The organism is Pirellulales bacterium, assembly GCA_035546535.1.
Taxonomy (GTDB): Bacteria; Planctomycetota; Planctomycetia; order Pirellulales; family JACPPG01; genus JACPPG01.
Genome location: DASZWQ010000031.1, coordinates 1 through 57,671 on the forward strand (window position 1 = coordinate 1; position 57,671 = coordinate 57,671).

A 57,671-nucleotide genomic window follows, 5' to 3' on the forward strand; every position below is an offset into this window, starting at 1 on the left:
GTCATAGACTGGCCGAAACGGTGCAAGTGCATCGCACTTTGCACGGATTCATTCATTTGGCCCACGGGAAAGCTAGTGAAGACCGTCAAGAGTTCCTAACTAGTAACTCTGTCTCACAATCGGTTTTCGACTGGCAGTAAGGTTCCTGTGGGTCTTCTCGTTTTTGCACCGCAAGGCATCAGCCGCGGATGCAACTTCACGAAGGCCTGATCGTGAGCCAGGATCTTTCGGCTTAAAAGCCGATGGTCGTCACGTCTCAAGAGGCCGATCGCAGTAGACAGCTTGAAGATATTCCTTCGGGCGTTTGCGCCGCCTGACACGTTTGCAGTCTCGATCAATTGCCACTTTTGTTCACAGGACTTGCTAGTGACCGCCAACCGAGTTCCGCGTTTTCAAAACCTGGTTCTATCTGTTGCACGGTTTCCATCTAGTGAAAGGCACTCCTGTGAAATTCTCTTTGTTGAATCAAACTCATGGCAAAGCTCTGCTGGGCATGGTTGCACTGGCACTGAGCCTGTCTGTTGGTTTTGGCCGTACTGAGGCCGCCCCGATCACGCTGTTCTCGACCGGCGTAGACGGCTCGAACAATGCTCTGCCGGCCGGCTCGGTCGACCCGCATTACGTTTTGACCTCCAGCGACGACCCCGCCTGGCCGATTCCCGACGCGCACGTGGTTGGTACTCCGCCGGCTACCTGGGTTCCGAACAATACAACCCCCGGTGCCTCGGCGCAGTGGATCGCCCCGAATCCGGTGCAGGTCGGCGACGTAGCCGCGCCGGGCAATGCCGCTGGCAGTTATGTTTACGAGGTCACGTTCGATCTCGGACCGAATCCTAGCCAGGAGTCGATCTCCGGCGAATGGGCGGCCAGCACGTACGGTCTGCTCTTCTTGAACGGTGTGTACGTCGGCAACTCCACGAACCTGAACGGACCGACGCAGCTAACGCCGTTCTCGGTCCCCAGCACCGCGAACTTCGTGTCGGGCGTCAACAAGCTCGACTTTGTCGTGGTGAATGCCGCACAAGGTGCAACCGGACTGTATGTCGGAGCTATCTCGGGCAGCTATACGCCCGGCATTCCGGAACCGTCGAGCGTTGTTCTGGCTGGCCTCGGTATCGCTGGTATGTTGGTGTACCGCTGGCGCCGTGGTCGAACGAAGTAGTTCTTGCGCGGCTGTGCCGGGCGCAGCGCGACGGGAATGCGAAGGAGCCCGTCGGTTCACCTGGAATAGGGCAAGCGCAGCAGTTTGAGTGCCTTCAAAGCCCCGCGGGTTCACAGCCGCGGGGCTTATTTTATGCGCACAGCCAGCGATCGACTCTCTCGATGAATCGGAGCCCCGCTTGTGGGCCGGGCGGCCCTGACAGAGAATTGACCCCGCCTTCGGAGCCCGTCGGTGGAGCCCAACTCATGATGAACCACTCTCTCGCACGAATCGGAATAATGTGCATCATGGTTGCCTGCGCCCGGCTTGCTCCATCTGCCGAGCCGAAGCCGCCGGCCAACCCCGCCGCCGACCAGCGACCGCCGGTCGTCCTCACGGACGAAGCGCGCCAGCTTCATCGCAGTGCCATTTTGATCGACGGGCACAACGATCTTCCCTGGCAATTGCGCACGAAAGGAGACTCGGGCTTCGATAAGTTCGACGTCGCAAAATCTCAGCCCACGCTCGATACCGACATACCGCGCCTGCGGCAGGGGGGCGTGGGAGCCCAGTTCTGGTCGGCATACGCGCCGGTCGAGACGATGCGCACCGGCGAAGCGGCGAAGGTCACGCTCGAACAAATCGATCTGATCCGCCGGCTGATCGCGCGCTATCCCGACGACCTGGAACTGGCACTGACGGCCGACGACATCGAGCGCATTCACGCTGCCGGCAAGATCGCTTCCCTGATCGGTGTCGAAGGGGGCCACGCGATCGAAAACTCGCTCGCCTCCTTGCGCCGGCTGTACGAGTTGGGGGCCCGTTACATGACGCTCGCCCATACCGATTCGCTCGATTGGGTCGACTCGGCCACCGATGTGCCGCGCTCGCAAGGGCTGTCCTCCTTTGGCGAGGACGTAGTGCGCGAAATGAACGATCTTGGCATGCTGGTCGATATTTCGCACGTTTCGGCGGAAACGATGCAGGATGTGCTCCGCGTCAGCCGGGCGCCGGTAATCGCTTCGCATTCGTCGGCCTTCGGCGTGGCCGCCCATCCGCGCAATGTCCCCGATGAAGTACTCCGCCAATTGTCCAAGAACGGCGGCGTCATCATGGTGAACTTTTTCTCGGGTTTCATTGTCCCCCAGCGCGCGGAGATCGGAGCCCGCATGGTGGCCGAGCGCATTGCGCGCCGCGCGAAGGACCCCAAGGAAAGCGACGAGGGGGGCGCCAACTCGGTGTTTCGCTCAACGACCGAGCAGCAGCAACTGTCGGCCGGCAGCGTGCATACGCTGGTCGACCACATCGACCATATCGTCAAAGTGGCCGGCATCGACCACGTGGGCATCGGCTCCGACTATGATGGCGTGACCCAGCTGCCGGCACAGCTTGAGGACGTGTCGAAATATCCATACATCACCCAGGAATTGCTGAACCGCGGCTACAAGCCGGACGACATTCGCAAGATTCTGGGCGGAAACCTGTTGCGGGCGATGCGGCAGGCCGAGCAGTCAGCGAAGCCCAAGAAATAATCCAGCCGACGAATTAATGCATCGCGTACAAAGTCGCGGTCGCCCGGCTTACTCCTTCCGCGGAACTCCCTCAGCATGACGCTCGCCATCCGAGCCACCGAACTGCGCAAGCGCTACGAAGGTAAGCCGCCGGTGGATGCCGTGCGCGGGCTGGACCTGGCGGTCGAGCAGGGCGAATGTTTTGGCCTCCTGGGACCCAATGGCGCGGGAAAAACCACCACGATCGAAATTCTGGAAGGGTTGCTGCCGGCCACTAGCGGCGAGGTCGAGATTCTTGGTATGCACTGGGGACGCCAGGACCAGGCGATCAAGGAACGCATCGGAATCTCACTGCAAGAAACCAAACTGGCCGAGAAATTGTCGGTGCGCGAAACGCTCGAGCTGTTTCGCAGCTTCTACGCCGACGGCATCGAGCCCGAGACGGCGATGCGGTCCGTATCGCTCGAAGAAAAGCAATCCACCTGGGTTGCGAAATTATCGGGCGGTCAGCGGCAGCGGCTGGCCGTGGCTTGCGCCTTGGTCGGCGATCCCGATCTGCTATTTCTCGACGAGCCGACAACGGGCCTTGATCCGCAATCGCGCCGTCAACTGTGGGAGATTATCCGCGACTTTGGCCGGCAGGGGCGCACCGTGCTACTGACGACGCATTACATGGACGAGGCCGAGCGGCTGTGCAACCGCGTGGCGATCGTGAATGCCGGACAAGTGATTGCCCTGGGCACGCCGCGCGAGCTGATTGCCAGCCTGGGGGGCGAGCACGTCATCGAGTTTGCCTTGACTGCCGACGGCAACGGTGAGCTTCCTGCGGATGCATTTGCCGAGTTGCCTGCAGTAAGTTCGGCGCGCAAGGAGACAAACCACTACAGCCTGTCGGTGGCTGAGCCACACGTGGCGTTGCCGGCACTTTTAGGATGGCTTTCCGAGCGAAACCTGGCACTGGCGAATCTCACGACGCGGCACGCCAGCCTGGAGGACGTCTTCGTACACCTGGCGGGCCGGCACATCAACGATGGAGATGCCTCGTGATGAAACAGACCGCCCACACGACGCATCGCCCTTTGTTGCGGCGGCCACTGGTGCAGATCGTGCTGTCGCGCTTGCGCGAGTTCTATCGCGAGCCCGAGGCCGTCTTCTGGGTGTACGGCTTTCCCCTGCTCATGGTGGTGGCGCTGGGCATCGCTTTTCGCAATCAGCCGGATCGGCCCATCGCGGTCGACGTCGTCGAAGGGAAGGCTGGCGCTGCGGCCGAAGCCGCGCTCGCCGCCAATCAGCGCTTTTTGGTGCGTGTCGATACGCTCGAGGCTTGCCGGCAACGACTTCGGCTAGGCAAAACGGATCTGGTCGTTATCAGCGAGGAGTCTGCCGAACCGCGATACGACTATTGGTTCGATCCTGGGCGGCCGGAAAGCGCGCTTGCGCGAAATGCCGTGGACGATTGCCTGCAGCGCGCCGCAGGGCGCCAAGATCCCGTTCCGACCGGCAATCGCGAAATGACCGATCCCGGCGGCCGTTACATCGATTTTCTCGTGCCGGGACTGTTGGGCATGAGCTTGATGGGGGGTGGCTTGTGGGGCGTCGGTTTCGTCACGGTCGACATGCGCATTCGTAAGTTGCTCAAGCGGTTGCTCGCCACCCCGATGCGCAAAAGTGACTTCCTCGCGGGTATCATGGCAAGCCGACTCTTGTTCATGGTGCCCGAGGTGCTGGTGCTGTTGGTGTTCGCGCGGCTGGCCTTTGGCGTCGAGAATCAGGGAAATCTTCTATCGCTGATTGCGTTGATTTTTCTCGGCGCCTTCTCTTTTGCGGGCATCGGTCTGCTCGTGGCCAGCCGGGCCAAGACGTTGGAGGCCGTGAGCGGGCTGATGAACCTGGTGATGCTGCCGATGTGGGTGCTGTCCGGCATTTTCTTCTCGCCCGATCGTTTCCCCGAGATGGCCCAGCCGTTCATCCGCGCCTTACCGTTGACGCAATTGATCGATTCGCTGCGCGGCGTGATGCTGGAAGGGACTTCTTTGGCGGCGCAGGGGACAAACGTGGCGGCGCTGGCCGCCTGGGGCGGCGTGTCGTTTTTGCTGGCGTTGCGGCTGTTTCGCTGGAGTTGAACACTGCATCAAGGGATTGCCGCGCATGAGATCAGGATGGTCGCTGCTTTCTCTTGCATTGCTCTTCTCCGCAGTGGCGGGGTGCGCTGGCGATCCGTCACAGAGCGAAAAGTGCGCGCTGACGATCGAACTAGTGGATGAGGCTACTGGCGAGCCTTTGCCAGGCGTTGTGCAGGCGCGCGACGCCGCCGGGAAGCTGATTCCGTTCGAGGAGCTGGTAAATCGTGGCCAGGGAATCGAAGAACCAGGCCCAATCCACGACTGGTGGATATTGCCGAAGGTTACCACGGTAATGGTGCCCGCGCGGCTGCTCAAGCTCACGGCTTTTTCCGGCCTGGAAACCGAGTTGGCCACCCTCGACCTCGATCTACGTGACCGACGGGAAGCGAGTCCGAAGATCGCACTCAAGCGTTTTGCCGACGCTCGGCGCGCCCGCTTGCTCGCCGGCAATACGCACCTGCATTTGAAAAAGCTCAGCAAGCAGCAAGCCGATCGCTACCTGAGCGAGGTGCCGCTGGGCGACGGGCTGGATGTCGTGTTCCTGTCGTACCTCGAGCGTGCCGGATCGGATCTCGACTACACGAGCAACAAATACTCGCACGAGGATCTACACCGGCTGTCGCACAACCACTTGCACCTAGGGTACGGCGAAGAACTGCGACACAACTTCGACGCCTACGGCGAAGGGTACGGTCACATCCTGCTGTTGGATATTCCGATCATCATTCGGCCGGTCAGCATTGGGCCGGGATTGACCGAAGCAAAGTTCGATGCGCCCCCTCTGCAGGCCGGGATCGAACAAGCCCGCGACGCAAAAGGCAAGGTCATCTGGGCCCACAATCGCTACGGCTTCGAGGACATTCCCAATTGGATTACCGGACGCATCCACGCCAACAACATTTACGACGGCAGCGAGCGCGGCAGCTACCGCGATACGTATTACCGCTACCTGAACATCGGGCTGCACGTGCCGTTTTCGACCGGCACTGACTGGTTTATCTACGATCTTTCACGGGTGTACGTGGAGACCGATCCGGCACGTCCAGTTACGCCGACGGAATGGCTAGAACGGCTGGCGGCGGGCAAGACGTACATCACGAACGGGCCTCTTTTGGAATTCACCGTCGATGGCCAGCCGATCGGGAGCACGATCGAACTGGCGAAATCCGGCGCGCTATCGGTGCGTGCCCGCGCTGTCGGGCGATCGGACTTCAAGCGGATCGAACTCGTACACAACGGCCAGGTGGTCGAGCGCGCCGACAGCCGGCGAGACAAGGGGCATTTCGTTGCCGACATGGAGTTGCGGTTACCGATCAACGCTTCGGCGTGGCTGGCGCTGCGCACGCCGCCGAGGCCGGTGGCTGGGGATCCCGAACTGCAGGAGCCGGTTCCCAGCAACGAATTTGGCGGCGGAATCTTCGCCCATACGAGCCCCGTCTATGTGAACGTGGGCGGCGACGCGGTCTTCGACGCGGCCACAGCCGAGGGCCTGCTGGACGAGATGCGCTCCGACATGCGAGAGATCGACGAGCACGCGACGTTCGCAAATAACGCCGAGCGCCAGCGGGTGATGCACGTCTATGAGGAGGCGATCGGCGTGCTCGCCGAGCGCTTGGAGAAGGCGCCGTCGCGCGAAGAGTCGCCGTCGCCGTGATTGATAGCTGACGGAGCGAGCCTATTTCGGCTGTGCTTCTTTGGGTAGTTCCTCTTCGACTTGCAGGACGAGCGGATCCTGCGAGACGACTTTCGGCTCGTAATTCACATCACGCACCTGGATCTGCTTCGGCTCTCGCCAGGAAGCGCGCCAACGCACCGGTGGATAAGTTTTCGGAACATTTCCGCTGAAGCGGCCTTCGCGATCGGTATTCACGCCGCTGAAGCTGTTCATGGTCATTTCATCGGGCTGCACTTTCCCATCCGCGTCGACAACCCGGGGGAAGCCGAACACCGTCCAATCCTTGGCCAGCGGCTTGCCATTCTTGTCGATGAGCTTGCCGGATACTTTTTCGGTCGGAACCAGGTCAATCGGTTCGAGTTCGAATTCTTCCACGTTAGCGGGCACTTCGCGTCGGCTTCCCCAGCGACCCCCTCGGTTACGCCCTCCCCACGACTGGACGTCATGATAGTCTTCCGGAGCGCTATGCAGCCGCAGTTCGACGAATCCCGGAGGAACCATCGCGGTGTAATAACCCTGCGCGTCGGTTTCTACCTCGACGCACTCCTTCATATCATTTTGTGTCTTCGCGGACTGGCCATAGATCACGCCGAGCCTGAAGTTCGGATAGCCTTCGCCGGTGTCTTGCTTGCGAATTAGCCCGCGTACCTTCACCGCGGGGACGAGGTCGATAATCAGCACGGTTTCCAGGCCGGATGCGACGCGCTGACCTACGGGTACCTGCGGTCGTAGCGGCTGATTCGCCGGGAGTGATAAATCGGCGGAGAGCGCTCCTTCGGCCAGCCGCTCAACAGCGAACGCGCCTGTCTCATCCGCGCGGACGTCCGCCACGCCCCAGACGCCGACGCGTTTCGCTTGCGGAGGAACACTTGTACGCAGCGTGATGGGCCACCACAAACGAACGTTCTTCGCTGCGGATTGGATCGTACCGGTGACTTTGCCGGCGTCTGGCAATTCGATGTCGAAATGCGGGCTCGTCTGTGCCGGGCGATTATTGAGAAAGTAGTTGATGTCGAATTCGACGCGCCCCGACGCCGGTGCATCGACGCGCAGGTGATCAAGCGTTTCCGGCGAGAACGATTCGATCGTGGCAATTCCCTGCGCGTCGCTGCGGACGCGGAAGCGATCCGCCCAATCGGTCGGGATCAGCCAACCGATGCTGCCGCGCACACGAACCCGCATAACAGTCACGAGCGCATCAGCAACCGGTTTTCCCTGCGCGTCGTGCAGCAGCAGGGTTGTGCTCTTGCCTGGCTCGAGTTGCAACTTGTGTGGCTTGTCGGCGCGGGTACGGAGGTACCCCTGGATCGATCCCGTGCCTTGCAATCGCGCGGGGCCAAATCCCTTGGCGTGTGCCCAGAGAGTGCCCCAGGCCTTCTTGAATTCGTCGCGCCAGGGGATGCGAAACGTGCCGTCGGCGTCGGTCTTCGCCACGGCGGCAAAGGAGGCGGTTTCCTGCGATTGGTGATTAACGTCTTCGACGATCATCAGGCCGACGTCAGCGTCCGGGATGCCTTGGCCTTCCGGATCGACAACCCGACCGACGATCTCGCGGTCGTCCGCAGCAAGGACTCCGCAGGGCACCCCTGCCCAAAAAAAGATCGAGGCGCCCACAAGAAGCGCTACCCGAGAAACTGCCCGACGGTTCATGGGATCGTCCCTCTTGCTGCCTGCCCGGACGCGATCGCCGTAAGACTGGCCCTACGGCGACGTTACCGCATTCACGGGGCCGGTCAAGGATTTTGCCAGCTCGCGAATTCTTCGCGCGAGTGGGGCGGGGTGACCACAATGTGAGGATTCCGGCCTTTGTTCGCGCGGTCCGGAGCACAACGCAATCGCCGTGGACGCCTAAGTACTTGCCATGCTTCGGACGGGCGACAACCGCCGTTTTTCACGCTCTCGACACGCCGGGTGTGGCCCAAACAACCGTTCTTGACCCTCATTGCCCAAAGCTATAAACTTCTGCGCTGGAAAACTTTGCGCAGTTTCTCACCGTGCGGCCCAACCTGTTTGCCGCACCACTGCCGCCGCCGGTGCGTAAGGAAGCGCCTGGCAGGGATCATTCGCGCCGGATCATACCTATGCAAGTCCTCGAACGAATCTGGGAAATCATCGGGCTCATCTTCGGCGGGCTGGGGCGGACGTTCGAGCGTTCGCTGACCTCGCTGTTCGGTTCGTCCAACGCCCGGTATATCAAGCGCTTGCAACCGAAGGTCGACGCCATCAATGCCCTGGAACCGAAGTACCAGGCCATGAGCGACGCCGACCTGAGGGCGCAAACGGCTGAGTTCCGCCGCCGCCTGACAGCCGGCGAGACGCTCGATGATCTGCTGGTCGAGGCATTTGCCGTTTGTCGCGAAGCCGGCCGCCGCTGGCTGAACATGCGGCACTACGACGTCCAACTCTTCGGCGGCATGGTGCTCCATTCCGGCGCCATCGCCGAAATGGTCACGGGCGAAGGTAAAACCCTGGTCGCCACCCTGCCTGCCTATCTTAACGCTCTGGAAGGCAAGGGCGTCCACGTCGTCACGGTGAACCCCTACCTGGCCCGCCGCGACATGGAATGGATGGGCCCGTTGTACATCAACCTGGGCCTTACGGTCGGGGCGATCTATCCGGATATGGATCCCACGCTGCGGCAGGAGGCCTACAAGTGCGACATCACGTACGGCACGAACAACGAATTCGGCTTCGACTACCTGCGCGACAACATGAAGCCGGGCGCGTTCGGTGATACGAAGTACGAGCCTAGCCGCCAGCAGTGCCAGCGCAAATTGCATTACGCGATCATCGACGAGGTCGACAATATCCTCATCGACGAAGCGCGGACGCCGCTCATCATTTCCGGTCCGGCCCACGACGACGTTACACGCTACGCCAAGGCCGACCGTATCGCGCGGCAGTTGAAGAAGGAGGTGCATTTCGAGGTCAAGGAAAAGGAACACACCGTCCACCTGACCGACGACGGAGTGCGCGAGGCCGAAAAACTGGCCGGCGTCGAGACGTTCTACACGGCCGGCAACATGGACTGGCCGCACCTGATCGATAACTCGCTCAAGGCCCATTACCTGTACAAGCGCGACGTGAATTACGTCGTTCAAGGCGACGAAGTGATCATCGTCGACGAGTTCACCGGCCGCTTGATGCAGGGCCGGCAGTGGAGCGATGGCCTGCACCAGGCCGTCGAGGCAAAAGAAGGCGTCCGCGTCAAGGAAGAGACACAAACCTACGCCACCATCACGCTGCAGAACTTCTTCAAGCTGTATGACAAAATCTCGGGCATGACCGGTACGGCCATGACCGAGGCGTCGGAATTCTGGAAAATCTACAAGCTCGACGTCATCGCCATCCCGACCAACAAGGGGATGCAGCGAACCAATTTCCCCGACGTCATCTACCGCACCGAGCGGGAAAAGTACGAGGCGATCGTCGAAGAGATCGAGCGACTGCACAAGTGGGATGTTCTGGAGATGAAGGACCGCTCCCACAAGGTCGGCACGATCACGAAAGACGAAAGCGAACGCCTGGAAATCGAATTGAAGGAAGGGCGCAAGCGCGAGTGGGTGCCCAAGAGCGACATCGTCGCCATGTACCATCGCGGTCGGCCGATTCTGGTCGGCACGGTGTCGATCGAAAAGAGCGAAAAGCTCAGCACCATGCTCAACCGGCGCGGCATCAAGCACGAAGTGCTCAACGCCAAGCATCATCAGCGCGAGGCCGAGATCGTGGCCCAGGCCGGCCGCAAAAACGCGGTGACCATCGCCACGAACATGGCCGGTCGCGGTACCGACATCATCCTGGGCGGCAACCCCGACACGATGGCCTGGGCCCTGCTGCAAGACAAGTACGAGACGCGCCTCGACGTGCCGCAGGAAGAGTGGAACAAGCTGGTCCAGGAAATCGAGCAGCGCGAAAAAATGAAGGCCGAAGGGGCCGAGGTCAAAGCGCTCGGCGGTCTGCACATCATCGGGACCGAACGGCACGAGGCGCGGCGTATCGACCTCCAGTTACGCGGCCGTTGCGGTCGTCAGGGCGATCCCGGCAGCAGCCGCTTCTTCCTCTCGTTGGAAGACGACCTGATGCGCATCTTTGCCGGCGAGTGGGTGAAGAATATGCTCACTCGACTCGGCATGCAGGACGGCGAAGCCATCGAAAGCAAGATGGTCAGCCGGCGGATCGAGGGCGCGCAAAAGAAGGTCGAAGAGCGCAACTTCGACATTCGCAAGAACCTGCTTGAATACGACGAAGTCATGGACGAGCAGCGCAAGCGCGTCTACGGCTTCCGCCAGGACATTCTCAACGGCGGCAACTGCAAGCCGAAGATCCTGGACATGATCGATCGGCAGATCGACACGTACCTGGCCGATTTCCTCGACAAGGATTATGGCGCCTCGACCTTTGCCAAGGCCGTGGGGGGAGAGCTGGGCATCGAGCTGGATCCGAAAGATTTCCGCGGCATGGATTTTCCCACCGCCGAAGCCCGCGCCAAGGAAGAAGCGGCCCGCATGGCGGAAGGCCAAATCCTCGACGCTATCGAGGAGAACCTGCCCGAGGACGCCGAGCAGTCGGAGTGGAATTGGGAGGCGCTCGCGAAGTTCGCCAACACGCGCTGGAAGCTGAACCTGCGCGACCGTGATCTGAAGAAGGTCGGCCGCGACACCCTGGACGAAATGCTGCTCGAAAAGGCCCGCGAGGCGATCGACGCCACGGATCTGTCGCAGGCGGCACGCGTGCTGGAAGACGGCTTCGGCGTCCGCACGGCGTGCGGTTGGGTGCAGTTCAAGTTCGGCGTGCAGCTCGATCCCGAGGAGATGAAGAAGCTCGACGCCCGAGCGTTCACCGAGCTGGTGCGCGAGCGCGCCAAGGAAGCCTACGAAGTCAAGGAAGCCGAATTTCCGGTTCGTGCCGCGTTCTCGCACTTCACGGCCCGCGATGCGCAAGGCCAGAAGCGCTACGATCGCGATCAGCTCGTGGCCTGGGCCCGGCAGCGTTTTCAGGTTGATTTGAACGTCGACGACTTGCGCAACATGCAGCGCGAGGAAGTCCAGCAGATGCTGGTCGAGTACAGCAAGAAAGCGCTTGTGCAGGCCAACGAAACACTGGCCGAGGCCCATCAGCAGGTTGGAAAACTCTTCGGCGAAGGCGCCGATGCCAACGCCACCGTGCGCACGGTGACCGGCGGCAATGGCGCCATGAGCTCGCTGACAGCCTGGTTGCGCGAGCGGATGGAATATGAGATCACGCCCGAGGCGATTGCCGAACTCGATCGAGACGAGCTGGAGCGAAAGCTCACCGGCGCGGTCGAGGATCGCTACCGCCCCGAGATCCGCCGGCTGGAGCGCGAGGTGGTGCTCTACGTGCTCGACACCATGTGGAAAGACCACTTGCTGGCCATGGACCACTTGCGCTCGAGCGTCGGTTTGCGCGGCTACGCCCAGGTCGACCCTAAGGTGGAATACAAGCGCGAAGGCATGCGCACCTTCGAGCAGATGTGGAACACATTTGGCGAGCGCGTGACGGATATGATCTTCCGCATGGAAGAGCTGGACGAAGGATTCGTCGGTTCGACCTGGACCGAGAGCCGCGCAACGCACGACTCGCCCGGCGCGACCACGGCCACCATGACCAGCGATCAGCAAACCGCGATCGACAACTCGGACGCGCCGACCAAGATCGAGCCGATCCGAAATCGTGGCGAGCACGTGGGCCGCAACGATCCCTGCCCCTGCGGCAGCGGCAAGAAGTTCAAGAACTGCTGCATGCGCAAGGGCGGCTAAGGTTCCTCACACCGCGTTGGGAAAGGATTCCCGCGTGCCGTATCTGTTCAATCTTTTTTACATGGCGCTGATCGTCGTCGCCTCACCCTGGCTCTTGTACCAGGTCGTGCGGCGCGGCAAATATCGCGCTGGACTGGCCGAGAAGTTTCTTGGCCGCGTGCCGGTGCGACAGGGGAATCGTCCCTGCCTGTGGCTGCACGCCGTGAGCGTAGGCGAGGTGAATTTGCTCGCGCCGCTTCTGGCCGAGATTCGCCGCACGCGCCCCGACTGGGAATGCGTCATCTCGGCAACAAGCGTCACGGGCTACACGCTCGCGCGAAAGAAATACGCCGACTACACGGTCTGCTACTGCCCGTTGGATTTCAGTTGGGCGGTACGCGCCGCGATGCGCCGCATCCGGCCCGATTGCCTGGTGCTCGCCGAGCTCGAGTTGTGGCCCAACCTGATCCGCGCCGCGCGCGAGGCGGCGTCCGCCGTGGCGATCATCAACGGCCGTCTGAGCGAGCACAGCTTTCGCGGTTATCAGCGGGCGCGGCTCTTCTTGCGGCCGCTGGTTGAAAAGATTGATCTCGTGGCGGTACAGAACGAAGAGTTCGCCGCCCGGTTTCGGGCGCTGGGCGCACGCGACGAGGCGGTGCGCATCACGGGCTCGATCAAGTTCGACGGCGCCCAGACCAGCCGCGCCAATCCGGCGACGGTGGCACTGGCCAAAGCGGCGGGCTTTGCGACCGACGACATTGTCTTTCTAGCCGGCAGCACGCAGCAGCCTGAAGAGGCATTGGCGCTAACGGCGTATAAGTCCTTGCGTGATCGGTTCCCTAGGTTGCGTCTGGTGCTCGTGCCCCGGCATCCCGAGCGCTTCGAAGAGGTCGCCGCCTTACTGGCCGCTTCGGAAATTCCTTGGCAGCGGCGGAGCAAGTTGAATGCGGACGGTGTCGATCCCCAAGCGCGCGTGCTGATGGTTGATACGGTGGGCGAGCTGGGGGCCTGGTGGGGAACGGCGCATATCGCCTTCGTAGGCGGCAGTATTCACAAGCGCGGCGGGCAGAACATGATCGAGCCCGCCGCCTATGGCGCCGCCGTTTCGTTCGGGCCGAACACGCGCAACTTTCGCGACATCGTGGCCCAGTTGCTCGCGGCCAAGGGAGCCGTTGTGGTGCGCGACGGCGCGGAGATGACCGCCTTCGTCGAACGCTGCCTTGTCGATTCGTCGTTTGCCAGCAATCTGGGCAGCAACGCGCGCGGGCTGGTGGCGCGGCAACTGGGCGCGACGGCCCGCACGCTCGCCGGTATTGACCGGCTGATGGACCGACCCCAGGGCGAATCGAGTCGCGCGCGCTCGGCGGCCTGAATAGCGGCGCAGTCCGGCGAACAGTTCTCGGTCCACTCTCAGCCTGTGTCGGATCACCACGCGCCGATCCGCTACAATAGCAGTTCGTTCGGGCTGTCCAAGTTTCAGTTTCGCCGCGAGTATCACCTTCTCATCGCGGCGGTCGAGGGTTGATCCATGGGTTCGAATTTTACGCGAGGCCGCGTGCTGCAAGGTGTGGCCGTGGTGTTCGAGGGGGACATCTGGGTCGAGGACTATTCGGCGAAAGCGGGAGCGGTGCCGTGGAAAGCCGGCTATTTTTCGCCGAAGACCACGCCCGTCATTCCTGGCGACTGCCGGCTGGAATTGGCCGATGGCCGTACCGGCACGATGACCTGTATGAAGAGTCAGCCCGGCATGAGTGGCGGCTCGAGCCTGCAATTTCACGGCGTGGGACCATTGTCCGGTCCCGGCAACAAGGCGACCGAGGAGTTTTTGCCCGAGCGCGTCGACCTGCGGCTCTCGCGCGTGGAGATGGAGCTTTTCCAGCGCGCCGCGCAGCAGGAAAACCTGAGTCTGACGGTGTGGATTCGCAACCGGTTGCGGGCGTCGCTCAACGAAAAGGATAGTTCGTAAGAAATAGCTTCAAAGCCGACGGTGGCGTGCAACCGGTTTGGGTTGCCATTAATGGGGTGCACTGGTGGCTTGTCCACCAGTGCTTGAGCGCAGCTTTGGGACACCAATGGGACCAGCCACCAGTGGCACTCAACAAGGTTCGAGAGTGTCCACGTCAGACTAATTCGCTGCCGCCGCTTTCGCCTTTCGCGCGGCCAGCTCTTTATCGAGTGCCTCTTTGAGAATCGGCATCACGCCCACTGATTGTTGCAGCCGCGCGATCTCGGCCTGCGCATCCTTAGCCTGCCGCGCATCGCGACGCTGTGCGGCTTGATAGCGCTCGGCCAGCGCGCCGGTCAATTGCAGGCCGGCGAGTTGATTCTGCTCTTCGTCCAGATCCATCGAGTCGGCAGTCAACCTGGCCCAGGTCGCGGCATGCTTCTTGGCCGATGTCACGTCCTTGATGGTGCGCGCCACGGCCATGAGATCTTCGGCCGTTGCGATCGAGCGCTCGACCAGGGTGACAAACTCTTCGCCGCGAGGGTCGCTGTTCGGGTTTTGCTGCGCGGCATCGGGTCTTGTTGCCGCCGCCGCTTTCGCGGCGCGCTGTTGCGTGGCCAAGGGACCGTTCGGATCGCGAGCTGCTTCTGCGTCGATCGCGGCGCGGAAGACGTCGCCCACCTCGGGAATTGCGGTAATGCGCTGAACCTCGGCATTATGCGCTTGGACGAGAGCGTTGATGCGGGTCGCGAGCGATTCGCACTTGGCGACCTCATCCTTGGTGGCGCTGATCTTGACGTGCGGTTGTTGGTCGACGAGCCGTGCTTGTTCGGCCATGGATCGAACCGCTTCGGGCGACAACCGTTTGGCCGAAGCAACGTCCACGATTTGCCGCTCGGCATCCAACATCTTTTGCGTCGTCTCGAGCGTCTGCTGGAGAAGCGTCAAGCGGTCGATGGCTTCCAGGTCGTACACGTAGCCGCCGTGGGAGCGGAGTCGCTTGGCCACGGCCTCGTCCTTTTCGGTGGACAGGCGTGCGTCGAGCGCGGCCCGTAACATCGGCAGAGCGTCCGGCACCTGGCGAATGTGTGATATGGCGGCTTCGTAGGTCGGCAGGAGCTGATTCATTTTTTGCTCGTTCGCGTGATCGCGCTCGGCATCGGCTCCCGAGAGACGAACACGCTTCGGACGGTGCTCGGCCAAGGTCGCGACCTCGGCCATTCGATCGGCCCAATGCGCAGCCTGTTGCCGCGCCGAGGCCGCGTCCGTGATTTTCTGCAACGTGGCGATCACGTCCGCCTGTGCCTCGAGCACTCGGTCAACCGTCTCCATGTAGGCGCGCACGTCTTCGGGCGACGACGGACCGTCAGGCGTTGTCGTCGCGCTCGTCATGGGAGTCGCGACCGTTGAATCCGGCGGCGGCTGTACATCAGGCGGATTCGTGGCAGCGTTCTCCGCCGGCGAATGGACCACCGGTGGCGCCGCAACAGGCGGCATTGCGGCAGGTGGCGCTATGGCGGGCGGCGCCGTGGAATTGGCTGTCGGCGGCATGGTTGCGACCATCGGGCGATTGCCCGGCGACGCCGAACCAGAGCCTGACCAAAACAGCACGGCTACAAGCAGAACGACGACAACAAGCAACCCGGCGCCGATCGATGCGTACAAGACCAAGGGATTCTTCCCACGGGCCTTGGCCAAAGCAGGCGAGGTGTTCGCGGCAAAACCTGACGGCGCGGTCGCCTCATCCCCGAGAAGCGAGTCCGATAGTTCGTCGAAGGGATGAGAGGCCGCCGTCGATATTGGCAATTCTGGTGTCGACGCCGCGGTAACCGGCGAAGCAGTCGATGGCGGGTTCCCCGGAACGCGCAACTTGTTGCCGCAGCCCGGGCACGCGACGGCGCGACCAGCCGCGGCTGCCGGTGCGCGGATTTTCTTGCCGCAGCCACCGCAGCGAAATTCGATGTTCTGTGATTGCGACGAGGCCGCGGCGCCGCTCGCTTGCGCCTTGCCGGTAGGCCGGGCCGATTCGTTCGCGCCGATGGGGTTCGCAGTGCCGGAAGGCGAGGAATTCGCGGCCTCGACCGGTGCGGGCCGGGGCACCCCGATCGGCGCCTGACACTTGGGGCATTGGCCGCGGCGGCCGGCGTACTCGTCCTTCAGCCGCAAAGTCGCCTGGCAGCTTGGGCAATTGAATTGAATCGGCATGTAAGCGCACGCAAGAGCTGATCGCGACAATCTCCCACTAGCAACTCAGCAGCCCCGGCGCTGCATTATGCGCGGTCGTTACAACCGCGGCAAAACGCCCCGTGCGGTGGTTGCTGACCTCGTAGGGCAGTGTCTATAATAGCGAGATTCTGGGCCCTCCGGCCTCTTTCGCTTGCGCCCACCCATCACCAGCTTTTATAGCTTCGAGGAGAACCATCCGTGGCATCGGGAAAATACCTGTTCACCAGTGAATCGGTCAGCATGGGGCATCCTGACAAGCTCGCTGACCAGATTTCGGATGGCGTGCTCGATGCTCTGCTGGCCGGCGATCCTATGAGCCGCGTGGCCTGCGAGACGATGGTCACCACGGGCATTGCCATCGTAGCCGGCGAGATCACGACCAAGGCCAAGGTCGACTTCTCCGACATCGTGCGTCAAGTCATCAACGAGGTCGGTTACACCGACGATCGGATGGGCATCTGCGGCGACACCTGCGCCGTGATGGTGGCAATCGACAAGCAAAGCCCGGATATCGCCATGGGCGTCAACGAGAACGCGGCGGCGGGCAAGGAAACGGGCGCCGGCGACCAGGGCTTGATGTTTGGTTACGCCTGCAACGACACCCCCGAACTGATGCCGCTGCCGATTGCCTTGGCCCATCGCATCACGAATGAATTGACCGCGGCCCGGCGTCGTGGCGACGTCGAGTGGTTGCGTCCGGACAGCAAGAGCCAGGTGACGGTCGAGTACGACGGCGACCGGCCGCTGCGGATCGACACGGTTGTGGTTTCGACGCAGCATGGCCCGAAGGTCAGCCAGCAAGAGATCCGCGACTTCGTGATCAATAAGGTCATCAAGCCGGTGCTGCCGCGCGACCTGGCCAACGGCGACATCACCTATCACATCAATCCGACCGGTCGTTTCGAGGTCGGCGGCCCGCAGGGTGATTGCGGTCTGACCGGGCGCAAGATCATCGTCGACACCTACGGCGGTTGGGGCCGTCACGGCGGCGGTGCTTTCAGCGGCAAGGACCCGACGAAGGTCGATCGTAGCGCGGCCTACATGGCCCGTCACGTGGCCAAGAACATCGTGGCCGCCAAACTGGCTGAGCGCTGCGAAGTGCAGTTGGCCTACGCCATCGGCGTGGCCGATCCTGTGAGCGTACACGTGGATACCGCGGGCACCGGCCGATTGGACGACGCGCGGATTTGTGAGCTGGTGCGCGACCTGTTCCCGCTCAAGCCGGGCAAGATCATCGAGTACCTCGATCTGCGGCGGCCGATCTATCGGCTGACCGCGGCCGGCGGACATTTCGGCCGCAGCGAGCCGGAGTTCACTTGGGAGAGCACCAAGCGCGCCTCGGAACTGGCCAAGGCCGCCGGCAGCGAAGCGGTGGCTCGCTAGTTTGCCGGTTGACTTCGCGCACGATCCGTAACGAGAATCGACCGCATGGACGGGCAGTCGAGTACCCACGCACGCACGGATGATTTCGACCCGGCAGCGCTGGCCGCCGATTTGGCCACGGTGTTCGTGGGAGTCTTGCTGGCGCTCGAGTGCGTTATCGCTGGCGTGCTGTTGGTGCGCCGAGCCCAAGGAGCGCTGTCGGTCACGGCTTCGCCCGGTTGGCTGATGACCTGGATGGCTTTGGCCGTGGCCGTCACGGCGGCGGCCCGTCTGGCCCTCGGCAAATATGGCAAAGGCGATGCCGGCATGGTGCTCGCCGTACGGTATCTTCCGACCGGGGCACTGGCGCTAACGGCGCTGGCGCTAACCTCATTTCGCGCACCCTTCGTGGTTCTCATGCTGTGGGCGATGGTGGTCGTGGAAGAGGCAGCCGCGCGCCTCTTGTTACGTGAGGGACTGCCTGGGACCCTTGGTCGCCTCGGACTACGGGAGCGACGCCGATGGTTGGGGGGGCGCGTTTCGTCGGAATCGGGGCCAGAGGCACCGGCAATCGATGAGCGGCCCGGCCCGGCGGATTCCGAACCTGCAGCGGGTCGGACGCCCGCACACGTCGATCGAGTCACCTCGGCTCGATTTGCTCAGCGCATCGAACGCGTACAGTCGGTCGACGGAACCGACTTGCTGTCGAGCACCCTGACAGCGCGCCTTGCCCCAGGGCAGATCACCGCGCACGTACATGTGGCGTTTTGTCCCCCTTTTTCGCGTGTGCCGCGACTCGATTTTCGGCAGATGGCGGGCCCGGCGGCCCGGATCAAGGTGGGGCAGGTGTTGCCGCACGGCGTTCGCTTCGACCTGAAGCTCAATACGCCCGCGGCCGAGCCCGTGACACTTAGTCTCGAGGTGCGGGCATTGCACGCGGTCGAGCAAAGCACGCCATCCCCCCACGGCAACTCGGCCTTGAACGAGTAGAATGTCGGCGACCCCAAGCCCGCGGAAGGAGCGCTCACCCGGCTAACCGCGCGCTGGGAAAGGTTCATGCCTTGCTTACGATCCCGATGCGGATCGTAAGCGCGAATGTCCGCAACGTGAAGCCATTGATCGGAGGATTCGCGTGGATTTGATCTATCGATATGACCCTTTCCAGCCGATCGCGGTTAACCGGCCCGGCACCGTCGAGGAGGCCATCCAAACCCTGGCCGCCGGAAATCGCCGGCTGGTGGACCTGGTGAGCCACATGCAAAGGGCGACTCTGGGAGAAACGGCGGAGGGCGAGATCGTCGTGCCGATCAGCCCCGTCTCGTTGGGGTTGCCCTTTTTTCGCGGCGCGATCCTCGACCAGCAGCCGTTTGCCATGGTTTTGGGCTGTTCGGATGCGCGGGTGCCGTTGGAATCGATCTTCGACCAGAGCTTCAACGAAATGTTCGTCGTGCGCATCGCGGGTAACGCGCTGAGCACGGAATGCGTCGGCAGCTTTACCTATGGCGTGCGCAATTTCAAGAAATCGCTCAAAATCATGGTCGTGCTGGGTCATACCGGTTGCGGCGCGCTGACGGCCGCGGTCGATACCTATCTGGCACCCAACGAATACGCCAACATCGGCTTCACGCATGCGTTGCGGGCCCTGGTAGACGGCGTGATGATCGCGGTCCGCGGCGCGGCGAAGTCGATCGAGCGCTGCTGCGGCCGCGACATCGCCAAACATCCCAACTATCGCGCCGCGCTGTTGGACGTGGCGGTCTATCTGAACGCCGCGATTACGGCGCTCGACCTGCGCCGCGAACTGCAAGCCGTGTCGGATTTCGACCTGCCGGTGTACTACGGGGTGTGCGACTTGAAAACGCTGCTCGTGACCCCGGTGCCGGTCTCGCCCACGACGACCGAGCCCGATCTTCGCCTTGCTCCGCAAAGCGTCGCCGGCTTTATCGAGTTGGGGAAAGAAATGGTAGACGTGCTGGTGGCGAACGGCACACTGGCGTAAAGTCGGCAGCGCGACCGCCGGTCGAGCACTGGCCAAATGTCCGCGGTGACGGCGCCTGGCGGACTATAATGGAACAGACACGTGCGAGTGCCGCGCGCAACTGACCGAGGAAGCGACAATGGCCCGTTGGCCGCGACATACCTGGACTACGCTCTACACGTACCTGGCGGTATTCGTGTTGTTCCCGGTGTGCTGCGCGCTCGCCTATCTGTGGGTCCGCGGCTGGCACTTCTAGCGGTCAGAAATAAAAAGGGCCCACGCCGACCTGCGACGTGAGCCCTGTTGCAAACGTTAGTTCGGACGATTGCTGATTAGTTCAGCTTGGCCAGCCGCGTCAGTTGCAAGAGGTCGACCGTGATCGCCAGCACTTCGCGGTTGTAGAAGTTCTCGGGATCGAAGACCGGCTTATTGCTCTTGGCCAGCTCTTCGAGTTCCTTTTCTTCTTCCTTGTCGGCATTGATTTCCTCGCGCTCGGCGAGGAACTTCTGCTCGTTCAGCGAGACCGTTTTGCGGTTCTTCTGCTCTTGGTAACGATCGATGTTCCGCAGCACGCCTTGGAACTCGGTCGATCCACTGCGGCGCTCGGCCGAAAGCTTTGTCAGTTGGTTGATCAAATGGGAGTCGACATTGGGCGACCGGCGATAGGGGACTTCGTCCACTTTGTCGAAGCTGAGGGCATAATCCAAGTCGGATTCGCCCATCGCGGCGACGCTCGTGAGCGAAGGCAGCTCGATGTCGGAAACCACGCCACGATTCTGTGTGCTGTCGCCGTCGGGCCGATAGAACTGCTGCATCGTGATCTTCAGAGCGCCCAATTGCGGGGCGTTCGGAATGCGTCCGAAGAACTGCCGCGACAGGTCGAGCAGACTTTGCACGGTACCTTTACCGTGCGTCGATTTGTCCCCCACGACCAGTCCGCGGTGATAGTCCTGAATGGCACCGGCGAAGATTTCGCTGGCGCTCGCGCTGAACTTGCTGGTCAGGACCACCAGTGGGCCGTCCCAGGCGACGCCACGCTCCAGGTCGTCGTATTGTTGCACGCGGCCCTCTGAGTCCTTGACTTGCACGACGGGCCCTTCGTCGATGAACAGCCCGGTCAAGCTGATGGCCTCGGGCAGGCTGCCGCCGCCATTCATGCGCAGATCGAGTACGACGGCCTGCACGCCCTTCGACTTGAAATCGTCGAGAATGCGTCGCACGTCGCGCGTCGTGCTCTTGAAGTCGGGCAGATCGCGGCGGGCACCTTCCATGTCCATGTAGAAGCTCGGCAGATCGATCACGCCGATCTTGTAGGTTTGCCCCCCCTTGGTCTCGTCGATGATGCGGGCCCGGGCTTCGCTGTCGGTGAGCTTGATTTCATCGCGAGTAATGTCGTAGACGCGCTTCTCGCTCGAGCCGTTCGGAATGACTTCCAGTCGCACGACCGTGCCGCGGCGACCGCGAATCTTCTGCACGACGTCCGAGAGCTTCATGTTCACGATGTCTTCGATCGGTCCATCGCGGCCTTGGCCGACGCCGATCACCTTGTCGTCAGCCTTCAGACGTCCATCCTTGTCGGCGGCGCCGCCGGGCACGACCTTCGTGACCTGGGTGTAGCCATCGTCGCCAGCCATCAGGGCCGCGCCGATGCCGTCGAGTTGCAAGCGCATCTCGATCTCGAAGTTCTCCAGCGTATGCTTCGACATGTACGAAGTGTGGGGATCGAAGGCCGTGGAGAGGGCCGTCAAATAGACCTCTAGCAGCTCGTCGCTGTCGTACTGGTGCATACGACGGGCGAAGTTGTGGTATCGCTTCGACAGCTTCTCGCGCGGGTCCTCGGGCGGCTTGGCCGCTTCGGCCGGCGTGGTGTCGTCTTTCGGAGAATGTTCGGTAGTTGCCTTCTTGGTCTTGCCGGCTTTCAGTACCAGCAGGTCATACTTGATGCGCTTGCGCCAGAAGTCACGCGCCTCGGCCTTGTTGCGAGCGTAGTGCGTGGCGTCGGGATCGGTGATCATGTCCTCGTCGACCGTGAAATCGAGATTGTCCTTCAGGATCTCGTCGGCCAATTTCACGCACTCATCGACGCGTTGCAAAAAGACGTTGAACACCTGGTAGGCGAAGCTGACGTCCCCCTTGCGCGTGAGTTCGTCGAGATCGTCCTGACGCATCTTGAAGCTGTCGACGTCCTGCTGCTGAAAATACAACTTCATCGGATCGAGCATTTTCAAGTACCGATCCAGAAAGCGATGCCCGATTTCGTTATCCAGCGGGTGCTTCGACATGTGCTGGCTTCGAAGCAACTGCACCACCGCCTTGGTTACGTTGTGATCATCATCCGTCGGTCCGACGGGATCAGCCCAAGCAACCCCCGGAGCCGTAGCCGCCATGGCGAGCATTGCCAGCGAGACGCGGTTCAGCGAAAGTCGGCGGACGGCTGGGAGAATATGACGCATCGCAAATCCTTTTCTGCTCGTTAACTTGGGAAAAGGCCAGAGCCAGGGGTGCGAAATCAAGTCGTGCCGTAGAAACGGAGATTGCCTTTCATGTTCATCGGTGCCTGACAAGCCAGGCCATCACACCGTCGCCGTTCGCTATCCCTTTCAACCCTCCTACGGTTGTGCGGGGTCGCCTGGCCAGCATCACTACCGATAAACCTGAAATCTGTTTCCGCGCGGCCGAGAATGGCGTTGACGGGCGACAAAGATAGCTAAGTCTATCGAAGACAATGGGTTAGCGGATACTATACAGTCGCCAATTGAAAAGCAATATCAACCACGATGGCTCGAGGGCACCTGTCTTGTTACGGCTGCCGCAGTAATTCGGTTTCCGTCGAATCCCGTTCCAGTCCTGGATATGTTGTTAGTTTCGACGCCGCTGGGGGGCTTCAGGGTTGTGCCGCGGGTGGCTTGACGATTCCTGCAAGTTCCAAAATCGCTTCAGCAAGGTCGGAATCGGGCCCCAGACGGTCGGTTACGACGAACTCGCGTGCGGGCCATCGGGCCGCGGCCGCGGCGACCATGCCACGAATTCGATCGAGTAGCTCTCCTTGAAAAAGCAGGTGCGGTTCGACCACGATCCGCGGCAAGGCCAACTGCGGCAATAAGCCCAAAGCACGCTCGAGCGAAGGTTCCGCCATTGCCAAGAAGCAGGTTTCGTGTCGGCCGGCACCGGTTTGCGCTGCTCGCTGCCGGGCAAAGGCGCCGAGTGCCGCGTTGGCACCTTCGTCCTTCGTGCCGCGGCCGACCACAACGAGCAGCGTCTGGTCATTCGGCCGTGGCGGCAGATTCTTGAGTGACTCCTCGTAGCGGCGCTGCGCTAATTCGCTGATCGCCGCGTGCGAGCCGAGATGTGGCCGTTGCTCGATCGTGGCCTCGGGAAATTGGGCCGCCGCCGCCGCGACCAGTCGCGGGATATCGCGTTTGGCGTGCCCGGCCGAAACTAAGAGCAGTGGCACCACCGCCAGCCGCCTTGCGCCGCGTCGGATGGCCCGTTCGACGCCGCCGATCAGATCCGGCTCGACCAGCTCGAGGAAGCACCCCTCGACGGTCGTCTTGGGCGCGAGTCCCGTGACCAGGTTCACTAGCTCGGCGAACTCAGCGCACCCGCGATCATCGCGCGTGCCATGCCCCACAACGATGAGACCATCGGGGCGCGAGCGGTCGAGTGTCTGCGCGGTGGATACGTCCATCGTGTCGCGGGATGTTTCAGCGAATCTCGGATAGGCGAAGTGCCCCAAAAGCTGCCCGGCTGCTGCCCCATTTTACGTACCAAGACCGCAATCGTCGCGGCCGAAGCGCCGTAGTTCGCCGCGGCACGCCGTGTCTCCGGGCAACGCGCCCCGCAATTGTACGGCGTGTGTTATAGTGGACGAAATGGCCTGATGACCGCCCCGGGCGAAAGGTTTATGCCCCCGCTGTACACGTATTTGACCATGACCATCGGGCCGCAAGCAGGCATGAATTTCCTGCTGCACGAGGCCCGCGAGTGCCGGATCGGGCGGGGCGAGGAATGCACGATCACGCTTCTGGACCCGATCTGCTCGCGCGTCCACGCCGTGCTGTCCTGCCGCGATCGAACCTGGCGGGTGCGCGACGCCGGCAGCCGCAACGGCACCTTCGTCAACGAACAGAAAGTCGACGAGGCCGTGCTGGCCGAGGGGCATTCGGTGCGCATCGGTGCCTGCGAATTCACTTTCCACCAGACCGAGCAGCCCCCCACAGCCGGCTCCGTCGTCGCCGACAAAGGCAAGGAAACCATTGTCCGCGATACGGTCATGGGAAGCTTCCTCGGTGAGGAGCTCGCACTTTCCGCCATCCAGGATTCGGAGCAGGCGCAAGATCTCTTGCTCCTCTATCAGCTCAGCATCAAGCTCTTAGGTTGTGCTGACCCACAAGAAGTGATTCGCGAGTCGCTTGATCTGCTGCGAACGCGCACCAATGCGTCGGTCGTCGGCTTCTTGTGGGTTAGCGATGACGGCCATTTGAAGCCAAAGCTCGTCATCCCCGAATCGGCCGCCAAGCAAGTTGCGTTGAGCGAATCGCTTACGCGGCTGGTCTCGGACGAGGGGCACGCCGTGTGGACCGCCAACCAACGCTCAGCGCCCGAAGATGATCGGCCGCAGGACTTTGCCGATGCGTTTTGCGTACCGCTCGTGCAATCCGGCGCCGTGCTGGGCGCCATCCACGTTTATCTCGATCACGGTCGCTTCCGGCAATCGGAATTCGAATTCGCGATCTCGGTCGCCAACATCTCGGCCGTGGCGCTGGCGCGAGCGCGGCACGAAGAATCGCTGTCGAGCGATTTTGCGCGGCTCAAAGCCACCTCGCCCGGCTACGACGAACTGGTCGGCGATTGCACGGGCATGCGCGACTTGAAGGCCAAGCTCTGCCGCCTGGCGCGCGCCACCGGCTGCGTACTGGTGCGCGGCGAAAGTGGTACCGGCAAGGAACTGGTCGCACGCGCCATCCACCGCGCCAGCCCGCGCGCCGATCGGCCGATGTTGACCGTCAATTGTGCCGCGATTCCGGCCGACATCATGGAAAGCCAGTTGTTCGGTCACAAGGCCGGCTCGTTTACCGGCGCCTCGACGGATCATGCCGGCTATTTCCGCCAGGCCGACCTGGGAACGCTCTTTCTCGACGAAGTGGGCGAGCTGACGCTGGCCGGGCAATCGAAGCTGCTGAGAATTCTCGAAGGGCACCCGTTTTTGCCCGTCGGTTCGAGCCAGGAGGTGAGCGTGGACGTCCGCGTGATCGCCGCCACGAACCGCGACCTGCTCTCGTACGTGCGCGAAAAGAAGTTCCGCGAAGATCTGTATTACCGACTCAGCGTGTTCGAGGTCGTGATTCCGCCGCTGCGTGAGCGCGGTGCCGATATTGGCCTGTTGGTCGATTTTTTCCTGGAACATTTTCGCCAGCAGCACGGCCGGCCAGGGCTCGAGCTTTCGCCCGGAGCCAAGGCCAAGCTGCTCGCCTATCAATGGCCCGGCAACGTGCGCCAGTTGCGCAACGTGATCGATAGCGCTGTCGTCCTGGCGATGGGCAAAACCATCGACGAGCAGGACCTGGGGCTGCAGGATGCCGGCGCCACGGGTGAACTCGATTCGCTGCGCATGGACGTGTGGGAGCAGCGCCTGATCGTCGAGGCCCTCAAGCGCACCGCCGGCAACGTTCCTGAGGCGGCCAAGCTGCTGGGCGTGGGGCGCGCCACGATTTACCGTAAGATCGAAGAATACGGCATCGTGCGGCGTTAACTCGATCTCCGCGGTTGGGATTCGCCCAGGCGGTAGCATCGGCACCGTCAGCCGGTAAGATGTCTGTCAGTCTATAAGATGACCGTACTCGCCCACCGACGTCCCACCGACTCGCCCCGCCTTCGGTCGACATAGGATTTCAACCCATGAAAGCAATCACCGCGCATCTTTTGTACCTTGTTTGCCTCGGCGCGATCGTGCATCTGGGGGCAACGTCGTCCAGTGGGCAAGAATGGTCGCGCTTCCGTGGTCCCAACGGCACGGGCATCAGCGATGCCAAGTCGATCCCAACGACATGGACCGAAAAGGACTACAACTGGCGCGTCGAGCTGCCGGGGATCGGTCATTCGTCACCGGTGTTGTGGGGTGATCGCATTTTTCTCACGAGTGCCATCGAGGATAGCGCCGAGAGGATTCTGCTGTGTCTGAACGCCGCCGATGGCCGGATCATGTGGGAGCGGCACTATCCGTCGGAAGTACACGAAAAGCACTTGCGCAACAGCTTCGCCACGCCGAGCGCCGCCTGTGACGAAGAGCACGCGTATTTCGTCTGGTCGACGCCGGCCGAATATACGCTGGTGGCGATGAGCCATGACGGCCAGGAAAAGTGGAAGCTGAACCTCGGCCCCTACTCGAGCCAGCACAGCGCCGGCCCTTCGCCGATTGTCTACAAGGACCTGCTGGTGCTCGGCAACGACCAGGATGGCGAGAGTTCGCTGCTGGCCTTCGACCGGCACACCGGCAAATTGCGATGGCAGACGCCGCGAGAGCACGAATTCGTTTCCTATGCCACGCCCTGCGTGCTCGCGCGCGAGGGGATGCCCGACGAACTGATTTTTCTCTCCGGCGCGCACGGCGTGTCGGGGATTGATCCGACGTCGGGAAAGACGAACTGGGAGCTTGACGTTTTCGACAAGCGCACCTGCGCTTCGCCGGTACTCACCGAGGGCATGATCTGGGGGAGCTGCGGTTCAGGCGGAGGCGGGAACTACGTGGCGGCCATCCGCCCCGGCACGCCCGACGGCGCGATCAAGCCTCAGGAGGTGTGGAAGATCACGGATTCGGCGCCCTATGTCCCAACGATGATCGGTCAAGGGGATCTCGTCTTCATGTGGAGCGACAAAGGCGTCGTGGCGTGCGTGAAAGCTTCAACCGGGCAGATCCTGTGGAAGCAGCGCGTGGGGGGAAATTTCTCAGGCTCGCCCGTCTGCGTGAACGATCGTCTGTATTGCATCGCCGAAGATGGCGAAGTCGTCGTCCTTGCAGCCAGCGAGCAGTACGAACTGATCGCAAAACAGCCTCTGGGCGAAGACAGCCGAAGCACTCCGGCCGTGGCCGGCGGCCGCATGTACCTGCGCACCTACTCGCACCTGATTTCGCTGGGCGGGAGGAAATAACGTGCAGGGCGGCGCCGGGCTTCGCGCGTAAACACCTCTCCCTCGCAGGGAGAGGGCAGGGTGAGGGTCATGGTGTCGCGCTTCCACCAGCGCGAGTGTGCCATGCTTTTTCGCTGCAGGCGAATCAGTATGCGCAAGATTCAAGTCTCTCAGTTGTCGCGCGAGTGAACGTCTTTCATCTCATAACGCTTTACCCTCCCCTGACCCCCTCCCTGACAGGGAGGGGAATAATTGGGACCGAGCGCCGTGCCTGCCCGATTGCCAGCCGCGCGATTTTTCGCCACACTCGGCCGTCATGCAGCAATCAGCATGGCAATTCTGGATCGACGTCGGCGGCACCTTCACCGACTGCTTTGCACGGCGGCCGGATGGCTCGCTCGTGCGGCACAAGCTTCTCAGCTCAGGCGTCACCAAGGGAAGCGCGCAGACCGGATCGACCCCGAGCAAGATCCTCGACCCGCTGCGCGCGGGCGATCCGGCGCGGTTTTGGAATGGTTATCGATTGCGATTGCTCGGGCCCGGTGGCGACGTCGTCGCCGAGTCTCGTGTGAAATCGAGCGCTGCCGACGGCACGCTGTACTTGGACGATGCGCTCGCGCTTCCACCTGCGCCAGGTCAGGCATACGAACTCGCGAGTGGTGAAGAGGCGCCGATCGTGGCAATCCGATACCTGCTAGGGCTCTCGCTGGCGGATGAAATTCCACACGTCGTCGTGCGGCTGGGAACCACGCGCGGAACGAACGCTCTCATCACGCGGCGCGGTGCGAGAACCGCCTTCGTCACCACGCGTGGGCTGCGCGACATTCTGGAAATCGGCTATCAGAACCGCCCCAAGCTCTTCGAGCTGGCGATTGAGAAGCGGGTGCCATTGTTCACCGAGGTCGTCGAGATCGATGAGCGCGTCACCGCCGAAGGGGAAGTCCTGCGCGCGCCCGACGCCGACACGGTGCGCCGGCAATTGCAGACGCTGCGCAGCAAAAATATCGAGTCGCTAGCCATTTGCCTGCTGCACGCCTACCGCTTCGGCGATCATGAAGAGCTGGTGGCCCGGCTCGCGCAAGAAATGGGCTTTCAGGAAATCAGTGTTAGCAGTCGTGTGGCGCCGCTCGTAAAGATCGTCGCCCGCGGCGACACGACCGTGATGGACGCGTATCTGAACCCGATCCTGCGCGACTATATTACCAGGTTGCGCCGTTCGCTGCCGGCGGTTGATCTGCGGATCATGACCTCGGCCGGCGGTCTGGTGGCGGCCGAGCATTTCGTCGGCAAGGATAGTATTCTCTCCGGGCCCGCCGGCGGCGTCGTCGGCTTCTCGCGCGTGGCGCAGGCCGCCGGATTCACGCAGGCCATCGGCTTCGACATGGGGGGCACCAGCACCGACGTATCGCGGTTCGACGGTCGTTTCGAACTGGAATACGAAACCGAAAAGGCGGGCGTGCGCGTCGTCGCCCCCATGATGGCCATCGAAACGGTCGCTGCCGGCGGCGGTTCGATCTGCGCCTTTGACGGAACGAAGCTCGTCGTCGGACCGCAAAGCGCGGGCGCCGCGCCCGGCCCGGCCTGCTATGGCCAGGGAGGACCGCTGGCCGTTACCGATGTGAACTTCTACCTGGGCAAGATTCCGCCCGAGCATTTTCCTTTTCCACTCGATCGAGCGGCGGTCGAGCGCCGACTGGCAAAGCTGGTCGGCGAGATCGAGCGGGCCACGGCGCGCCGCTATTCGCCGGTCGAGCTGTGCGACGGCTTTTTGCAGGTCGCCAACGCGAACATGGTGAAGGCAATTCAATCGATCTCGGTCGCCAAAGGATGCGACCCGCGCGATTATGTCCTGGTCGGGTTCGGTGGTGCGGCCGGGCAGCATGCGTGCGCCGTGGCCGCCGAACTGGATATGTCGCAGGTGCTACTACATCCGGATGCCGGCATCTTGAGCGCCTACGGCATCGGCGCCGCCGACGTTGTACGACATGCGGCGCGAGGAGTCTATCAAGCGTATTCGGCCGAACTTGTTGATAGCCTGGCCGCCGTTTTTACGGAGCTAAGTGGCCAGGCCCGTCGCCAGGTATTGGCCGAGGGGATCGCGCCTGACCGCATCGAGATACGCCGCGCGCTCGATCTGCGCTATCGCGGACTGGACGCCTGGCTCACCGTGCCTGAACCGGCTGATGGCAACTACGCCGAGGCCTATGCCGCCGCGCACGAAAAGCTGTACGGTTATCGCAACGAGCGGCGCGAGATCGAAGTCGTTGCCGTGCGCGTCGAGGTCGTGGGGCATACCGTCGAACCGGAGCCCGTGTCGGCGCACGCGGCTGCGCGTTCCGCAACACCCGAACGTATGATTCAAGTCCACTTTGCGGCGCGCTCGGAATCCACGGCGCTCTACGATCGCGCGAAATTGCAGCCCGGCGATGTGATCGTGGGGCCGGCCGTGATTCACGAAGCGACCGCGACCACGGTGATCGATCCGGGCTGGCGCGGCGAAGTGCTGTCGCGCGGCGAGCTTTTGCTGTCGCACCAGCCTGCCGCAAATGCCGACGTTGACCTGCAACCAGCAGGCGCTAACTCAGAAGTTCCGTGTGACCCGGCAACGCTCGAGGTCTTCAACAACCGCTTCGCGGCCATCGCCGAGCAGATGGGCATCACGCTGCGCAATACCTCGAGCAGCGTGAACGTCAAGGAACGGCTTGACTTTAGTTGCGCGATATTCACCTCCGTCGGAGACCTGGTCGTCAACGCCCCACATATACCCGTCCATCTGGGCGCGATGGGGGAGACGGTGCGCTGCATTTTGGCCGACAATCCTGATCTGCGTCCCGGCGATGTATATGTCACCAACGATCCTTACCGCGGTGGGTCGCATCTGCCCGACGTGACTGTGGTGACGCCGATCTTCGATGCCGCGGGGCGCCGGCTTTTGTTCTTCACGGCCAGCCGCGCGCATCACGCCGAGATCGGCGGCATTGTTCCCGGCTCGATGCCCCCGTTTTCGTGCAACCTGGCGGAAGAGGGCGTGCTGATCAGCAACTTTCAGCTCATTGCGGCGGGCCGGTCGCGCTTCGACGAATTTGCCCGGTTGCTCAGCACCGCAAAATATCCGACGCGCAAGTTGACCGACAATCTGGCCGACGTCGCGGCACAAGTCGCGGCCAATCAACAAGGCGCGCGCGACCTCCGGCGATTGGTCGAGCGCCATTCGCTCGCGGTCGTACAGGCGTACATGGGCCATATCCAAAACGCGGCCGAACAGAAGATGCGGCAGGCGCTACGAAAGCTCCCAGACGGTCGGCACCGATTCGAGGACCATCTGGATGATGGTTCGCCGATTGCCGTGGCAATCGACATCGACGGCGACCGGGCGACGATCGATTTCACCGGCACCGGGCCGGTGCTGGCTGGGAACCTGAACGCCAATCGGGCGATCGTCACGGCGGCCGTGATGTACGTGCTGCGGACCTTGATCGCCGAGGACATTCCACTCAATCAGGGCGTGCTCGCGCCCGTACGGATCGTGCTTCCCGAATGTCTGCTGAACCCACGAGCGGGCGCCACGCCCGAGCAGAGTCCGGCCGTTGTCGGGGGCAATGTGGAAACTTCGCAGCGCGTGGTCGATGTTCTACTAGGCGCCCTCGGTCTGGCCGCCGCCAGCCAGGGGACGATGAACAACACGCTGTTTGGTGATTCGACGTTTGGCTATTACGAGACGATTTGCGGCGGCGCCGGGGCTACGGCCGATCGCGATGGCGCCGACGCCGTGCATACGCACATGACGAACACCCGACTCACGGATCCGGAAGTTCTGGAACAACGCTACCCGGTGCGGTTGCGCGAGTTCTCGATCCGCCGCGGCTCGGGAGGCACGGGCAAACGTCGCGGTGGCGATGGCGTGGTGCGACAGATCGAATTCTTACGTCCGCTCGATGTATCGCTCTTGGCCGAACGACGTGGACACTACGCACCGTATGGTATGGCCGGCGGAGCCGTGGGCGCGATCGGCCACAATACGCTCGTTCACGCCGACGGCACGCGCGAAGATGTGGGCGGGCACGCCCAGTTCAGGGCCGCGGCAGGCGACGTGCTAGAGATCGAAACGCCCGGCGGCGGCGGTTGGGGCGCCGACCTGAAATAGTGCTGCCGCTACATCTGCGGAAAATAGTCGTTTACCACTGCGGCGAAATCCTCGGGCGTCACCACATGTGAAACGCGCGTGCGAAATTCGCGCGCTCCCGGCCGCCCCTGCGCATAGCAACAGGCAAATCTTCGCATCAAGATGGTCCCTCGGTCTGGGCCGAAGCGGTCGCAGACCAGCCGGTAGTGGTGCAACAACAGCGTTCGTTCTTCTTGGGGCGTTGGGTCTGGCGGGATCGGCTCGCCACGCAGCGCCGCTTCCGCCTGGCGGAAAAGCCACGGCTTGGCCAAGGCCGCACGGGCGATCATCACGCCGTCGACATCGTAGCGCTCGAAAGCGCGCACGACCTTTGCCGGTGAATCGAGATCGCCGTTGCCGATCAGCGGGATGCGTTGCAAGTGCGGTTTGATAGCCGAGATTCGTTCCCAATCGGCCGAGCCCTTGAAGAAGTCCTGCGCCGTGCGGCCATGCACGGTCAGCGCCGCGGCGCCGGCCCCTTCGACGACTTGCGCCACATCGATGGCGTTGATGTTGTCGCGCGTGCAGCCCAAGCGGATCTTGGCCGTGACAGGGGTCGGCGCGCACGCTTGTGATACGCGCTCGACGATCGCGCCCACGCGCTCGGGGCACTTCAGCAAATAGCTGCCGCTATGCGCGGCGACCGTGATCTGTTTTACCGGGCAGCCGAAATTGATATCAACGACGCTCACTTTGAACTCGTGCGCGAGCCTCGCGCCGACCGCGGCCAAAGTGCCCGGGTCGTTATCCCAGATCTGTACGGCTAGCGGTCGGACTTCGTCGCGCACGCCCCATAGGCGATCCGGAAATTCGCCGTCGCGTTCGTCCTTGGCCAGAAAGCCACGGGCACTGACCATCTCCGTGGCTTGCAATCCGGCGCCGCCGAATTCGCGCACGATCTGCCGGTAGGCATAGTTCGTGAACCCAGCCATCGGCGCCTGCAGCACCGGCGGATCGACGACGACATGGCCGATCATCAGCGGCCGCGCGCGCGTAGCCCGTTTGCTCGTGAGGCTCGGCGAATTATCGGTGATCGTGGCCATGGCGCAGTGGCGGGGAGGACATGCGCGGGTTGATTCTACCAGGCAAACTGCGAGTCGCGCGCAAAACCCAGCTTGCCGAGTACGGTCGGCTGCCTAATTCGTCGGCGGCGCAGGCTTCGATGTGACCAGCGCCTGTACCAGCGACTCGCTGGTCGTGGCCGGTGGCAGCACGGCGTTGGCGTACGCCGCGATTTCCACATTGTAGTCGGTCAGCCGGGCAAGAAATGCGCCCGTCTCCGCCGTCTGCTGGGCAATCGCTTCCAGGGCCCTGTACGTGCCGGCCAGCGATCCGGCGGCGTCGACCGTCATATTGCCCCGCTCGTGGTCGGCGGCGATAACGGCCGCGGCCCGATCGATTAGCGCCGCACGCAGTTGTGGAATCGTGGCCGACAGGCGCTTGACGATGGCTGAATCGGCCAGCTCGCGCGACAGCTCGGTTAGTTGCAGGCGGTACCCGCCCGCATGCGGCGACGTTTCGGCAGCCAACCAAGGGCCGTCGGTCAACGTGCGGCCGGCGGCCATCGTCAGGTTCCACTGCGCGATCACGCGATCGATCTGTGCGTTGCGCGCGTCGGCTTGTGCCGCGAGCTGCGCCGCCCGCACCAGCAACATGGCGGTCGGGCCGTTGCTCTCAGGCCCCAAGTGTTCGGCGGTGATCGCGGCACCCAGCGCCTCGAACTGTTCGAGCTGCTGTGAGAATAATTGGGCAAGCGCGGCGTTGCGCTGCGCCTGCCAGTAGGCCGTGATCGCATCGCGGCGCCGCTCGGACGGCATGCTGGCCAGATACTCGGCAAGCGCAATCGGCGTATTCTCGGCACTCGTCGGCTCCCAGCAAAGTACCTGCACCAGTTGTCGCGCCTGATCTGCCGGCGAACGATCGACAAGGGCAGGATAGAGGCACGGTGAAGCCAAGAGCGGTGCGGCCGCCTGTGACGCGTCCTCGGCGACGGGTGAGATGGGCCGCGCGGTTTCCTGGGCTTCGGTCAGCGTGTTGGTCGAAAGCCGCTCAGCAGAGGTTCGATCGTCAGGCAACCGGTCCGCGGGAGCTGTTTGAATCTCGGCAGCCGCTGCTGGACGCCGCGCCGCGTAAGTGTTCGCCGAAGGTCTCCGACCCCCAGTTGATGTCGAGCCGACGGGCGTCTTTTGGCCGTCGTCGTCGCGCGGCAACGTCGGCCGCTCGCGATTTCGCGGTGGCGCCAAGGTCGGCTCGTTACGCGCCGGCGCTGGCCGGGGCGGATTGCCAGCAGCAGGCGCAGCACCCGGCGGCGGCGCCAATTTCAATTGTCCCTCCGGTACGGGTTGCAGTCCGACAGGTGGCGCGCCGCCAAGGGGCTGGTTGAAACCTGCTCGTTCAATGCCCGTCGTTCCGGCGCCCGGACCAGCCCCGCCCATTGTCCCGGCAGCCATGGCGCCCGCGGGCACGCTGCCGGTCGGGAGCTTGATCAGCATCGATGCCAATCCTTGCGGGTCCAAAGGAGGCGTCGGTGCCGACATGGCGTATTCGGCAATATCGAGGTTGTAGAGCCGGACGTCGGCGAGAAAGGCGCGCCGCTGGCGCGACAGATCGTCAACCAGCGACAGAACGAGAGCCAGGTCGGCGCGACCTTCGAAATGTGCCTCTTCCGCAGCCACCAGCGCGTCGGCGGCCGCATTGACGGCCGCGGCGCGCGACTCGATGGCGCTGCGCCGAATCGGCAGTGTGCGATCGACAAGCACCGCCCGTGCGGGTATCGCGCGCCCTTGATAGAGATTATCGAGCTCGGTGCGGTACGGCCCCACGTGCGGCATGTCCGCTGTCAGGGGCAAGGTCTGGCCGGCCGGCAAGCGAATAATGCCGGCGAGGTCATATTGAGCGGCAACCAGCACCACGTCGGCATCTTGCAACCGCGCCTTTGCCGCTTGCAGGCGCGTTGCCAAAATTCGCTGCTCGGCCGTCGGCTCGTGGTCGGGATGCTGCGCCGGCTTGAGCCGCTCGAACTGTTGATATTCGTCCCAGGCGAAGTTGTAATCGCCCAGCGCTTCGGCCAGCCGCCAGTAACTTTCCGTCGCGCGCAACTGCCCGGCCCGATCAGGTACCGAGCGCAACACTTCAACCAGTGGCATGGGTCGGCCGCGCGGTTTTTCTCCTTCGGGCACGGCCAGCGCCATCGAGAGGATTTCCAACGGCGCGGTGCGAGCCGATCTTGGTTCCACTGGCACAAGCTGGCCAGGCGCCTTCGGTGGCGATGGCGGGGCGGTCTCTGGACTGACGGCCGGCGCTCCGGCATTAGGCGGCAGTGCTGCCGGCGGTTCTGCCGCGGGCGCAAACGGCGGCGCCTCGCTCGCCTGATCGGCCGGCGAACCTGTCGCGTGCTGCGGCCGTGCCGGAGGTTGCGTCGCCGGGGGCAATTGCGCCGCCAGGCAGCAAACGAGTAGTTGAGTCAAATACATCCTGGGATCCTTCCGGACGCGTGAGCCAGCTTTCCGACTGTGTCATGGGATCGCGGCCTTGCGAAGGCACGCGACAGACGTGCGGTCGACCTGGCTATTTCCTCGCGGCGCTACGATTAACGCCGCCGGCAACTGCGTTTAGCGTGACCGGTTCCTGCCAAAGCGTCAACAGGGCTCGGCACGTTCGCGGGGGTCGCTTGGGTCGCCAGGCATTTGGCGTCACTGCCACAGTCGCCGCACAGCGATCCCAAAATCTGTTTCGCGCTGGAAACTGGCCGTTCAGGTTTGCCCAACCGGCCGAGGCTATGATAGCGGGACCTTGGCCAGCGGATGCTGCGCCAATGAATGATTGACGAAGGCGCACGAGCGTCGCGAGAATGACGCACCCTGCGGCCAACAATTCGACCCGAGTCCGGCGGGCGGAACCTTTTCTGATTTTACAACGCCCATGGAAGCGACCACCGGCGGCAGACGCTCATCGAACGGTGCAAGGCTGCGGCCGCGCCGATCGCGATTACGTACCTCGGCCCTGGTGCTGGGCGTGGCGGGCGGGCTGGCCGTGGGATTGGCCGGCCTGCTGTTGTTCATGATCTTGAAACGCGGACCCACGTTGCCCGAGATCACCCGCGCCGGCCTGGCGGTGGCCGAACAAAAATGGAACGCCGCCCAGCCGCCCGGCTACGACATGGATATCGTGATCGGCGGCCGGCAGCCGGGCGAAGTACACATCGAAGTCCGCCGTGGCACAGTGACCAAAATGACGCGCGACGGCGTAACTCCTTCGCAGTCGCGCACCTGGGAATACTGGACCGTGCCCGAGCAGTTCGAAACCATCCGGCAGGATTTTGATTCGTCGGAAACCGAAGGCGGCTTCGGCGCGGCCCCCGGCGCACAAACGATTCTCAAGGGCGAGTTCGATCCGCAATATGGTTATCCGCGGCGCTACGAACGTCATGTGCTGGGTACGGATCTCACGGTGGAATGGACGGTCACGCGGTTCGCGCCAGTGGAATGAAAAAAAGGGAACGTCTCTTGGGAAGGCTTGGGCCGGAATGAGCGACTGGTCAGGAAAAGTGGTCATCGTCACGGGCGGATCGAGCGGCTTGGGGCGCGCGATCGCGGCGGCCTTCGGGCGTCGCAAGGCGCACGTCGTGATCGCGGCGCGCGGCGAAGAGGCGCTCGCGCGCACCGCCGCCGAACTGGCGCGGCAGGGAATCGCCGTTGCGACGATCACGGCCGATGTCACGCGGCAGGAATCGGTCGACGCACTCATCACGCAAACGGTCGAAATGTTCGGACGCCTGGACGTGGTCGTCAATAATGCCGGGCGGTCGAGCCGGCGGGCGGTGCTCGATACGACCGTCGAGGATTTTTCAGCGCTCCTGGAATTGAACCTGCTGGGCGTCGTGCGCATGACGCGCGCCGCGGCGCCGCACTTGCTGGCCACGGGCGGGCACCTCGTGAATATCGGCTCGCTGGCCGGAAAGTCGGCCACGCGTTTCATGGGCGCTTACCCGGCCAGCAAGTTCGCTCTATCGGCTTACACGCAACAGTTGCGATTGGAGCTGGCGCCGCAAGGCTTACACGTGCTCTTGGTTTGTCCCGGGCCGATCGCGCGCGACGAGCCGCGCGCCGCGAGCAGCGAGCGCGCGCAAGAGGACGTCAGCAACATCCCGGAAGCCGCCCGCAAACCGGGCGCCGGCGCTAAAGTGAAGCTGCTTAGGCCCGAGAACCTGGCTGAACGCATCGTCGCCGCCTGCGACGCGCGGGCGCCGGAACTCGTGATCCCCGGCAAGGCACGGCTCTTATTCGCGATTTCCGCACTATCGCCGCGGCTGGGCGACTGGCTGGTGCGAAGGATGACGAGTTAACGTGCGAGAAGTTAACCATCTTGCACGGTTGTGCTTCTGAGAATCGTTCGAGAAATCGTGCGGGCGCTATTCTTTGGCGTCATTATCACAACGGACCGCGTCGTCGTTTTCGTTCATTTCGTTCGGTGAGGAACATCGTGTGCTTGACCGTATTCGCCGTGGCCGCCTTGTGGACCGGCAGCAATTCCGGGCGCGCCGGCGTCGATCCTGGTTACCAGTCCACCACCAGCGACGGCTTCTTCGAACTCGATAGCGCATCCGGTAGCACCACATTGAAGATCGCAGCCGCGCCGGAGCCCGGCAGCTTGGCGCTTTTCGGTCGTGGCGCGGTTGGTCTGGCGCTGGGCAATTCGCAAAGGCGGTCGCCGAAAGATGCGCGGCTAATCCCCCGCGTGGGGAAGCAATTCAGCGCTGCCGAGCTTGCGTAGCCACGAATGTCGAAATGCACGCGAAAAACTCGGAGGGCAGCTTGCGATCCGCCTCGCGGCGCAATCATAATCGTCGGAGTTGTTGAGCTCATGACGAGTGCACGAACTCAGGGCATTTGCTGGCACCCTTCACGAATTACTTCTTGGTCGAGGCAAGGAGCCTGTCATGCAGCGAAGCCGCTTGCGTCGAAGTTTCAATGCTACGTTGTCATGTCTAGTTGTTCTAGGAATCGGTCCGCACGCGGCAAGCGTGCGTGCCGATGAGCCGTCAACCAAGGCCAAATCGAAAACGCCGCCCGCGAAGGCCCAAGCCACTTCCGGTCTCGGCCCGAGGGTTTTGGTGCCCGACACCAGCATTCGGCTTTCGCCGCCCGCGGGATCTGTGCCGGGCGAAGGGTTCAAGGGCTTTCAGAATCCGGAGCTGGGCGCGGTCGTCGAAGTGGTGGAGATGCCGCGCCCCTTTGTCGACACCGGCCTCGATGCCGAGACGTTTGCCAAGAGCGGCGTGACCATGAAGCGACGCACCGATGTGAAAATCGGTGGTCGTCCCGCGGTGCTGCTAGCGCTCGCGCAAAATGCCAACGGCACGAATATCAATAAATGGCTGTTAGTGTTCGGCAACGAGCGGCAGACATTTCTCGTCGCCGCGATCTTCAAACCGGAAAATGCCAAAGAGCTCTCACCGCTGCTGCGCGCCTGCGTACTCACAGCCGAATTCGACAAGAACGCGGTGCGTGATCAGGTCGCGGTTCTGCCTTTCGAGATCAAGCCTGTCGATCCGTGGGCGTATGCCAAACAATCGGGCGGATTCTTGACGATCACACCGAACGGCGAATTCCCGCCGGCCGACGCCACGAAGGGGATGCTGCTCGTCGCCATGGCACCACTGCCGCCAAACCTGGGCGATCGCCGGAAACTCGTCGAAAAGCGTTTCCTGTCGATCCCCGTGGCCACAGACATCAAGCTCGAAACGTGCGAGCCGGTCGAAATCGACGGCCTCGAAGGTTTCGAATCGATCGGTACCGGCGCCGCCAAGGGAACGGGCGCCGCGCTGTGCATTTTTGAAGTCGTGTTGTTCGAACGGGATGGACAGAATCACGCCTCGATCTCGGGCGTGATTGGCGCCGACGACCGCGACAAGGGCCTCAAGGACCTGCAGGCCATGGCGCAGAGCTTCAAACGAAAGCCAGCGGCCGAGTGACCGAGATTCGTTCGACACTCGATCAAGCGAGTTAGTCGCTAGCCCTTATTCGACGATCGTCGACACGTGCCCTTGCCGTTCGACCTTGGGAAGCACTTTCGGCTGATAGATTTCGGTATAGGCCTTCGCCTTGCGATGCAGGTCGAGGGCCTCGTTCGATTCCCACCGCTCGATCAAAAAGAAACGCGTTTCATCGACGTTCGACTGGTAGACTTCGAAGCGGGCGCAGCCAGGCTCGGCTCGCGACAGCCGTCCTTGCTCGCGCAGCAGCTCGCGAATCTCGGGAACGTCGTTGGCGTCTTTCACCGTCAGCAAAATATTGGCATAGATCATCGGTCCACTCCGGCTTAGGCTCAGGATTGTAGGTACTATCGTTTAAATCGCCCGGCACGCACCGCGCGGTTGTAATCGATCGCGGCGCGGCTGCCAAGAAGCGACCAATAGAAGGAGCCGGGCCGAGGCAACACATGGTGACCTAAAGATGCGACATACATCGAGGCACATGCTCGCCGTTGTGGCCCTGACGGCCGCTCTCCACGTGCCGGTGCTGGGCGACGAGACCGCCGGTGAATCGAAAAGCGCCGACCCGAAAGGCGCCGAATCGCAGAGCAGCGTCCCGATGCTCACCAAGCGCTTCCGCATCACGAACCCGCAGGGCGACCCGGTTGCCGGCGCCACGGTAATTCCGTGGGCCGTGCGTTCCGAACGGGGACATGGGCACTGGAACATTAACGGCGATTACAACGCCAAGCCGCCTACACTTGTCACCGACGCGGCCGGCCGAGGCCAGTTCGAGTTTCCACGCTTTCTCGACAAGGACGGCAGAGTTCCACCGCAACAATACACCTGCAGCGTCGTTCATCCCAACTATGCCGGCAGCACGTACAACGACATTCCGGTCGAGGGAGAATCCTACAAGGACGAATCCGTGATCCAGGTGCGGCAGGGCGCCTTGATCGAAATCACGCTCGCGGCGGAAGGGCAGAGCATTTCGCTGGACGACGTTTACATACTTTGGAGCAGTGACGCGCCCGATAAGTACAAGAACAAGATCAACGACCGCGGAGCGATCGTGCTGCCGCGATTGCCGGCGGGCAAGGAATTGCTGATGGCCGTCTACGCGCCGGACGACGGCCCCGTGCTGTTTAGCGATGTCCAGAAGGTCGAACTCGATGATGGCGATCATCATCAACTACGGATGGAACTGAAACCAGGGGTGCGCGTCGAAGGCAGGCTCACGGGCTCTGTCGAGCGGCCCGTCCGCCAGGGACGAGCGATCGGCGTGGTGATCATTTCCAACAAGGAAGTGGAAGGGAACGTGCAATGGCGCGTTGCCGCGAAGATGCGCATCGATGGCAGCTTCGTTTTCGAGTCGATGCCGCGCGGGGCTTTGCAAGTCATTGCGCTCTGCGACGGAGCCGTGGCCGAAAGCGGTGACCCGCCCGACTTCGCACGCGACCGCGAGAAAGAGCAAGCGGCGGCATTCTCGCGACCACAGGTGTTCGCGCTCTGGGAAGAGCAGACCCGTATTTTCGTAAAGATGGCTCCGAGCGCATCCTGCCGCGTGCAGGTCCTCGACGCCGCGGGCGCCCCGATCAAGGGCGCCGAATGCTGGTTTTCTCCGAACGTAGGTTGGTGGCATGGCGGCAGCCAGATTTATGGCGGCCCCTTCTTCAGTACGATTGAATATCTCAAGGATCAGGACATCGTTCGCAAATACAACCATCAAGACGAGCTTTTCATGGCTAGGACCGACGAACAGGGCGAAGCCTTGGTCGCGAATCTGCCCGGCGGTCAATGCTGGATGTCCGTGGTCCATGACGAATACCGAATGCCAGGGCCGGATCGAAATCGCTCGCAGCGGGTCTCATTGACCTCGGGGCAGACAGCCGAGGTTACGGTGCGCATGGAAGCGAAGAAGTAGAGGCCGATTCCGTTGCCCAGCCGCAATTCCATCGGCAGCTAGTGCCCATTTGACCCGCCCGCGTGCGCGATTCAGAATACGGGTTCTTCGAACTTGCTATTCCCGCGCGTGATGCGGCAGGCCGTGCGCGCGACTCATTGAAATCTTTCGCGGAGGGTGCCATGCGGTTGCGACTCACAACGGTTCTTTCATGCACGATGACGGCCGCGATGTGCATCGCGCTCGCCGATGCAGCGCGGGCGGAGACGGTCACCGTTTATCGCGACGATTGGGGCGTGCCGCACATCTATGCCGAGTCGCTGCCGGGTGCCGCCTATGGCGCTGGGTATGCCCAGGCCGAGGATCGGCTCGAACAAATGTTGCAGAATTATCGATTGGCCGCGGGTAACCTGGCCGAGGTGGCCGGGCCGTCGCTCGTGGATCAGGATTATCGGTCGCGCGTCTGGCAGCACGAAGAGGTCGCCCGCGACCACTACGAGCGGATGGACCCCAGGCTGAAGGCCACGTGCACGGCGTTCATCCGCGGCGTGCAAAAGTACATGGACGAGCATCCGGCTGATGTGCCCAAGTGGGCGCAAAAGCTCGAGCCGCATTTCCCCGTGATGCTCAGCCGGTTCATCATTTGGAACTGGCCCGAGGGACAAGCCGCCGGCGACCTGGAACGCGCCGGGATCAAACCATCGCCGCAACCATACCTGGGCTCGAACGAGTGGGTGATCGCCGCCAATCGCAGCGCGACGGGAAACGTAATCGCGCTGATTGATCCGCACCTGAGCTGGTACGGACCGTTCCGCTTCTACGAGCAGCGGATGTACGCCCGCGGCGAGGACTTTGCCCTCTCGGGCGCGGCGATCCTGGGCTTGCCCATGCCGGGCTTGGGACACACGCAATACGCGTCGGTCGCCATGACCACAGGCGGGCCCGACACGGCCGACGTCTATGAAGAGACCGTCGATCCGGCGAACCCGCTGCGTTACGAGGTCGACGGCAAGTGGCGCGAGATGAAGACGCGCAAGATCACGATCCGCGTCCGCGACGGAGAGAAGATCATCGAGAAGCACTTCCAACTCGATTCGACACATCACGGCCCCGTCGTCGCCCGCAAGGACAACAAGGCCTACACGATGGCGCTGGCGTACATCGATTGCGCCGGACTGATGGAAGAGCTGTATAAGGTTCACACGGCTCGCAACATGGACCAGATCAAGGCCGCGCTGTCGACCTGCGAGCTGATGCCGCAAAACATCATGATCGGCACCGTCGACGGCGACACCTTCTACGTACACGACGGTCGCGTGCCGGTGCGCAATCACGGCCTGCCGACCAATCGGCCGGTGCCAGGCAACGTGTCGAAAAACGATTTCGCCGGCATTCACCCGTTCGAGGATCTGCCCCAAGTCACGAATCCCAAGGCCGGCTACATGCAGAATTGCAATGTCGCGCCGGCCGTCATGATGCGCGGCAGCCCCATGACCAAGGAAAGCGCCAAGCGGCCGTACTTGTATTACGACGACGGGCGAGGGAACCACCAGCGTGCTGAAATGGTGACCGAGATTCTGCACACCGATAATTCGGTCACGCTCGAAGAAGCCATTGACCTGGCGTTCTGCACGCAGGTGCTGGGCGCCGAGAAGTGGCAAGATCGCATCGCCCAGGCGTGGCAAACGGCCAGCGCCGACGCCAAGACGCCCGACGTGCAGGCCGTGGTCGCGAACATCCGCGACTGGAATCGCCGTTCCGACCCGGGCAGCAAGGGGGCGATTGCGTATTACGCCTTCAAGCAGGCGCTGGGCGGAAAGACCTCCGAGGCCGTCGCGGTGCCGGCCGAACTTTCGGACGCCGACATCGTTGCGGCCCTCGCCAAGGGAGCCGAATGGCTGCGCAGCAAGGTCGGCGGCGTCGACGCGCGGTACGGCGACGTCTTCCGCGTTGCGCGCAAGGACGGCAAGCAGAGTTGGCCGGTCGGCGGCGGCAGCCTGAAAGAAGCGGGCATGGCCACGCCGCGGGCGATTTCGTTCGGCAACGTGGGCGAACAAAAGATTGGCCACGGCGGCCAGACGTCGACGCAAATCGTCGTGCTCTCCAAGCCGCCACGCTCGTACATGGTGCTACCGCTGGGCGAAAGCGATCATCCCGAAACCGGTCACTGGGACGATCAGGCGGCCAAGCTCTTCAGCGAGGGGAAGGCGAAGGACACGTACTTCATGGACCTCGACGCCCTCAAGCCGCACGTGACGAGCACGGCCACCTTGGCTTTCGAATAACGCATGCACGCACCTTTCGCGGATAGCGGGCTTTCGATTCTGGCTGGATAACCAAGGGAGGACGCCGTGCTCAGATTCGTGAGTTTGCTATGCGTCGCCGTCGTCCTGTCCTTCACTTCTCTGGCCGCGGTGCGCGCGGTCGACAATCCACCCGTGAAGAAAGATGCCAAACCGCCGCGGTACAAGTTGCACGTCGGGCTGGAACTGAATTACGCCGGCGAGAGCGAGGTGAAGTTCGACGGCGGTAGCCGGCACTCGCGCTCGACGTGGAAGTTGCTCGTCGTGCGGCAGAATACCGATGGCGGTGTTCGGGTTTTCGTGCGTTACGGCATCCAGCGCGAGAAAAGGCAGAATGACGCCGCAGAACCGCAGTTCGGTGACGAGCACGTTGTGCTGGCCTGGTGCGACGTGAAGCCCGACGGCCGCGTGGCGGACAATCCGACTCTCGATTTTATGCTCAATGTACGGCCGCTCTTGCCGCAATTGCCACCAGCCGGCGAAGCGACGTGGCAGGCCGAGAACGCGCTAACGAAAGTCCGCGAGGACTATGCGCTAGGCGCTACCGCGGACGAGGATCATCTCGCGATTGTCGACACCACACATGGACCAACGGACGAGATCTACTCGACTTCCGAGAAGAACACGATTTTGTTCGATACGAAACGCGGCTTCGTCGATCAGGTCGAAGGGGAGTTGAAGCAGGACTATAGAAACGCAGCGATACAAACGACGCATGTCATGCTTAAAGAGGTCAATCGGGTCGATCCGAATCTGGCTACGGCCGTGGCTTTAGAGATGTCCGACTATTTTGCCGTGAAGCGCGAGTACGATGAACTCATCGAACGAGCAGGGATCGAGCCTGCGCAGACGGCCAAATTGCTCGCGCAGGCCAAGTCGAATCTCGAAGATCTGCGTGCTGCGCTCCTAACGGAAGTTCTCCAAAAGCAAATCGATGCTGATCTCGCCCAGCACGATCTGATGGCGACCATGAGCGAAGAGCAGGCGCAGGACGTCGCGGCGGTGCTCGACAAACCATCGCCCGACTGGAAAACGACCGATCTGGAAGGCGACGCGCGGTCGATCGAGGGGTGCCGAGGCAAGGTCGTGGTGCTCGACTTCTGGTACCGCGGCTGCGGATGGTGTATCCGCGCCATGCCGCAGATCAAGGAGGTCGTCGCGCACTATCAGGGCCAGCCCGTGGAAGTGCTCGGCATGAACATCGACAAGGAAGAAGCCGATGCACGCTTCGTCATCGATAAGCTGGCACTCAACTACCCGACGCTCAAGGCCGAGGGGCTGCCAGGGAAATACGGCGTCCGCGGCTTCCCGACGCTGATCGTGATCGACCAGGCGGGCCTGGTCCGCGCTTTCCATGTCGGCTACACGCCAACGCTCTACAAGAATCTGACCGCAACGATCGACAAACTGCTGGCTGAAACCCCCGCCGCCAAATAAAGGTAAACAGGGCGTTGTTGGCATCGGGTAGGTGGATGCGCCGGCGCGAGTCGCCGGAAGGCAATGCTTGGCATGATCTTCGGAGTTGATCATGGCCGCCGGGCTGTTGGTTCGTGCGAGGGCTCGTGCAATACGAGCCCCGACTTTTTGGCCGGACATCTATTTACATAGCTCCGGCCAGCCGATAAAAATGTTTGTAGGCTAATTAATTTTGACCGGGAACCGTCCTGTGTTACGGGCGGCGATGTCCCGGCTCGTTTCGCGTCAATTCTTGAAGAGGTGATTCATGCGCGGCTCGTTGCAAGTGGCGGCTGTGGCGGTTGCCCTTGTGGCTGGCGGACAGGTCCAGGCGGACCAGCCCACGAAAAGTTCGATCGGCACGAAGATCGACAGTTTCTCGTTGCCCGATGTGCATGGCAATGACCGCACGCTCGCCGAGCTGCGCGGGGACAAGGCCCTGGTCGTGGCGTTCGTCGGCGTGGAATGCCCGCTGGTGAAGCAATACGCTCCGCGCTTGCAGGCGCTGGCCAATGAGTACGAGTCGAAGGGGGTGAAGTTCGTCGCCATCGATTCGAACTTGCAAGATTCGCTGGCCGAGATCGCGCACTTCTCGAAGATGCACGACCTGAAGTTTCCGGTCCTCAAGGATATGAACAATCGCGTGGCCGACGCTTTCGGCGCCACGCGCACTCCCGAGGTGTTCGTGCTCGATGCCGACAGCGTGGTTCGCTACGGCGGTCGCGTCGACGATCAGTTCGGCTTTAAGACTGGCGCCGGCTATGCCAAGCCGCGTCTCGAACGGCGCGACCTGGCCGTGGCGCTCGACGAATTGCTGGCCGGCCAACCGGTGAGCAAGCCGACGGTGAAGGCCGATGGTTGCTTGATCGGCCGCGTGAAGCACGAGCCGCACGGCGACGTCACCTATTCGAACCAGATCGCGCGGATCCTGCAGGATCGCTGCCTGGTCTGTCATCGCGAAGGGGAAGTCGCCCCTTTCTCGGTCGAATCGTACGACGAGGTCGTCGGCTGGGCTGAAATGATTCGCGAAGTCGTCAGCGAAGAACGCATGCCGCCGTGGTTCGCCAAGGCGCCGCACGGAAAGTTCTCCAATGATGCCCGTCTGACTGAGGAAGAGAAGCAGCTCATTTCCCGCTGGGTCGATAACGGCTGCCCCGAAGGGGACAAGTCGCAGATGCCTCCGCGGCGCGAGTTTGCCAAGGGCTGGCGTATCGGCGAACCCGACCAGGTGATTTTCATCGACGAGGACGCCTATCCCGTCCCGGCGGAAGGGACCGTGGAATACAAGTATTTCACCGTCGACCCGGGCTGGACCGAAGACAAATGGGTGCAGGCCACGGAATGCCGTCCCGGCAACTACGCGGTGGTGCATCACATCATTTGCTTTATCCGTGCGCCGGGCGCGGGTTTCGAGGGGCCGATGCACGGCCTGGGCGGTTATGCCCCCGGCAACCCGGCCGACGTACATCCGCCGGGAACGGCGACGTTCGTGCCGGCGAATTCCAAGCTGGTGTTCCAGATGCACTACACGCCCAACGGCGTAGCGACCGAGGATCGCAGCTCGATCGGCATCAAGTTCGCCGACCCGAAGACGGTGAAGAAGAAGGTGCACGGCGACGCGGTGGGCAACTTGTCGCTGAACATCCCGGCCGGCGATCCGAATTTCGAAGTGCGATCGAAGCACAAGTTCCGCCGTGACATGCTGATCCTGAACATGACGCCGCACATGCACCTCCGCGGCAAGGATTTCCAATACGTGCTCGACTATCCGGACGGCCACAGCGAAGTGCTGCTCGATGTGCCCAACTGGGATTTCAACTGGCAGTTGCGCTACGAGTTCGCCGAGCCGGTCCTTGCCCCCAAGGGCTCGACGCTGCGGTGCATCGCGCACTACGACAACTCGGCCGATAACCTGGCCAATCCCGATCCCACGAAGGTCGTTCATTTCGGCGACCAGACGTGGGAAGAGATGATGTTCGGCTTCTACGCGTCGATCGACCCGAAAGAGGATCTCAGCGTGAAAGTGGCGGGCGAGAAGGACGCCGACGAAGGTCCTCGCTCGGGCACCACCATTCAACGCGACGCGGGAGGAGAATAGTCCAGGGCGATTCTGCTTTTCGATTTTGCTGATCGATAACGCCGGCTGGCTGGGGTTTTTGCCTCGGCCGGCCGGTTTTTTTGTCGCGCGACCCTGTCGTTCGCCCCTGGACAGGTCGCGCGTGGGCCTGGAAAATTAGCCGTCGGCCGCCGCTGCCCCGAATCCTACCGCGAACGAGTTTCATTTCATGCCCACGCTGCATCACTGCGTACGCTTGCTGGGCATGTTCGCGGTCGCAAGCGTTCTTGCGCAATCCGCGGCCGCGCAACCGCCCGTGGTCACCCGGATTCTCGAACGGATTCCGCGCACTACGCAGGAATTGGCCGCAGCGCACGAAAAGAGCGACCTGATCTGCGCGATGCTGCCCCAAGGGGTGCCTCTGGCCGAGCGCTCCTTCGTCGAGCAGGAGGCGATCGACGTCGACGTGCGCCGCGGCGGCGGCCTGGTGCGCGAGCGCGTCGTGCTCGATTTCGGCCGCTGGCCCGTGATCGATTATGGCACGCTGATGACCGAGGGAGATCGCAAGCAATTGCCGTTTTTCACCAGCGGCATGATCCTGGACGTGATCGACAATACGTATGTCAGCCTCCAGGCCCGCGTGCAACGCGCCTCGCCCGATGGGGCTCCGTATCTCTCGTACATTCCCGTGGCTTGCGCCGGCGAATATGGAAAGACGGCTGAATCAACGGAATTTGCGGCACTGCAGCAAAGCGCTGTCAGCAACGTACATGGCTTGGGATTGTTCCTCAAACGGGGCGAGCGCGCCACGCCCGAGACATTGCGGACGCTCGTGGTCAGCATCAACGGGAGCCGCATCCGCCCCAACAAGGACCCCGAAGTGATCGAGACGGTACCCACGTTGGAATTGCTGTTCATTCGCATGCGGATGAAGCCCGTCGCGGCCGGTCAGTCGCCCGCCGAAGGGGTGCAGCTGTATGCCTTCGGCACGACCGACAACATGACGAAGCTCGTCAGCTTCGCCCCCTATTCGATTCCCAAGGATGCCAACGACTGCACCATTCGCAGCACGGTGCGTATTACCGAGTATGGTTTAGCCGGACAGCTACCGTCGGCCCGCGCCGCGCGCCAGGTGCGCGTGCGCACGGCCAAGGAATTCACGTTTCCGCAGCTCAACGAATACGTGCGCAGCATCGGGCTGGAGGGCGAGGCGCTGGATCATCCCGCGGAAATCTTCGACGCCATCATCGATGGAAAGTTGCGCTAGCGCGCCGGGCGCCGCATGACCGAGTTCGCCCACGAACGTCATAAGCCGCCCACCGCGCTCGAACGCCCTCGCGAGCTGGTGGTTGCCTGCGCTCCGCTTCGCACGAACGTCAATCTATCGCGCATCGTGCGTGCCGCCGGGTGCTGCGGCGTGCAGCGCATCGTATGCTGTGGGAATGCCAAGGTGATCGGCAAGATCGCCCGCGACGCGCTCGACCCCGATAACCCAGCGGCGCTCGCGCTGGAAGTGCATCGCACGCTGGCGCCGGCCCTGCTCCGGCTGCGCGACGAGGGGTATCGGCTCGTGGGCCTGGAGCAAACCACGGGTTCGAAATCGCTGTACACGTTCCCCTTCGAGCGCCGTACCGCGCTTATTGTGGGGAACGAGCGGCTTGGGATCGAGGACGACGTACTGCGGCTCCTGGACGACGTGGTCGAGATTCCGGTCTACGGTCTGCCATACGCGCACAATGTCGCCACGGCCGCGGCCATGGCCTTATACGAATTCTGCCGGCAATACCCGAATGGGTGACACGGCGGCGCGAAGTAACTGCCCCACGCGCGCATTTTTTTTGACGACGCCGCGAACTGATTGCGGAGTGTACAGGCGATAGTGCTCGCCGGCCTACTTCACGGCCCAGTGCGCGGGATTCCAGCGCCACGCCCCGTTCTCGGCCGGGTCCCACTCGCCGGGTACCCACACCGATTGCGGACTGGTTGTTGCCACGTATTGGCCGGCCACCCACACCCAGGTGCCGCGCCACTCCCAATGGCCTGGCGCCCAGGCAAGATTCGCGGGGCTCGCCGGCGGGGCGGGCTGCGTCTCCACAAGCGGCGCCGGAGGGGGCATCTTTTGCGTGACCACGGCTCCCTGCGTGCCGGCCGCCCAGTGGCCGGGCAACCAGTGGTACTGACCGCCGACGTGCTGCCAATAGCCGGGCGTCCAATAAGCGCGGCGAAACGGCGGCGTGGTCCATTTGCCGTCGACCCAGAACCATTCGTCGGGCGTTCGCTCCCAGGAGCCGGGGACCCACACCATTTGCGGCGACGGCGCGACGGTGATCGTCTCTTGCCGCGGCGGCGGCGGCTCGACATACGTCGGCGAGGTTATCGGTGCGGTCACCTGGCCCCAAACTACGGCGGCGCTCATTGCACTGGCATACGCTGTGGCAAAAACGAAAGCACGTGAAGCGGGTCGCATGAATTCTCCGATCGTGCGGCAGTGGGGTTAACAGCCCAATCCGGCGGGCTGCCACGACGGACCCTAATCTAGACCGGAGAATCGAAAAAAGTAAATGCCAGCTGCCAGAGGGGCCCCTCGGCGGATGCCGGCCAGGGTGCCTGTCGTCGGCTTATCGCTCGAGATTGGCCGGCAGCCGACCTTGCTGCACGGCATGCTCGAAAGTCGCGAAGTCTTCCTCGTTCTGATCCGCATAAGACTCGGCAAAGTCGGCCACGGCCTCGTCGAAAGAGTCGCTGGTCCCGAGGTAGGAACTGATGGCGCGCGAATCGCCCGAGCGCGCGTGAGCCCGGGCCAACACCCAACCGCAGCTTTCGGCATACGCAGCCATGGTTTCGGCATCGTACAGCTCGACCAGCGGCTTGATCTTCACGTCGCGCAACTGGCGAATGTAGAAGTGCCGGCCGTTTTCGCCGTGCGTCCACCCCAGGAACAGATCGCTTGCGGCCTGCATCAGCCGCTGGCCAACGACCACTCGCTCGCCCGGTTCGTACTTCGAGGCGCCGGCATACGGCTCGAGCACCGAGCGCTGCGCCTCCTTGACCTGTAAGAACAGTGCATCGCCGGGGCCGGCCATCAACAGAAAGACCCCGCAGCGCGTTCCCACGCTGCCCACGCCCACGACCTTGATCGCGTGGTCGGTGAGTGCGTAACGATCGAGTAGCACCCGGCGCTCGTCGGGCAGCGTCGAGCGGTACCGATCGAATGCCGCGCGCAAATGATCGACCAGCTCCACCGCTTCGGCGTGCACTGGATGATAAACCAGTGGCGGATTGTCGCGGATCAATGTTTTGTCACCGGACTGGATGAGCAGTTTGGCAGCCTCGTGCTCGACCGCTCCTTGGCCGGCGCTGCGGATCTCGTCGCGGTCGCGGCGGCTAAAGGCGCGCTCCGGCAACCGCTTGAGCAACTCATCGACGTCGACGCGCTCATACCAAACGTCGAGCGCGGTCATCGTGGCAAACCGCGCCATTCGTTGGCGGTAGCTCCGACAACACGCTACGGCCGCGGCGCGTTGTTGCGAACGCTTGAACCGATTGTTGCGCCCCGCGATGACGAAACTCGTCGCCAGACGCTTTACATCCCATTCCCACGGGGCGGGTAACGTTTCGTCGAAATCGTTGACATCGAAAACCAAGCGCCGCTCGGGCGTGGCGAACACGCCGAAATTCATCAAGTGGCAATCGCCGCAGGCCTGTACGCGCAGCCCTGTCGAAGGCGTCTGCGCCAAATCGGCGGCCATGATCGCGGCGCCGCCGCGATAAAAGGCAAACGGCGAAGCGAGCATTCGCCCATAACGGATCGGCAGCAAATGCGAAACGCGATCCGCGCTCGACTCTTCGAGGACCTGCACCGGATCGCGGCGGTCGAGCGCCGGCTTGTAAATGCCGTGGTCGGATCGCGGCGTTTGCTTGCGTAAGGATTTCCCGTGAGGGACTTGCTCTCCGTTGCCCGGTGGATGATCGTCGGGCGATGGCGTTTGATTCTCCACGCCGACTGCGCCTTTCTTACCGGCCGACTTGATCTTGCCCATACAACCGCCTCCTCAATTGAGCAGACAGCGAATCAGCAGTGCGCCGCAACAGAGAATCCCTGTGTCGAGGGACGGCAGAACCGTCAAAGAAACATGGTACAGCGCCGCGTGTCGGCCGCCAAATTCACACAGGCGCCGGTAGTGGGTCAGTCGGACCCACTACCCAAGCGCCGATAGTGTTCCGTTGGAAACGGCACGACTTCGCAAGCGCCACCCGCAATCGGCCGTCATTTGCCGCGACGATGCTCGACGTCCCAGGAATGCACCTGTTGCGCCAGGTGAACCGTCTCCGGCTCGTTGTGCAGTACACCGTAATAAAAGAGCGCCTCGGAAACTTCCCGGTAATTCACCTGCTTGATGCCCCCCGAACCGGCCAGTTCCTTGCCGGTGCCGGTGCGCGTGTTGCCTTCGATTTCGATCTCACCGGTCGGCTTGATCCGCGTGCGCTCCCAGCGCATGGCTTTTTCGATCGCCGCATCAAGTTCGGGCTCTGGCACGTAGATCGACAGGTGCTGGCCCATTAGAATCACGACCGCGTTATAGCTGGAGTCGCGCCCGCCGCGCTCGATGAAGACGCCTTCGTCGTCGCGCCGCTCCAAGGCCAGCTTGAGGAGCTTGTGCGCCGATTCGATCATCTGCGCATCGTTGAGCACCAGTCCGCAGAGGCCGAATGCCTTGGCCGCGATCACCAGGCGGTTGGCCGTGTGACCGACCTTGGGCAGAATGGTCGGGTAGCCCTTCTGAATGAAATCGCACGCCCGGCGCATCTTGGGCGTGACTTCTTCGACCTGCTTCTGAAAGCGCGGCGCCAGCGGTGATGCCTGTAGCACGAGCAGCGCGCGGCCCAACTCCTGCAAAAAGAAATAGGCGTTCTCCACGCGGATGGCGTAGACCGTGATCGGCAGATCGCCCGGTTTGCCGCCGCCGGCGAATCCGCCGTCGTCGATCTGCGTGGCGAACGTGGCCTGGATCGATTTCCAGGCGTCTGCGGCGCGCTCCTCGTCTCCCAAGGCCACCGCCGCGGTCAAATACCGGCATCCGCCTCGACCGAGAATCGTCGTGCCCAAGCGCTCGGGGACCATCTGCCCGAGCATCGGCCGCGGCATTTTTTGCAGGAGATCATACTCAGCGCGGTTCGGCTCACCGGCCGATGTCGCCGTCGCTAATCGCCATAGCACCAGGCCGAAAAAGATCGACCTGAGAATCGCAGTCGAACAGTTATTCATCAACGGAACTACAACTCGCCGCAATCGGCGACGACGATTTTGGCCGACGTCGCGCCCGATTGCGAGCCCATCGACTCGATCTTCTTCACCACGTCCATTCCTTCAACCACCTGGCCGAATACGACGTGCTTGCCGTCGAGCCAGGGCGTGGCCACCGTACACAGAAAGAATTGCGAGCCGTTGGTGTTCGGGCCGGCATTGGCCATGCTCAACACACCCGCGCCCGTGTGCTTCAGCTTGAAATTCTCATCGGCGAATTTTTCGCCGTAGATCGACTTTCCGCCGGTGCCGTTGCCGCGGGTGAAATCACCCCCTTGGCACATGAAGTTGGGAATCACGCGGTGGAAGGGGCTCCCCTTGTAGCCAAAGCCCTTTTCGCCGGTGCACAACTGGCGGAAATTCTCGGCCGTCTTGGGCACCACGTCGGAGCGCAGCTCCATCACGATCCGGCCGATCGGTTTACCGTCGGCCGTGACGTCGAAATAGACACGCGGCAGTTTTTCGCCCGCCGCATGTGCGGCCGAAGCCCCCAGCGCCAATCCGACCATCACGAACATGCACAGCTGAAACATCTGAGAGCCTCCGTGTGTTGGGCCAATGCGGTCTTGGTTACATGCGATTACGAAGCGAGCGTGCCATGGCCTTCGGGCGCGAGCCGAGGTGGGCCCAGGCCGACGGCCAAACAGTCCAGCCCGTCATTCGTCACGCATTGTACCTATGGGCTGCCATCGGCATAGCCCGGGGGCCAATCGCCGCAGCACAGAAGGCCGGTTCTGAAGAGAGGACTTCAGGCCGCCGGCCTGGTCAGCCAGACATTGAAGCCGATCGATTCGGCCTCGATTTGGCACGAGCCAAAGGCGCTCTCCCGCGCCAGGCGTTCGAATTCCGTGCGGCTCTTGGCACGCTTCAACAGCATGTGCTTGAACGTCCAGCGGACGATCGCGCTATTGGCCCGGCCCAGGTTCATGTCGGCGACGCACGCATTGATGTCGTCTTGCGAAGCGTCTTTTGAGAGATCGACGATCCACGCCTGGCCGCCGGGGCGCAGGACGCGATGCATCTCATCGAGCGCCTCGACCGGCCGCGAGAAATTCTTGAACGCCGCGCGGCAGATGATGAAATCGAATTCGTTATCGGCAAAGGGCATCGCAGCCGCGTCTCCTTGATGAAACTCGGCCGTCACGCCGGCTTGCCGCGCGCTCTCGGTGGCCATCGCGACAAAGGAATGGCTGATATCCAGCCCCACGACGTGGCATCGGCCGAAGCGGGCGAGCTCGATCGATAGGTAGCCAGGGCCCGGCGCGACCTCCAGAACTTTCGCGCCGGCGGCCACGCGTGCGTTCACGTCGGCGGCACCTTTGCGGTAGTCGTCCATGCTGCCGCGCGTGATACGGGCGTACCAGCGGGCCAGATATCCTTCGAGCGGCAGCCCGATATAACCCTTTGTTGCGCGCACCATCGCTGTGGAACCTCACTTTGAAAGAGGAAGAGTTGCCAGAGCGGGCGCTCGAACGGTTGGCGCTGGCAGGCAACCGAACTAGGCGCGCGGCGGAGCCGATTCCGGCACCGCGTCGCGACGCCCCCCGACTTCGACTTTGAAGGATCCCAGGCCAACGCGTACCGATTGATCGCCGGCCATCGCCAGGCGCGCCGCCTCACCATCGGCGCTTGCTTCCAAAACGGTCTTGATGTCGGCCGCCGACATGCCGCGTTCAAGCATGTCGTGCTTGAGCGTGGCATCGATCTCGGACTGGTGAGAGCGACGCAGGTAGTCGGTGATGAATACGATCGCCACGCAGGCTACGATCACTGCCGCGACCATGGCGCACACGGCTAACCACGGATTTGCCATCAATATCTGCTGCATGATTCGATTCCTCCTCCGGCCAGCCCCGGCCACGAGCTTCCCACGCGCTCGGACATTTATTCGACGCCCGTTACCTCTTATTAGACGCTGGCGCACGAAAAATGCAAAAAAGGGCGATGCAAGGCAGGAGAACTGCAAAATCCGTAGCCGGGGCCTGCGACCCCGGAAGCGACATCGTGAAATCCCGGCCTTCACAGAGGCCGGCTACAGAAGATACGCGCGCAGAATCTCAACTTTGCAGGTCTCCTGCGGTGCAAGGAGGCCAAGAACGCACCGGCAGTCGGCGGACTACGCCGCCGCCGGCCGGGCCGGCCATACCGAGCCGTGCGGCCGTCGCAGTACGTAGATCCACAGCCCGGCGGCGATCACCAGCACCAGCAGGCTGATATTCTGGGAAATGCTCAGGCCGGTGCCGAAGACGGGGCCCTCGTCGGTGCGAATGATCTCGAGCAGAAAGCGCGTTACGCCGTGCAGCGTCAGGGTCCAGGCGGTTACCTCGCCGTCGTGCTGGCGGAACGGGTAATAGGCGAGCAAGAACAGGCACAACAAAAAGGCATCGATCGCGCTGTACAACTGCGTAGGATGAACCGGTCGGCTGTGGTCGTGCGTGCCAGCCATCAAAGAAAAGCGACGGACACCGCGCTGGGTGGCTAATTCCAGCGGCTTGTCGGCGGCAAACGCTTCGGCGATCTGCTTCTGCGCTTCTTCCAGCGTGTCGACGTTGTGGCGGTTGATCTGCTGAATGCGTTCGCCCGCCGATATTCCCAGTGCCGCGCTTTCTTGGCTAGCACTGAGCGAGCCGATCACGGGTCGATGCTCGGCATCGGCCACGACCGTCAGGCCGTAGACTTGTCCCAAGCGGATCTGCTGCTCGTGCGGAGGGCTGTCGGCCGGAAATGTCACGGCCCACGGCAAATCGCACGGTCCACCAAAGCAACATCCATTCAGAAAACAACCGATGCGTCCCAGCCCCAATCCCAACACGACACCGGGCGCGATCAAGTCGGCCAGGGCGAGGCCCGGTAGCCGATGCCGATAGATAAAGGCAATGAGCGCCAGCCCGCCCACGAGCAACATGCCGTAGACGACGAGCCCTCCCTCTTGAATGCTGATGGCGGTGACGAATGCTTCCTGCCACGATTTATCGACGAAGAGCCGGTCCCAGTATTCGATCAAGTAGAAGATGCGCGCGCCGATGATGCCGCTGACGAACAGCCAGAAGGCCAGCGACAGAATCACTTCCGGATCGACGCCCATCCGCCGTGCCCGATAGGCCGACAGGCCCACGCCCGATGTCACGGCTACCAGCAGCATCACGCCGTAGCCGCGCACCGGCAAACCGTTTTCGTCCGAGATGGCAGGCAGCAGGTAAGCAATCACGGCCCCCAGCACGAGCAGCACCGGCACATAGCCGCGCGTGTCAGAGCTAAAGCCCTGGCGGCGCACTAACCAACCGAGGAACACGATGCTGGCGATCGCCCAGATGACCAAGAGCAGGCCATATCCGAAGACAGGCACACCGGCAATCTCGGCAGGGATGTAGAAAAGGGTGGAACGCATGGGCAATTCGTCGGCAGCCGGCAGAGGGCAGCTGGTAGTAGTCGGTTGTCGGTTGTGTGCGATCATCTGGCCGCCGGGCTTGCCGGGCGACCAGTAGTCACTTGTCAGTGTGTGTTGGTCGGGCGTTATTTCATGCCTTGCCCAAGGAAACAATTATCAATCAGTCGCACGCCCGCGATGCGAGCCGCAATGAGCGCAACGGTCGTGGGCGTGGTCGCAGGGACCTCGGCCAGCGTTTCGCTATCGGCCAGCGCCAGGTAATCGATCGTCACGCCCGGCGTCTCATCGAAGAGGCTTTTCATGCGTTCTTTGATCGTTGCGGCGTCGCGCTCTCCCTTGGCAAAAAGTTCGCAAGCCAGCGCCAGGCTGCGGCTCAGTACCAGGCCGCGGCGCCGATCTTCGGCCGACAGGTACGCGTTGCGCGAGCTCATCGCCAGGCCGTCTGACTCGCGGACCGTTGGGCAGACGCGAATCGTCACCGGCACGTCGAGATCATCGACCATGCGGCGCACCACCAGCGATTGCTGATAATCCTTCTGTCCGAAAAAGGCCACGTCGGGTCGCACCATGTTGAAGAGCTTCAGCACGACGGTTGCTACACCGCGAAAATGCCCCGGCCGGAATTTGCCTTCCAGCGGTGCAGCCACGGTCGAGGGTTCCACCACCGTGCTGTTTTCCGCGCGATAGACTTCCTCGCGCGCCGGAGCAAACACCAGGTCGACGCCGTGCGGCGACAACTTCGTTACATCGCGTAACAAGTCGCGCGGGTAACGTTCGAAATCTTCGCTGGGACCAAATTGCGTCGGGTTGACGAAGATCGACACCACGACGCGCGTGCATTCTCGCTTCGCCGCATCGACCAGGCTCAAGTGTCCCGCGTGCAAGGCCCCCATCGTGGGCACGAAGGCAATCGATTCGCCCGCCGCGCGCCAGCGGTCCATGACGGCGCGCAATTCTCCGCGGGTCGTGACCATAGCGCAACCGGCTGCCGCGGCCTGATCGAGCGATGCCTGTTTCATGCAAATCTGCCGAACTATCTCGAAATCTTGGGGGCGATGGTTATTGAACAACTCAGTCGTCGCTCGGCGAGGGTTGTCAGCTCATGGCTGCGATCGCCGCCGTCACTTCAGCGACCTGCGCCGTCGGACTGCCCTCGCTGACAATCAAAACCGGTCCAACTCCCGGTTGCTGCGCCGTCGCCCGAAGCGCCCGGCGAAGTGCCTCATTGCGATCCACGGCACTTGGCTCGCCTGGCGGATCGAGCAAGACAAGTAGCTTCGGCCGAACCGCTTCCGAGCTTGCGGCGTCGATCAGACCTTCGAGTTCCTTCCGGTCGTGGCCATCGTTCCATGCTGAAACGTAAGCCCGCGATTGTTCCAGCCAGAAATCACTGATCGCAAGCCGCGCCTTTGCTCCCCACCTGTGGGGATCGAGTAGCATGCACCGGCGGGTGAGCAATTCTATCTCCGCCGCACGGGCGCGACCAGCCGAGTCTTTGCTGCTCGGCGCCGCCGAGAGTTCAGGCACGTCGGCGATCAGCCGGGCATCGAGCTGTGTGGCAAGCTGCGCCGCGAGGGCAGTTTTTCCCACGCCCGGCCGCCCAGTCACCGCCACGTAAGGCACCGCGAAACGCAGGTGGTCGCGCAACTGGAGCAACGTCCAGCCGATCGCAGGATGTCGCCAATCGGGCGCGATTTCCGCGGCTGGCTCAACGACGAATTTGCGAAAAGCCATCCGCGGATGAGGTAGCACCAGCCGCGGCGTGTCGAGTTGCACGTCATCGTACAGGAGAAGATCGAGATCGATCGTACGCGGCCCCCAATGCACCGCGCGCACGCGGCCGAGCGATGTCTCGATCTCTGCAAGCGTGGCGAGCACTTGCGCCGGCGAATGCGATGTCTCGACGATCGCCGCGCCGTTGAGGTAGGTTTGCTGATCCGCCGGGCCGCCGACCGGCGCCGTTTCGTGCCAGGTGCTTCGGCCGCGCAAGTCGAAGCCAGTGTGCGCGGCGAGCAGGCCGACCGCGCGGGATAGGGTCGCCGGCCGATCCCCTTCATTCGATCCCAAGGCGATCAAGCACAGCGACATATTGCAACGCAAGCGAGAACGAGGGTGGCTGTGAATCGACCGGCCAAGAATCTCTCCGGCAGGTCAGCGCGCGAGTCGACTCACGGGAAATGACAGCCAGACCTTTCGCGAGGGTAAGCGACGGGTAACGACGGCGCGCCGATCACCCGAGGCAGGCGTGCCGACAGCCGGCCACCGGCCGATCGAACCGGAAAGATCGATCTCATTATACCCGCAAAACGTTGCCGCGCGCAAAGGCCTCGCAGAGTTGACGGCGCCATGGGTGATTTCGGCGATGTACTTGCGCCTCATGGTCGGCCAAATCCGTGACCCAACCGTGAACGCGAAAAACTTAGGGGGAAATCCGTTCCGCGACGCAGATTTGACTCCACGTCGCCGGACGTCGGTCCCTCGGTTGCCGGCCCCTAAATTGTTTCAATCATCGTCGTTATCCCGTTAGCGTCGTGCAGCGAATTGGCCGGTGGAAGCGAGATTGACTGCCGCAATCACGAGATCCTCCTCGGTCACGGCGCGTCACGCGCCTCGCGGTCGTACGACTCGCCAAGCAGTCGCGAGTTTTGCATGCCCTTGGCGCGCAGAAAATCCCAATTCCATCCACTAGTAACCGCCGCTGGCCCTAACGAATCGACAGAACAATCGAAAACGGTTCGCGATCGTTTCGAGTTCGACCCTGTGACGCTTTGAACTTGCGAAGCTGTGAATTTCTGATGCTGTGTGCTTGTGACGCTTGGAACTGATGACGCTCTGAACGTGTGATGCACTTCAAACGCGAACCGCAGAATCATTCACGCACGGGCGTCATTGTGCGTTCTTGCACGCGATTGTCAAGTTCAGAAATCGAAAGCACGCGTAACAAAAAAATCTTCCCGCCAAGTTCGCAAAAAGTGCTTGCAATTTTCCGATCGAGTGACCCGCGCGCGTGCTATCAAGAGCCGCCGCGCAGTGCGCGAAATCATCCGTGGCGCGAGAGTCGCTGAGCTTCGAAGTGGAAATGCTCATCGATGAATCACGCGGCGCCATTCGCAGTCGCGCCACTCGTGTGAGCCGCCACGCGCGAAATAGATTTCGGCGATGCGTGATCGGGCGCCAATGCCTCATCGAATTCAACGCGGCCGAAGAATCAAGCGCCGATGCTCAAGCGCCGGCAGTCGCTGGCGAATCGACGTGATGCGATCCAAGTCGATCTCGGCCAG

At 62.5% G+C, this 57,671-nt stretch carries 41 protein-coding genes (1 of these 41 running past the window's edge); 24 read left to right on the forward strand and 17 right to left on the reverse strand.

The features are described 5' to 3' along the window. Window positions 1–445 precede the first annotated feature (445 nt). From VHD36_03495 to VHD36_03515, 5 genes are all read left to right on the forward strand, one after another. A complete protein-coding gene (locus VHD36_03495) occupies window positions 446–1,162 on the forward strand; it encodes a PEP-CTERM sorting domain-containing protein (protein HVU86359.1) in 717 nt (238 codons plus the stop codon). Between the two features lie 278 nt (window positions 1,163–1,440). Then, window positions 1,441–2,673, forward strand: a complete 1,233-nt coding sequence (locus VHD36_03500; GenBank protein HVU86360.1) for a dipeptidase — start codon at window positions 1,441–1,443, stop codon at window positions 2,671–2,673. Window positions 2,674–2,748: 75 nt separating this feature from the next. After that, the gene (locus VHD36_03505; GenBank protein ID HVU86361.1) at window positions 2,749–3,699 is read left to right on the forward strand and encodes an ABC transporter ATP-binding protein; all 951 of its coding nucleotides are present in this window, start codon (window positions 2,749–2,751) and stop codon (window positions 3,697–3,699) included. Further along, a complete protein-coding gene (locus VHD36_03510) occupies window positions 3,699–4,775 on the forward strand; it encodes an ABC transporter permease (GenBank protein HVU86362.1) in 1,077 nt (358 codons plus the stop codon). Before VHD36_03505 ends, VHD36_03510 begins: the two co-directional genes overlap by 1 nt. Before the next feature lie 133 nt (window positions 4,776–4,908). Continuing rightward, window positions 4,909–6,429: a CehA/McbA family metallohydrolase gene (locus VHD36_03515; protein ID HVU86363.1), complete on the forward strand. Its 1,521-nt coding sequence runs from the start codon at window positions 4,909–4,911 to the stop codon at window positions 6,427–6,429. 21 nt (window positions 6,430–6,450) lie between these two features. Here the strand turns inward: VHD36_03515 and VHD36_03520 are convergent, their stop codons facing one another. Beyond that, window positions 6,451–8,100 carry a carboxypeptidase-like regulatory domain-containing protein gene (locus VHD36_03520; protein ID HVU86364.1) on the reverse strand — a complete coding sequence of 550 codons (1,650 nt, stop codon included), beginning with the start codon at window positions 8,098–8,100 and terminating at the stop codon, window positions 6,451–6,453. A gap of 431 nt (window positions 8,101–8,531) precedes the next feature. Between VHD36_03520 and VHD36_03525 the strand changes: the two genes are divergently transcribed. From VHD36_03525 to VHD36_03535, 3 genes are all read left to right on the forward strand, one after another. After that, a complete protein-coding gene (locus tag VHD36_03525; protein HVU86365.1) occupies window positions 8,532–12,227 on the forward strand; it encodes an SEC-C metal-binding domain-containing protein in 3,696 nt (1,231 codons plus the stop codon). Window positions 12,228–12,261: 34 nt separating this feature from the next. Then, a complete protein-coding gene (locus VHD36_03530; GenBank protein HVU86366.1) occupies window positions 12,262–13,578 on the forward strand; it encodes a 3-deoxy-D-manno-octulosonic acid transferase in 1,317 nt (438 codons plus the stop codon). A gap of 156 nt (window positions 13,579–13,734) precedes the next feature. Further along, window positions 13,735–14,172: a hypothetical protein gene (locus VHD36_03535; GenBank protein ID HVU86367.1), complete on the forward strand. Its 438-nt coding sequence runs from the start codon at window positions 13,735–13,737 to the stop codon at window positions 14,170–14,172. Between the two features lie 159 nt (window positions 14,173–14,331). Here VHD36_03535 and VHD36_03540 read toward each other — a convergent pair whose 3' ends face one another. After that, the gene (locus VHD36_03540; protein HVU86368.1) at window positions 14,332–16,356 is read right to left on the reverse strand and encodes a hypothetical protein; all 2,025 of its coding nucleotides are present in this window, start codon (window positions 16,354–16,356) and stop codon (window positions 14,332–14,334) included. A 219-nt stretch (window positions 16,357–16,575) separates the two neighbouring features. On the opposite strand from VHD36_03540, the gene metK reads away from it, so the two are divergent. The 3 genes from metK (at window position 16,576) to VHD36_03555 (ending at window position 19,738) form a co-directional block, all read left to right on the forward strand. Further along, entirely contained in the window at window positions 16,576–17,760 is a 1,185-nt protein-coding gene (metK, locus tag VHD36_03545) for a methionine adenosyltransferase (protein ID HVU86369.1), read from the forward strand. 45 nt (window positions 17,761–17,805) lie between these two features. Then, a complete protein-coding gene (locus VHD36_03550) occupies window positions 17,806–18,729 on the forward strand; it encodes a hypothetical protein (GenBank protein HVU86370.1) in 924 nt (307 codons plus the stop codon). 142 nt (window positions 18,730–18,871) lie between these two features. Further along, on the forward strand, window positions 18,872–19,738 hold the full coding sequence (locus VHD36_03555) for a carbonic anhydrase (protein HVU86371.1): 867 nt from the start codon (window positions 18,872–18,874) through the stop codon (window positions 19,736–19,738). A 311-nt stretch (window positions 19,739–20,049) separates the two neighbouring features. Here VHD36_03555 and VHD36_03560 read toward each other — a convergent pair whose 3' ends face one another. Then, window positions 20,050–22,170 (reverse strand): carboxy terminal-processing peptidase, encoded by a 2,121-nt coding sequence (locus tag VHD36_03560; protein HVU86372.1) that lies wholly within the window; start codon window positions 22,168–22,170, stop codon window positions 20,050–20,052. A gap of 431 nt (window positions 22,171–22,601) precedes the next feature. After that, window positions 22,602–23,405, reverse strand: a complete 804-nt coding sequence (locus VHD36_03565) for a sirohydrochlorin chelatase (GenBank protein HVU86373.1) — start codon at window positions 23,403–23,405, stop codon at window positions 22,602–22,604. Between the two features lie 216 nt (window positions 23,406–23,621). On the opposite strand from VHD36_03565, the gene VHD36_03570 reads away from it, so the two are divergent. The 3 genes from VHD36_03570 to VHD36_03580 all read left to right on the forward strand — a co-directional run bounded on the left by VHD36_03570 (window position 23,622) and on the right by VHD36_03580 (window position 30,989). Continuing rightward, window positions 23,622–25,469: a sigma 54-interacting transcriptional regulator gene (locus VHD36_03570; GenBank protein HVU86374.1), complete on the forward strand. Its 1,848-nt coding sequence runs from the start codon at window positions 23,622–23,624 to the stop codon at window positions 25,467–25,469. A 146-nt stretch (window positions 25,470–25,615) separates the two neighbouring features. Continuing rightward, window positions 25,616–26,866 carry a PQQ-binding-like beta-propeller repeat protein gene (locus tag VHD36_03575; protein ID HVU86375.1) on the forward strand — a complete coding sequence of 417 codons (1,251 nt, stop codon included), beginning with the start codon at window positions 25,616–25,618 and terminating at the stop codon, window positions 26,864–26,866. Between the two features lie 295 nt (window positions 26,867–27,161). Then, window positions 27,162–30,989 carry a hydantoinase B/oxoprolinase family protein gene (locus tag VHD36_03580; GenBank protein ID HVU86376.1) on the forward strand — a complete coding sequence of 1,276 codons (3,828 nt, stop codon included), beginning with the start codon at window positions 27,162–27,164 and terminating at the stop codon, window positions 30,987–30,989. An 8-nt stretch (window positions 30,990–30,997) separates the two neighbouring features. Here VHD36_03580 and VHD36_03585 read toward each other — a convergent pair whose 3' ends face one another. Together VHD36_03585 and VHD36_03590 are read right to left on the reverse strand one after the other, a co-directional pair. Continuing rightward, a complete protein-coding gene (locus tag VHD36_03585) occupies window positions 30,998–32,050 on the reverse strand; it encodes a tRNA-dihydrouridine synthase (protein ID HVU86377.1) in 1,053 nt (350 codons plus the stop codon). Between the two features lie 93 nt (window positions 32,051–32,143). After that, window positions 32,144–34,480 (reverse strand): hypothetical protein, encoded by a 2,337-nt coding sequence (locus VHD36_03590; GenBank protein HVU86378.1) that lies wholly within the window; start codon window positions 34,478–34,480, stop codon window positions 32,144–32,146. A 448-nt stretch (window positions 34,481–34,928) separates the two neighbouring features. On the opposite strand from VHD36_03590, the gene VHD36_03595 reads away from it, so the two are divergent. The 4 genes from VHD36_03595 (at window position 34,929) to VHD36_03610 (ending at window position 37,980) form a co-directional block, all read left to right on the forward strand. Continuing rightward, on the forward strand, window positions 34,929–35,495 hold the full coding sequence (locus tag VHD36_03595) for a DUF6174 domain-containing protein (GenBank protein HVU86379.1): 567 nt from the start codon (window positions 34,929–34,931) through the stop codon (window positions 35,493–35,495). A 37-nt stretch (window positions 35,496–35,532) separates the two neighbouring features. Beyond that, window positions 35,533–36,351 carry an SDR family NAD(P)-dependent oxidoreductase gene (locus tag VHD36_03600; GenBank protein ID HVU86380.1) on the forward strand — a complete coding sequence of 273 codons (819 nt, stop codon included), beginning with the start codon at window positions 35,533–35,535 and terminating at the stop codon, window positions 36,349–36,351. A 143-nt stretch (window positions 36,352–36,494) separates the two neighbouring features. Further along, window positions 36,495–36,779, forward strand: a complete 285-nt coding sequence (locus tag VHD36_03605; protein HVU86381.1) for a PEP-CTERM sorting domain-containing protein — start codon at window positions 36,495–36,497, stop codon at window positions 36,777–36,779. A gap of 340 nt (window positions 36,780–37,119) precedes the next feature. After that, window positions 37,120–37,980, forward strand: coding sequence for a hypothetical protein (locus tag VHD36_03610; protein ID HVU86382.1), 861 nt, complete (start codon window positions 37,120–37,122; stop codon window positions 37,978–37,980). Between the two features lie 45 nt (window positions 37,981–38,025). Here VHD36_03610 and VHD36_03615 read toward each other — a convergent pair whose 3' ends face one another. Beyond that, window positions 38,026–38,313, reverse strand: coding sequence for a putative quinol monooxygenase (locus VHD36_03615; protein HVU86383.1), 288 nt, complete (start codon window positions 38,311–38,313; stop codon window positions 38,026–38,028). A gap of 169 nt (window positions 38,314–38,482) precedes the next feature. Between VHD36_03615 and VHD36_03620 the strand changes: the two genes are divergently transcribed. From VHD36_03620 to VHD36_03645, 6 genes are all read left to right on the forward strand, one after another. After that, the gene (locus tag VHD36_03620; GenBank protein ID HVU86384.1) at window positions 38,483–39,904 is read left to right on the forward strand and encodes a carboxypeptidase-like regulatory domain-containing protein; all 1,422 of its coding nucleotides are present in this window, start codon (window positions 38,483–38,485) and stop codon (window positions 39,902–39,904) included. 161 nt (window positions 39,905–40,065) lie between these two features. After that, window positions 40,066–42,168 carry a penicillin acylase family protein gene (locus VHD36_03625; GenBank protein HVU86385.1) on the forward strand — a complete coding sequence of 701 codons (2,103 nt, stop codon included), beginning with the start codon at window positions 40,066–40,068 and terminating at the stop codon, window positions 42,166–42,168. 66 nt (window positions 42,169–42,234) lie between these two features. Beyond that, window positions 42,235–43,623 carry a TlpA disulfide reductase family protein gene (locus VHD36_03630; GenBank protein ID HVU86386.1) on the forward strand — a complete coding sequence of 463 codons (1,389 nt, stop codon included), beginning with the start codon at window positions 42,235–42,237 and terminating at the stop codon, window positions 43,621–43,623. A gap of 286 nt (window positions 43,624–43,909) precedes the next feature. After that, entirely contained in the window at window positions 43,910–45,739 is a 1,830-nt protein-coding gene (locus VHD36_03635; GenBank protein ID HVU86387.1) for a redoxin domain-containing protein, read from the forward strand. Between the two features lie 187 nt (window positions 45,740–45,926). Continuing rightward, the gene (locus VHD36_03640) at window positions 45,927–46,964 is read left to right on the forward strand and encodes a hypothetical protein (protein HVU86388.1); all 1,038 of its coding nucleotides are present in this window, start codon (window positions 45,927–45,929) and stop codon (window positions 46,962–46,964) included. 15 nt (window positions 46,965–46,979) lie between these two features. After that, window positions 46,980–47,495: a TrmH family RNA methyltransferase gene (locus VHD36_03645; protein ID HVU86389.1), complete on the forward strand. Its 516-nt coding sequence runs from the start codon at window positions 46,980–46,982 to the stop codon at window positions 47,493–47,495. A gap of 93 nt (window positions 47,496–47,588) precedes the next feature. Here the strand turns inward: VHD36_03645 and VHD36_03650 are convergent, their stop codons facing one another. From VHD36_03650 to VHD36_03695, 10 genes are all read right to left on the reverse strand, one after another. Then, the gene (locus VHD36_03650; GenBank protein ID HVU86390.1) at window positions 47,589–48,113 is read right to left on the reverse strand and encodes a hypothetical protein; all 525 of its coding nucleotides are present in this window, start codon (window positions 48,111–48,113) and stop codon (window positions 47,589–47,591) included. A gap of 202 nt (window positions 48,114–48,315) precedes the next feature. Continuing rightward, on the reverse strand, window positions 48,316–49,737 hold the full coding sequence (locus VHD36_03655) for a DUF2252 domain-containing protein (GenBank protein HVU86391.1): 1,422 nt from the start codon (window positions 49,735–49,737) through the stop codon (window positions 48,316–48,318). A gap of 227 nt (window positions 49,738–49,964) precedes the next feature. Continuing rightward, window positions 49,965–50,963 (reverse strand): hypothetical protein, encoded by a 999-nt coding sequence (locus tag VHD36_03660; protein ID HVU86392.1) that lies wholly within the window; start codon window positions 50,961–50,963, stop codon window positions 49,965–49,967. An 8-nt stretch (window positions 50,964–50,971) separates the two neighbouring features. Further along, window positions 50,972–51,535, reverse strand: coding sequence for a peptidylprolyl isomerase (locus tag VHD36_03665; protein ID HVU86393.1), 564 nt, complete (start codon window positions 51,533–51,535; stop codon window positions 50,972–50,974). 215 nt (window positions 51,536–51,750) lie between these two features. Beyond that, on the reverse strand, window positions 51,751–52,422 hold the full coding sequence (locus tag VHD36_03670; GenBank protein HVU86394.1) for a class I SAM-dependent methyltransferase: 672 nt from the start codon (window positions 52,420–52,422) through the stop codon (window positions 51,751–51,753). 78 nt (window positions 52,423–52,500) lie between these two features. Continuing rightward, entirely contained in the window at window positions 52,501–52,830 is a 330-nt protein-coding gene (locus VHD36_03675; protein HVU86395.1) for a hypothetical protein, read from the reverse strand. 288 nt (window positions 52,831–53,118) lie between these two features. After that, window positions 53,119–54,390 carry a prolipoprotein diacylglyceryl transferase gene (locus VHD36_03680; protein ID HVU86396.1) on the reverse strand — a complete coding sequence of 424 codons (1,272 nt, stop codon included), beginning with the start codon at window positions 54,388–54,390 and terminating at the stop codon, window positions 53,119–53,121. A 125-nt stretch (window positions 54,391–54,515) separates the two neighbouring features. Next, window positions 54,516–55,409, reverse strand: a complete 894-nt coding sequence (gene panC, locus VHD36_03685) for a pantoate--beta-alanine ligase (protein ID HVU86397.1) — start codon at window positions 55,407–55,409, stop codon at window positions 54,516–54,518. A 76-nt stretch (window positions 55,410–55,485) separates the two neighbouring features. Beyond that, window positions 55,486–56,478 carry a 2-amino-4-hydroxy-6-hydroxymethyldihydropteridine diphosphokinase gene (gene folK, locus VHD36_03690; GenBank protein HVU86398.1) on the reverse strand — a complete coding sequence of 331 codons (993 nt, stop codon included), beginning with the start codon at window positions 56,476–56,478 and terminating at the stop codon, window positions 55,486–55,488. 1,103 nt (window positions 56,479–57,581) lie between these two features. Further along, window positions 57,582–57,671, reverse strand: partial view of a carbon-nitrogen hydrolase family protein gene (locus VHD36_03695; protein ID HVU86399.1) — the 3' portion only. Its footprint extends 735 nt past the window's final position; the window shows 90 of its 825 coding nt (coding positions 736–825); its start codon lies off the right edge, out of view; the stop codon is at window positions 57,582–57,584.

Excerpts from the sequence above, each read along its gene's own strand:
- VHD36_03500 (HVU86360.1), top strand. The coding sequence starts at position 1,441 with ATGTGCATCATGGTTGCCTGCGCCCGGCTTGCTCCATCTGCCGAGCCG.
- VHD36_03505 (HVU86361.1), top strand. The coding sequence starts at position 2,749 with ATGACGCTCGCCATCCGAGCCACCGAACTGCGCAAGCGCTACGAAGGT.
- VHD36_03510 (HVU86362.1), top strand. The coding sequence starts at position 3,699 with ATGAAACAGACCGCCCACACGACGCATCGCCCTTTGTTGCGGCGGCCA.
- VHD36_03520 (HVU86364.1), bottom strand. The coding sequence starts at position 8,100 with ATGAACCGTCGGGCAGTTTCTCGGGTAGCGCTTCTTGTGGGCGCCTCG.
- VHD36_03525 (HVU86365.1), top strand. The coding sequence starts at position 8,532 with ATGCAAGTCCTCGAACGAATCTGGGAAATCATCGGGCTCATCTTCGGC.
- VHD36_03535 (HVU86367.1), top strand. The coding sequence starts at position 13,735 with ATGGGTTCGAATTTTACGCGAGGCCGCGTGCTGCAAGGTGTGGCCGTG.
- VHD36_03540 (HVU86368.1), bottom strand. The coding sequence starts at position 16,356 with ATGCCGATTCAATTCAATTGCCCAAGCTGCCAGGCGACTTTGCGGCTG.
- VHD36_03550 (HVU86370.1), top strand. The coding sequence starts at position 17,806 with ATGGACGGGCAGTCGAGTACCCACGCACGCACGGATGATTTCGACCCG.
- VHD36_03560 (HVU86372.1), bottom strand. The coding sequence starts at position 22,170 with ATGCGTCATATTCTCCCAGCCGTCCGCCGACTTTCGCTGAACCGCGTC.
- VHD36_03565 (HVU86373.1), bottom strand. The coding sequence starts at position 23,405 with ATGGACGTATCCACCGCGCAGACACTCGACCGCTCGCGCCCCGATGGT.
- VHD36_03570 (HVU86374.1), top strand. The coding sequence starts at position 23,622 with ATGCCCCCGCTGTACACGTATTTGACCATGACCATCGGGCCGCAAGCA.
- VHD36_03575 (HVU86375.1), top strand. The coding sequence starts at position 25,616 with ATGAAAGCAATCACCGCGCATCTTTTGTACCTTGTTTGCCTCGGCGCG.
- VHD36_03580 (HVU86376.1), top strand. The coding sequence starts at position 27,162 with ATGCAGCAATCAGCATGGCAATTCTGGATCGACGTCGGCGGCACCTTC.
- VHD36_03585 (HVU86377.1), bottom strand. The coding sequence starts at position 32,050 with ATGGCCACGATCACCGATAATTCGCCGAGCCTCACGAGCAAACGGGCT.
- VHD36_03590 (HVU86378.1), bottom strand. The coding sequence starts at position 34,480 with ATGTATTTGACTCAACTACTCGTTTGCTGCCTGGCGGCGCAATTGCCC.
- VHD36_03595 (HVU86379.1), top strand. The coding sequence starts at position 34,929 with ATGGAAGCGACCACCGGCGGCAGACGCTCATCGAACGGTGCAAGGCTG.
- VHD36_03600 (HVU86380.1), top strand. The coding sequence starts at position 35,533 with ATGAGCGACTGGTCAGGAAAAGTGGTCATCGTCACGGGCGGATCGAGC.
- VHD36_03615 (HVU86383.1), bottom strand. The coding sequence starts at position 38,313 with ATGATCTATGCCAATATTTTGCTGACGGTGAAAGACGCCAACGACGTT.
- VHD36_03620 (HVU86384.1), top strand. The coding sequence starts at position 38,483 with ATGCTCGCCGTTGTGGCCCTGACGGCCGCTCTCCACGTGCCGGTGCTG.
- VHD36_03625 (HVU86385.1), top strand. The coding sequence starts at position 40,066 with ATGCGGTTGCGACTCACAACGGTTCTTTCATGCACGATGACGGCCGCG.
- VHD36_03635 (HVU86387.1), top strand. The coding sequence starts at position 43,910 with ATGCGCGGCTCGTTGCAAGTGGCGGCTGTGGCGGTTGCCCTTGTGGCT.
- VHD36_03640 (HVU86388.1), top strand. The coding sequence starts at position 45,927 with ATGCCCACGCTGCATCACTGCGTACGCTTGCTGGGCATGTTCGCGGTC.
- VHD36_03645 (HVU86389.1), top strand. The coding sequence starts at position 46,980 with ATGACCGAGTTCGCCCACGAACGTCATAAGCCGCCCACCGCGCTCGAA.
- VHD36_03650 (HVU86390.1), bottom strand. The coding sequence starts at position 48,113 with ATGAGCGCCGCCGTAGTTTGGGGCCAGGTGACCGCACCGATAACCTCG.
- VHD36_03655 (HVU86391.1), bottom strand. The coding sequence starts at position 49,737 with ATGGGCAAGATCAAGTCGGCCGGTAAGAAAGGCGCAGTCGGCGTGGAG.
- VHD36_03660 (HVU86392.1), bottom strand. The coding sequence starts at position 50,963 with ATGAATAACTGTTCGACTGCGATTCTCAGGTCGATCTTTTTCGGCCTG.
- VHD36_03665 (HVU86393.1), bottom strand. The coding sequence starts at position 51,535 with ATGTTTCAGCTGTGCATGTTCGTGATGGTCGGATTGGCGCTGGGGGCT.
- VHD36_03670 (HVU86394.1), bottom strand. The coding sequence starts at position 52,422 with ATGGTGCGCGCAACAAAGGGTTATATCGGGCTGCCGCTCGAAGGATAT.
- VHD36_03675 (HVU86395.1), bottom strand. The coding sequence starts at position 52,830 with ATGCAGCAGATATTGATGGCAAATCCGTGGTTAGCCGTGTGCGCCATG.
- VHD36_03680 (HVU86396.1), bottom strand. The coding sequence starts at position 54,390 with ATGCGTTCCACCCTTTTCTACATCCCTGCCGAGATTGCCGGTGTGCCT.
- panC (HVU86397.1), bottom strand. The coding sequence starts at position 55,409 with ATGAAACAGGCATCGCTCGATCAGGCCGCGGCAGCCGGTTGCGCTATG.
- folK (HVU86398.1), bottom strand. The coding sequence starts at position 56,478 with ATGTCGCTGTGCTTGATCGCCTTGGGATCGAATGAAGGGGATCGGCCG.